Origin of the sequence: Stappia sp. 28M-7 (genome assembly GCF_014252955.1) — a bacterium.
Taxonomy (GTDB): Bacteria; Pseudomonadota; Alphaproteobacteria; order Rhizobiales; family Stappiaceae; genus Stappia.
In genome coordinates, this window is record NZ_JACMIA010000003.1 from 55919 (window position 1) to 113310 (window position 57392).

A 57392-nucleotide genomic window follows, 5' to 3' on the forward strand; every position below is an offset into this window, starting at 1 on the left:
TTCGGCGCCGGGAGATAGCGCCAGACGAGGCCGCTTTGCGCATCGAACCCGTCCTGGCCGGGCGGGATGGTCTCGTCCATCGCTGCCTCAGATCTCCGGACCGATCCAGAAGTCGGCCTTGGTCGCCTTGCGCGGCTTTCGCGCCTCGGCGATATGCGCGGTGCGCGGATCGAGCGTGGCGAAGGCCTCGTACTGGGTCAGGAACACCTTGCCGTTGAGGTGGGTGAGGAAGTCGGTCCGTTGCAGCCGGTCCATCACCGGCCCCTTCACCTCCGACAGGTGGAAGCCGACCCCGGCGCCGGCGAGCCGGCGGCTGATCTCCTCCAGGCTTTCCAGCGCGGAGGCGTCGATCTCGTTGACCGCCGTGCACATCAGCACCACGTGCCGCAGCTGTGGCCGCTCGGCCACCAGCTCGGTCAGCCGGTCTTCCAGGAACCGGCTGTTGGCGAAGAACAGGCTCTCGTCGACCCGCAAGGTGAGCACGGTCTCGCCGGTGATCACCTTGTGCCGGTTGATGTTGCGGAAATGCTCGGTGCCCGGGACGATGCCGACGATGGCCATGTGCGGCCGGGCGCTGCGATAAAGATGCAGCGCCAGCGATACGCCGACGCCGACGGTCACGCCGGTCTCCACGCCGAGGGCGAGCGTTGCCAGGATGGTTGCCGCCATCGCCGCGAAGTCGCTGCGCGAATAGGCCCAGACCCGCCCGAGAGCCTTCAGGTCGACCAGCGACAGCACGGCGACGATGATCGTCGCCGCCAGTGTCGCCTGCGGCAGTTCGGAGATCAGCGGCGTCAGGAACAAGGTGGCCAGCGCGATGCCGATGGCGGTGAAGGCGCCGGCGGCCGGCGTTGCCGCGCCCGCATCGAAATTCACCACAGAACGGGCAAAGCCGCCGGTGACCGGATAGCCGCCGGAAATGCCGGAGGCGATATTGGCCGCACCGAGCCCGATCAGCTCCTGGTCCGGGACGATGCGCTGGCGCTTCTTGGCGGCCAGCGTCTGTGCGACGGACACCGATTCCACGAAGCCGATCACCGAGATCAGCAGCGCGGGCACCACCAGCTGGCCCCAAAGCTGCGGGTCGAGCGACGGCAGCGCGGGCGCCGGTAGGCCGGAGGGAATGTGCCCGACCAGCTTCACGCCCTTGTCGCCGAGAGAAAAGGCATGGGCCGCCAGCGTCGTCGCGGCCACCGCCGCCACCGGGCCGGACTTGGCGATGATGTCGGCAAGCCGGGGCCGCAGGCCCATCCGGATCAGCGCAGGCTTCAGCCCGCTGCGCACCCAGAACAGGAACAGCGTGACCGGCACGCCGACGGCCAGCGCATAGGGGTTCACATTGGCGAGATTGGCGGCGAGCCCGCCGACGATCTCCACCATCGTGCTGCCTGAGCCGCTGATGCCCAGGATGTGCTTGAGCTGTCCGGCGGCGATGATCAGCCCGCTCGCCGTGATGAAGCCGGAAATCACCGGGTGGCTCAGCAGATTGGCGAGGAAGCCGAGGCGGAACAGGCCCATGGCGATCAGCATCGCCCCGGACAGCATCGCCAGCACGATGGCCGCACCGAGATATTCGGCCGTGCCTTGCGCTGCGATCTCGCCCACCGCCGAGGCGGTCATCAAGGACACCACCGCCACCGGCCCGACCGCCAGCGCCCGGCTGGTTCCGAACAGCGCATAGGCAACGAGCGGCAGGATCGAGGCGTAAAGGCCCACTTCCGGCGGCAATCCAGCGAGCAGCGCGTAGGCGAGCGACTGCGGGATCAGCATGATCGTCACGATCAGCGCGGCGATCAGATCGTCAGTCGCCGTGTCGCGGTTATAGGCGCGTCCCCAGTCGAGGATCGGCAGGTAGGAGGCAAGGCGTGTCATGTCGAAGCCGGAACCGCGTGTCGCAACAGGAAAGCGCGCCGCCCGCTGGCGGGCGGCGCAACCATGAAACCCCGCTCGGCGAGCGGGCGAAAGGCGTTTGTCCGGCTGGCCGTGGGGCCGACCGCTGTCTCAGCCGGCCGACGTTTTAACCGGGAAGACCGTGATCGGCGATCTGGCGCAGGGCCGGGGCAAGACCGGACAGGTCGTAGCCGGCATCGCCGGCCATGCGCACCAGCTCGGCGGCATCGCGCTCGCCCGCCTGGGACAGGGCCCACAGGTTGATCGAGCGTGTGCCGGTACGGCAGAAGGCGAAGACCGGGCCGCTGGCCGCCTCGAGCACCTCGTGGAAGGCGCGGATCGTGTCGGGCGTGATGCCCTCGCGCCCCGTGACCGGCAGGGCCGTGTAGGCAAGGCCGGCCTCGGCGGCGGCGCGGGCGATCTCCGCCCCGTCCGGCTGGTCGGGGGCCTCGCCGTCGGGACGATTGTTGATGATCGCGACGAAGCCCGCGTCGCGGATCGCGGCGACATCCTCCGGCTGGATCTGGAACGATACGGTGAGGGTGTCGTCGACCCGGGCGCTTTGCATTCTTCCTGTCCTTACAATCCGTTGACCGGCACCTTGAGGAAGGTCCGGCCACTGTCATCCTTGGGCGGCAGTTTGCCGGCGCGCATGTTTACCTGTATCGAGGGAATGATCAATTTCGGCATGTCGAGCGTGGCATCGCGTGCCTGGCGCATCGCGACGAATTCCTCCTCGGTGACGCCGTCGCGCACATGGATGTTGTGCTTGCGCTCCTCGCCCACCGTGGTCTCCCAGCGGATCTCTCGGCCGTTCGGGCCATAGTCGTGGCACATGAACAGGCGCGTTTCCTCGGGCAGCGACAGCACCTTGCGGATCGAGTGGTAGAGCTCGTGCGCATCGCCGCCTGGAAAGTCGGCCCGCGCCGTGCCGCCGTCGGGCATGAACAGCGTGTCGCCGACAAAGGCAGCATTGCCCATCACATGGGTCATGCAGGCCGGGGTGTGGCCGGGTGTGTGCATGGCAAAGCAGGTCATGCCGCCGACCGTGTAGGTGTCGCCGTCGCGGAACAGATGGTCGAACTGCGAGCCGTCGCGCTGGAACTCGGTGCCCTCGTTGAACACCTTGCCGAACGTGTCCTGCACGAGCCTGATGTTCTCGCCGATGCCGATGCGCCCGCCCAGCTTCTCCTGGATATAGGGCGCGCCCGACAGGTGGTCGGCATGGACGTGGGTCTCGATCAGCCAGTCGACCGTCAGCCCGTTTTCGCGGACGAAGTCGATGATCCGGTCTGCGGATTCATAGGAGATGCGGCCTGCCGCATAGTCGATGTCCATCACGCTGTCGACGACGGCGCAGGCCTTGGACCCCGGGTCCTGGACCACATAGGAGATCGTGTTGGTCTGCGGGTCGAAGAAGGCGGTGACCTCGGGGCGGGTCGCCGGGTCGAGCGGATAGGTCGTCTCGGTCATGTGTCGTGCTCCATCGGTCGCGGATCGTTCCTGACGGGAGAGGAAAACAGGGTGGTTCAGGCCGGCAGCGGCGTGTGGGTGCGGCGGGCCTCGAAAAGGCGCACGGCGCCGATTGCCGCCACCAGGGCGCCGGCGAAGGCGAAGGGCTCGATCCTGCCGAGGCCGAGCGCCGGCATCACGCCGCCCGGGCAGAAGCCGGCGATGCCCCAGCCGATGCCGAACAGGGCCGCGCCGCCCAGAAGCCGGGCGTCGAGCGTGGTGCGGAGCGGCAATGCGAAGGCGGATGCCAGCACCGGCGCCGGACGGGTGAGGACCAGCCGGTAGCCGAGCATGGTGACCACCAGCGCGCCGCCCATCACGAAGGCCAGCGAAGGATCCCAGCTGCCGGCGAAGTCGAAGAAGTTCAGGACCTTGGCCGGGTTGGCCATGCCGGACAGCAGGAGCCCGGTACCGAAGACGAGGCCGATGAGGAAAGCGGAAACGATGCGGATCATCGGTCAGGCTCCGAACACGTGGCGGACGAGAAAGACGGTGATGGCGGTGGTCGCCATGAAGGTCAGAGTGGCGGCGATCGAGCGCACCGAGAAGCGCGCCATGCCGCATACGCCATGGCCGGACGGGCAGCCGTTGGCATAGGACACGCCGACGCCGGCAATCAGGCCGCCGGCCACCAGCATCGGCAGCGACACGGGCACCTCGATCTCCGGCAGGCTGCCGGTGGCGGCGAAAAGGACCAGCGGCGAGGCGATCATGCCTGCAAGAAACGCCAGGCGCCAGCCGCGCTCGCCGAGCGCCGCCATGCCGCCGGCATAGGGCGGAAGCAGCCCGCCGATCATGCCGCTGATGCCCGCGATGCGTCCCAGCAGCGCCATGGTCAGCACGGCGGCGAGGCCGATCAGCATGCCGCCCAGGGCCGAGGTAAGGGGAGTGAACTCGCTCATGTCGACGTCTCGCCAAACGGTGATTTTCAGGATCTTCCGAGGATGTGAGTCGCGACTTCTGTCAATGGCACTTTGGCACAGTTGCACTCACTCACCCATACGGGCTTCCTCGGATTGAAAATATATGCGAGCCAAATAAATTAGCAAGCATGAATATTCAAGATATGGAAAGTAAGGCTGACGAGGCCGCTGCCTTGCTCGCCTCCATGGCCAACAGCCGCCGGCTTCTGGTCTTGTGCCACCTCGTGCGCGGGGAATACAGCGTCGGCGCGCTGGCCGAACGGGTCGGCCTCAGCCAGTCGGCCCTGTCGCAACACCTTGCGAAGATGCGGGTTCAGGGCCTGGTCGAGGCCCGGCGCGAGGGCCAGACGGTCTATTACCGTCTGGCCGGCCAGGAGGTCCTGGCCGTGCTCGAGGCGCTTTACGGCATCTATTGCGGTGTGGACGCGGCACCCGAAGACGGTTCCGGCGGCGCCTGACCCGGGCGCGGCAGGTCCACGGCCTCGCCGCCCAGTGCCACCGTCGAACCGTCGCTGCGCATCTTCAGCACGACCCCCGGCAGCCCGTTCAGCGGGTTCTCGTCCGCCTGCGGCAGGTCGCGGTCGGCGCGCGGCGCCGACAGCTCGTTGAGCGGGCGCAGGATGCGTTCGTGGATCAGCGAGCCGACCCGCAGCGGCAGCCTTTCGCCGGTCTCCGTCACGATCTCGAAGCGCGTCTGCCAAAGCCGCAGGACCCAGCGCCCGCCATCCGCGCTTCCCTCCGTGCCGCTGGCCTCCTCGTCCTCGTCGCGCCGCACCAGCACCAGGTCGGCGCCGCGTCCGTTCTGGATGCGCGGCAGCGCGGGCAGGTCTTCCGGTGCGGTCTGCCCGGTCAGGAAGCCGGCAAAGGTGGTGAGCGACCAGCCCGGCGCGGGCCGGTAGCCGTCCTGCGCCAGCGCTTCGGCCAGCGCCTCAGGATCGCCGCTCCATTGCAGGATCAGCGGTTCCTCGCGCTCGCCGCTCAGTTCGATCCGGTGTGCCGGGATCTTTTCCCAGCCTCCGGACAGCCACTCCTGGCTTGTCAGGGTCTCGACCGGCTTGGTCGGGCGGTACATTTCCCGTGCCCGGTCGAAATCGCGCGAGACATGGACGCCGCCGACCACCGCCAGCGTCACGACGGTCAGGGCCGCCAGCGACCAGCGGCCGATCTTCTCGTTGTGCACCGATCCGAAGACGAAGGCGAAGGTCGCGACCATCGCCGTGCCGAAGGTGATGCCGCCGACCACGTCGCTCATCCAGTGGGCGCCGAGATAGATCCGCGAGAAGGCGACCGCGCCGATCAGCGGCACGGCCAGCGAGAAGATGCCGGCCTTGATCAGGGGCGAGCGGTCATGGGCGACCAGCACCGCGATGATGCCGAACAGCACCGCCGTCAGCGTCGCGTGACCGGAGGGGAAGGACAGCGCGTCGGCGCCGGTATAGATCTCGATCGGCCGTTCGCGCTGGAACAGCATCTTGAACAGCGGCACGAAAACCGCCGCGCTGGCGATCGCGATCATCAGGCCGGTGGCCCGTCGCCAGGCCTTGCGTGCGAATAGATAGGCGATGACCACCGCTGCCACGGCCGCGATCACCACCCCGTCGCCGAGCATGGTGATGAAGGTCATGATGTCGTCGCCGACTGGCGTGCGCAGGTCCTGGAACAGGTTGCGGATCGATATGTCGGCGCGGTTCAACCCGTTGTCGGGCGAGATTGCCGCCGCCAGCGCCACGAACAGCGGCACGGTGACGATCAGCAGCAGCGCCGAGACGATCATGCCGGCCGAGCGCGGATGCGCCGGATCCAGCATCTGCGCGAGCCAGAGGCTGAAGCGGTCGCGCCGCGAGCCCAGCCATTCGACCACCTTCAGCCGGCTGCCGGCATAGAGCGGCAGCACGATCAGGATCAGCCAGCGGGCGATCATCACCGCGACGAACAGCAGCACCAGGAGCACGCCGAGCACGGTCGCAAGCCGACCGCTGATCTCGCCCAGCGCGCTGAAGGCGGTGCCGGCGATGACGCCGGGGCCCAGATGCACGATGGCCCAGACGATGGCCGAGGTGACGTTGATGAAGGTGAAGCGGCCGACCGGCATGCCGACCATGCCGGCAATCCCCGGCACGATGGCCTTCACGCCCGGCACGAAGCGGCCGATGAACACGCTCTTGCCGCCATGCAGCAGGAAATAGGCCTCTCCCCGCTCCACCAGCGTCCGGTAGCGGTTGAACGGCCAGACCGACTTGATCCGGTGCTTGTAGACATGTCCGACCCAGTAGGAGATCGCGTCGCCCGCAATGGCGCCGAGCGTCGTCCAGAGCAGGATCGGCCAGGGATCGAGCTTGCCGAGCCCGACCAGCGTTCCCGCGCCCACCAGAACCACGGTCGAGGGCACGAACATGCCGATGATGAACAGCGCCTCGCCCATGGCGATCGTGAACACGACCACGTTGGCAAGAAGCGGATTCTCGCCGATGAAGGCGACAAGCTGATTGAGAAGGTCGGTCACGAGACGCGGCCCGGCATGAACTGTTTCCTGGCTGGCGCGGGCGGAATTCCCCGGCGCGGCCCGCTACATGTACGTCCTGCGGCCGGGTTCGCCAATCCTCGGAAGGAGCATTTTTCCCGTTCCGCTCCGCAGCTTGGCGCACAGCATATGACAGGCGCCATCCCTGCGACTATATGAGGCGCCCGTTCGCCGCGTGCCGGGACGGACCGCCGGCCATTGCATCGCGGCGGCATGCGCGGCACCTTGATGGCCGCATGCGGCACGCGCCCGGCGGCATGACAGCAGGAGAGCAGCGCCCGTGTTCCAGTCGGCTTCCCTTCCCCTCGATCTCTCCCGAACCGATTTCGACGCGCTCGAGCCGAAGCTTCGCACCGAACTTCTGGCCGCCCAGCGCGAGGTGATCGAGAAGAAGCCCTTCTCCGTGCTGGTGGTGATCGCCGGCGTCGACGGCGCCGGCAAGAACGACGCCATCGCCCGCCTGCACGAATGGCTCGACGTGCGCTACGTCACCTGCAACGCCTATGACGAGGAGACCGAAGAGGAGCGCGGCCGCCCGGACCTGTGGCGCTACTGGCGCGACCTGCCGGCGCTGGGCGAGACCTCCGTCGTCGTCTCCTCCTGGTACAACGAACCGCTGCGCTGCTTCGTGCAGGGCGAGATCGGCGAGGCTGAGTTCGAGCGGCGGCTCGCCCGGATCAACCGGTTCGAGGGACTGCTGGCCAGCGAGAACGTGCTGGTGCTGAAATTCTGGTTCTCGCTCACCGCGGAGGCGCAAAAGCGCCGGCTCAAGGGGCTGGGCCGCAAGGACCGGGCCCGCCGCATCCTGGCCGAATGGGCCGATATCGCCCATGCCAGCGGCGCCCAGGCCGCGTTCGAGCGTGCCGCCCTTGCCACCTCCACTCCGGCCGCGCCGTGGATCGTCATTCCCAGCGACGATGCGCGGGCCCGCGATCTTGCGCTCGGCCGGTGCGTCGAGATGGCGATCCGCCGCCGGCTGGAGGCGGCGCCGAGCGATCCGCTGGCCCTGCCCGCCGTCGTCGCCCGGATCGAGCGGCGCAGCGCGGTCGAGGCGGTCGACCTGTCCTCGCGCCTGTCGAAGCACCGCTATCGCACCGAACTCGACCGCCTGCAGGGCGAGCTGGCCCGCCTCGTCGACCGCAAGGCATTCCGCGACCGCTCGCTGGTCGTCGCCTTCGAGGGCAACGATGCCGCCGGCAAGGGCGGCGCGATCCGCCGGGTGATTCGCCCGCTCGATCCGCGCCGCTACCGCGTCCACCGGATCGCCGCGCCCAGCGAGGAGGAGCACGCCCATCCCTGGCTGTGGCGGTTCTGGAACCGGCTGCCGCGCCGAGGCCACGCGGCGATCTTCGACCGTTCCTGGTACGGGCGGGTGCTGGTGGAGCGGGTCGAGGGCTTCTGCAGCGAGGCCGAGTGGGCGCGCGCCTACAACGAAATCAACGAGTTCGAGGCCGAGCTCACCGACGCCGGGGCCATTGTCGTCAAGTTCTGGCTGGCGATCAGCCGGCAGGAGCAGCTTGCCCGCTTCAAGGAGCGGGAGGAGACACCCTACAAGCAGTTCAAGATCACCGACGAGGACTGGCGCAACCGGCTGAAATGGGACCAGTACGCTGAGGCGGCCGGCGACATGGTCGACCGGACCTCGACCAGTTTCGCGCCCTGGCATCTCGTCGCCGCCGAAGACAAGCGCTTCGCCCGGGTCGAGGTGCTGCGCCATCTGGTCGGGCGGCTGGAGGACTCGCTGTAGGGCGCGCGCTCATTCCACGCCGGAGGTGAAGCTCCGGCGAAACGCCCGCGGCGACAGGCCGGCCGCGGCGGAAAACACCCGGGAGAAATGCCCCGGATCGGCAAAACCCAGCCGATAGGCGATGTCGGCGATCGCACCCTGCGTGTAGGCCAGAAGCCGCCGCGCCTCCAGCATCTGGCGTTCGCGCAGCACCGCGGAGGCCGGCTGCCCGAGCGCCTGCCGGCAGGCGCGGGTCAGGTGCGGCGTGGTCACCGCGAGCGCTGCCGCATAGGGCTCCAGGGCGTGCCACTCCCGGTAATGCGCGTCGACCAGCGCCTGGAAACGCGCGGCGAGCCGGATGGCGGCACTGCCCGCCCCGGCCCGCGGCTCGGCCTGCGGATCGGCCTCCAGCAGCCTCAGCGCCCAGATGAAGGTCAGCGTCGCCAGCGCGGCCAGCGCCTCGCCGCGATTCGCCCGGCGGCCCTGCTGCTCGGCCAGAAGCGCCTCCAGCTCGGGCGGTGCGGTGCGGGCCTGGCCGATGCGAACGCCCAGCAGGTGCCCTTGCGGGTCGATGCGTGCGCGGATCGGTTCGAACACCGCAACCGGCAGGGTCAGCACCGTGCCGGCGCTGCCCGGCAGGAAACGGAACCCGTGTGCGACGCCCGCCGGCATGTTCAGGAAACTGGCCGCCCCGAGCGTGCTCTCGCCCTCCTCGCCGATCAGCACCCCGCCGCCGCGCTCGATCCAGAACAACTGGTGCAGAGAGGGGTGCCGATGCCGCGCGATGCGCCAGCGGCGCGGCCCGCTGCGCACCGAAAGATGTTCGATATGCAGCGTATCTGGGAGGCCGGATCCTTCCGGTTCCCCATAAAGTTCATAGTCGGGCAGAGACGGCAATGTTCGATTCATCCCTGTATTTGACCGAATTCTGCATTCCCTTGTCCAGCGCTTCGCGCCCATTCTCGACACAAAGGCACGCCGTTTCGCAGGCCGATCTCGTCGAGGACCCTTGCGCATGACCCCCGCTTTCTCCGGCCAGAAGCCTGTCGATGTCCCTGCCCGCACCGGTGTGGTCATCGTCGGCGGCGGACCTTCCGGCCTGCTGCTGTCCCAGCTGCTGCACCTTGCCGGCGTTGACAACGTGGTTCTGGAGCGCCGCTCGCGCGCCTATGTGCTCTCGCGCATCCGCGCCGGCGTCCTGGAACAGGGCACGGTCGATTTGCTGCGCAAGGCCGGTGTCGGCGCCCGCATGGACCGCGAGGGGCTGGTGCACGACGGCGTCGAGATCGCTTTCCACGACCGACGCCTGCGCATCGATCTCGCCGATCTGACCGGCGGGCGTACCGTCATGGTCTACGGTCAGACCGAGGTGACGGCGGATCTGTACGCCGCGCGCGATGCCATGGGCGGCGCGGTGGTGCACGAGGCGGAGGACGTTGCCCTGCACGATCTGGAAGGCACGCAGCCCTTTGTGACCTTCCGCCTCGGCGAGACTGTCCACCGTATCGATTGCGATTTCGTCGCCGGTTGCGACGGCTTCCACGGCGTCTCGCGCCAGTCTATCCCCGCCGACCGGCTGCGGCAGTTCGAGATGGTCTATCCGTTCGGCTGGCTCGGCCTGCTCGCCGACGTGCCGCCGGTGCATGAGGAGCTGATCTATGCCGGCCACGAGCGCGGCTTCGCGCTCTGCTCCATGCGCTCGCCGACCCGCAGCCGCTACTACGTCCAGTGCGGGCTGGACGAGCGGGTCGAAGACTGGTCCGACGACCGCTTCTGGGATGCGCTGGCAGCGCATCTGCCGGCCGATATCGCGGCCCGGCTGGTCACCGGACCGTCCATCGAGAAAAGCATCGCGCCCTTGCGCTCCTTCGTTGCCGAGCCGATGCGCTTCGGCCGGCTGTTCCTTGCCGGAGATGCCGCCCATATCGTGCCGCCGACCGGCGCCAAGGGGCTGAACCTCGCCGCGTCCGACATCCACTACCTGTCGGAAGCGCTGATCGCCCACTACCGGCAGGGCAATGAGGGCGGCCTTGTCGCCTATTCTGACCGGGCGCTTGCAAGGGTCTGGAAAGCCGAGCGTTTTTCCTGGTGGATGACGACGACCCTGCACCGCTTTCCGGACAAGGGCGAGTTCGGCGCACGCATGCAGCAGGCGGAGTTCGACTATCTCGCCTCCTCCCGCGCGGCGCAGACGACGCTCGCCGAAAACTACGTCGGCCTGCCCTACTGACGCCTTGCCGCTTTCGGTTGCCGGCTCTTTTTTCCGCCCCCGCCGCCCGGTTTGACTAGGGTCAAGGCGGCGCAGGCCCGAAGCCGCAGGATGGTCTTGCAAGAGATCCGCCTTGCGAGCGGATGGCGGCTGAGGAGGCGGGCGTGACGGACGGCAAGCGACAGGCAGCAGAGGCGAGCGGCAACACCAGCGCACCGGACGGCGCGTCTGTCCCCGCACCCGAGGCCGACGGCGCGATCGGTGACGGCATGGCCGAAGGGCTCTCCCTGGAGCGGGTCGCGGCCGTGCAGGGACGCGAGCTTGCGGCCGTTCAGGACATCTCCGGACACGACGGAAACGGCGGCGCCGAGGGCCTTGCCGCGATCCTCGACGGGGCCTCGCCGGACGATGCCGGCCTGATGCGGAGGGCGCTCGGATTGCCCAAGCCGCCGGGCACGCCGCGCCGGACCAGCAACGAACTTGCCCCCGACTGGCGCGAGGGAGGCTATCCTTACCGCTTCAAGATGCTGCGCCGCGACTACGAGCGCGAGAAGTTCGTCCTGCAGACCGAACTGCTCAAGCTGCAATCCTGGGTCAAGGATGCCGGCCAGCGGGTGGTGATCCTGTTCGAGGGGCGCGACGCGGCAGGAAAGGGCGGCACGATCAAGCGCTTCATGGAGCACCTGAACCCGCGCGGCGCCCGGGTGGTGGCCCTGGAGAAGCCGGACGAGGTGGAGCGTGGGCAATGGTATTTTCAACGTTACGTCAAGCACTTGCCGACGCTCGGCGAGATCGTTCTGTTCGACCGGAGCTGGTATAACCGGGCCGGCGTCGAGCGGGTCATGGGCTTTTGCAACGAGGAGGAATACCGCGAGTTCCTCCGCCAGGTGCCGGAGTTCGAGCGCAATCTGGTGCGCAGCGGAACCCATCTGATCAAGTTCTGGTTTTCCGTCAGCCGCAAGGAACAGAACCGCCGGTTCCGCGAACGCAACGTCCATCCGCTCAAGCAGTGGAAACTGTCCCCGGTCGACCTCGCCTCGCGCGACAAGTGGGACGACTATACCCGGGCCAAGGAAGCGATGTTCTTCCACACCGACACGGCGGATTCGCCCTGGACGGTGATCAAGTCGGACGACAAGAAGCGGGCCCGGCTGAACGCCATGCGCTACGTGCTGCAGTCGATGCCCTACAAGGACAAGGACGCCAAGCGCATCGGCCGGGTCGACGACCTGCTGGTCGGACGCGCCACGGTTCTTTCCGAGCGCGGCGAATACGATCCGCGGCACGGCTGGGACGCCCCGGAAACCGGTGAGGGGCTGCGCTGAGGCGGAGCTGCCAGCTTCCGCAGGCGGCAAGCATGCAACGGACGCGCTTGAAACGGGCGCGGTTGGGACCGAAACTGCGGCGAGCCCGCAACGGACCCCGCCCCTGATTCCCGGAAAAAGCCGCCCATGTCCTTCGATCTTCTCGTCAAGAACGCCAAGCTGCCCGACGGGCGCGAACGCATCGACATCGCCTGCCGGGACGGCCGCATCGTTGCCGTGGAGCCCGGCATCTCCGGCGAGGCGGGCCGCGTCATCGAGGCCGGCGGCCGGCTCGTCTCCCCGCCCTTCGTCGACAGCCATTTCCACATGGACGCGACGCTGTCGCTCGGCCTGCCGCGCATGAACGAGAGCGGTACCTTGCTGGAAGGCATCGCCCTGTGGGGCGAGCTGAAGCCGCTGCTCACCGTCGAGGCGGTGGTCGAGCGGGCGCTGCGCTACTGCGATCTTGCTGTTTCGCAAGGGCTTCTGGCGATCCGCAGCCATGTCGACGTCTGCGACGACAAGCTGACCGGCGTCGAGGCGCTGCTCGAGGTCCGCGAGAAGGTCGCGCCCTATATCGACCTGCAGCTCGTCGCCTTTCCGCAGGACGGGCTCTACCGCTCGCCGACAGCGGAACGCAATCTTGTCCGCGCGCTCGACATGGGCGTCGACGTGGTCGGCGGCATCCCGCATTTCGAGCGGACGATGGACGACGGCGCGCGCTCGGTGCGGGCGCTGTGCGAGCTCGCGGCCGCGCGCGGCCTGATGGTCGACATGCATTGCGACGAGAGCGACGACCCGATGTCGCGCCATATCGAGACGCTGGCCTGCGAGACGCAGCGCCTCGGCCTCCATGGCCGCGTTGCCGGCTCGCACCTCACCTCGATGCATTCGATGGACAATTACTACGTCTCGAAACTCCTGCCTCTGATCGCCGAGGCACAGGTGCATGCCATCGCCAACCCTTTGATAAACATCACGCTTCAGGGGCGTCACGACACCTATCCGAAGCGCCGGGGCCAGACCCGCGTGCCGGAAATGCGCAAGCACGGCATCAATGTCTCCTTCGGCCACGACTGCGTCATGGACCCCTGGTACTCGATGGGATCGGGCGACATGCTGGAGGTCGCGTCGATGGGGCTGCACGTCGCGCAGATGATGAGCCGCGACGAAATGCGCTATGCTTTTGAATGCGTTACGACCCACCCGGCGCGCGCGATGGGGCTGGAAGGCTACGGGCTTGCGCCGGGCTGCAACGCCGATTTCGTGCTGCTGCAGGCGGCCGACACGATCGAGGCGATCCGCCTGCGGGCCCGCCGCCTGGCCGTCGTGCGCCGCGGCAAGGTGATCGCGCAGAGCGACCCCGCGACCACGCGCCTGTCGCTCGAGGGACGGCCGGAAATCGTCGATCCGGCAGCCTACGCGCCTGGAAAGTAAGGGAGTCCGGCGGTTTCCCTTGTTCTCGAATTTCGAGACGGATTCTGCAAAATACCGTCTCAATTTCGTGCAATTTCGGGATGGACCTCTCGAAATTGCCCAAAGGCCGGACTTGGAGCCGGTCGCCGGGTTTGCGATAAGGGAGGGACGAAACGGCCCCGTTCGGACAGCGCTCCGGACAGCACCCCGGACAGGACCTGGACAGCACCCATGCAGCGACCGACAGGAACCATCGACGGGGATAGCGCGGCAGCCCCCGGAGAGGACAGGGCCGGGGATAACCCGGCCGGCGGGTGCCCGGTCGCCGGCCATGGCGCAGCCTCGCCCGCGACCGCGGATGCATCGGCGCCCGGCGTCTACGTACCGCCCTTCCCGCTGCGCCCGACCTCGCCCCCGCCGATCTGGAAGCTGATCGGCCTGGCCCGCCGCAACTTCCTCTCGGTCTGGCCGACCACGGCCTTCGCCAATCCCTGGCTGCGCGTCGCCGTTCTGCGCAAGCAGATCTTCGTCTGCAACAGCCCGGACCTGGTGCAGGAGGCCTTCGTGCGCAAGCACGACACGTTCGAACGCAAGAGCGCGCAGATGCGCCACGCACTGGAGCCGCTGCTGGGCGACGGCCTGTTCATCTCCGACGGCGAGACCTGGCGCCGCCGCCGCCAGATCGTCGGCCCGATCATCCACGCCTCCAAGGTGCGCGACTTTTTCCCCGTCATGGCGGAGACCATCGCCGAGCGCCGCGCCGCCTGGGCGGCGGCCGGTCCCGGCGCGCCGGTCGACATGCTGCAGGAGATGGCGCACCTGACGGCGGAAATCATCTGCCGGACCATCTTCGGCCGCCAGCTCGGAGGCGACTACGCCGCCGAAGTGGTCGAGAGCTTCACCGACTACCAGCGCCACATCGACCAGATCGACCTGATCTCGCTGCTCGGCCTGCCCGACTGGCTGCCGCGCCGGCGCGGCCGCGCCATCCGCCGCGCGGTCGCGCGCATCGACAAGGTGCTCGACGAGATCATCACCAGCTACGAGGCGCGCCGGAGCGATGGCGAGACCTCGGTCATCGGCGGGCTGCTTGAGGCGCGCGACGAGGACGGCAAGCCGCTGTCGCGCGAGGCCATCCGCAACGAGGCGGCGGTGATCTTCATGGCCGGCCACGAGACGACGGCCAACACGCTGGCCTGGGCCTGGTTCCTGCTGTCGCAGGCGCCCTGGGCGCGCCAGGCGCTGGCGCGCGAGCTCGACACGGTGCTGGACGGGCGCATGCCGGAATTCGCCGATGTCGCCCGCCTGCCCTATACCCGCGCGGTGATCGAGGAGACGCTGCGGCTCTACCCGCCGGTGCCGATCCTGGCCCGCGAGGCGCTGGCCGACGAGACAGTCGGCGGCGTGCGGACCCCCAAGGGCTCGCTGGTCATGGTCGTGCCCTGGCTGCTGCACCGCAATCCGAACCTGTGGCCGCGCGCCGACAATTTCGAGCCGGAACGCTTCCTCGGCGCAACGCGCGGCGGCCAGTCGAAATTCGGCTACGTGCCCTTCGCCATCGGCCCGCGCATCTGCGCCGGCCTCGCCTTCGGCCTGACCGAATCGATCCTGTCGCTGGCGATCCTGGCGCAGGGCTTCGATGCGGAGCTGGAGCCGGGCACCGACGTGCAGCCGGCCTGCCGGCTGACCCTGCGCCCGGGCGAGACGCTGCCGATGCGCCTTCGGCCGCGCGCCTCGCGCACGTGAGGCCGCCCCGGCGATGACCGCCGTTCGCGGCCGCAGGCGCATCCCTCCGGTTGCCTTCGAGGAAACCCATGCGCGCGAGGTCGCGGGCGAGCCCTGGCGCCGGGAACCGGTGCTGGGGCCGGTCAAGCGCGCCTTTCACGAGGCGCTGCGCCGCCTGCCGGTGGGCTTCGGCCCGCGCCTTGGCCACGCGCTCGCGCCTGTCGTCCAGCATATGGAGCGGCGGCGGCTGTTCGCCCGCCGACTGGCCTGGACGCTCGCCCGGCTGCATCCGCGCGCGCCGCTGACGGCCGCCGAGCACACGGCGGCGGTGCGGCGCTGGTGGCAGGGGACGGGCGCGATCATGGCCGAATACGCAACGATCGAGCGGCTGCGCGAGGCCGGACGGCTGGAGGTCGTGGATCCGCACGGCACGCTGGCCGGGCTACCGGCGGACGCGCCGGTCGTCTTCGCCTGCGTGCATCTGGGGCCGTTCGAACTGTGCTTCGAAAGCGTGCTCAACACGTTCGGCCGCGAGGCGGTCGGCACCTGGCAGCCGGAGCCTTCGCCGACGTCCAACCGCATCCTGCACGACCTTCGCGCCCGCTACGGGCTCTACGTCTTTCCGCCCGGTCAGCGCTCGGCGCGGCACCTGCACAAGATGGTGGTGGGAGAGGGCTTCGACGCGATCCTGTTCGTCGACGAGGTGCGCGAGCGGCAGATCCACCTGCCCGCCTTCGGCCGGCCGCTGCCGGAGCGGGGCAACGCCTCCGTCGCGATAAAGCTGGCCCTCAAGACCGGGGCGCCGGTGGTGCCGATCCATGTGCTGCGCTCAGGCGCGGCGCATTACCGGGTGCATGTCGGTGCGCCGCTGGATTTTCAGCGGGAGGGTGCGCCGGACAGCGCCATGATGGCCGGGATTGCCGCGCTCGACCGTCATTTCGAGCCGATCGTCCGGCAGAACCTCGACCAGTGGTACATGCTGCCGGAGCTGCGCCTGCCGGACTTCGACCCGGCAAAGGTCTGAGCGGGGCCTTGCAGCCCCGTCAGTAGAGCAGGCGCACGAGGGCGAGCGTCAGGCCCGGGAACAGCACCAGGATCGCCACGCGGACGATGTCGCTGGCGATGAACGGCACGACGCCGCGGAAGGTCTGCGACAGCGGCACGTCGGGCGCCATCGAGTTGATGACGAAGAGATTCATGCCGACCGGCGGCGTTATCAGCCCGACCTCCACCACGATCAGCACGATGATGCCGAACCACAGGGCGAACTCTTCCGGCGGCAGGCCGAAATCCAGCGCCGAGACGATGGGAAAGAAGATCGGGATCGTCAGCAGGATCATGGAAAGCGAATCCATGATGCAGCCGAAGACGAGGTAGCAGACCAGGATGATCAGCAGCACGGTCCAGGGATTGAGCCCGAGCTCGCCGACATAGGCGGCCGACTGCTGAGGCAGCTGCGAGAAGGCGAGAAAGCCGTTGTAGACGCTGGCGCCGAGCACGATGAAGAAGATCATGCCGGTGGCGCTGGCGGTCGACAGGAAGGATTCCACCAGCCCCTTGCGGTCGAGCCCGCCATTGAGGAGGGCGACGATGCCGGTGCCGGCCGCGCCCACCGCGGCGCCTTCGGTCGGCGTGAAGATGCCCGAATAGATGCCGCCGATCACCGCGACGAAGATCACCATGACCGGCCAGACGGCGATCAGCGCGGCGATCCGCTCGGCGCCCGTCGCCTTGGCCTGGCTGCCGGCGCTGTCCGGGCGGAACCGCACATAGAGCGAGACGGTGAGCATGTAGCCGAGGGCGGCGAGAAGGCCCGGAATGAAGGCGGCGACGAAGAGCTTGGCGATGTTCTGCTCCGTCAGGATGGCGTAGATCACCAGCACGACGGAGGGCGGAATGAGGATGCCGAGCGTGCCGCCGGCGGCAAGGCAGGCGGTCGAGAGGGCGCCGGAATAGCCGCAGCGCCGCATCTCGGGCAGGGCGACCTGGCCCATGGTCGCGGCGGTGGCGAGCGAGGAGCCGCAGATCGCGCCGAAGCCGCCGCAGGCCGCGACTGCCGCCATGGCGACGCCGCCGCGCCGGTGGCCGACCATCGTCTCGGCCGCGCGGAACAGCGCCCGCGACATGCCCCCGCGCGTGGCGAACTGGCCCATCAACAGGAACAGCGGAACGATGGACAGCGAGTAGTTGGAAAAGGTGCTGTAGACCAGCGACTTGAGCTGCGCCAGGATCGGCACCGTGCTCCCCGTTACCAGCGTCGTTCCGGCAATGCCGACCAGCAGCATCGACAGGCCGATGGGCAGGCGGAGGAAGATCATCAGCAGCAGGACGGGAATCGACCACAGGCCGTATTCGAGCGATGACACGTACGGTTACTCCCGGCCGGTCGCGGCCGCAGGCGGCGCGAGGGTCTCGTCAAGGCTGCGCCAGACGGTGTAGGCACAGACCAGCACGGCGAAGGCGGCGCCGACCAGCGAGGCGGCATAGGGCCACCACAGCGGAAACTGCAGGATGAAGGTGGTCTCGCCATAAGCCTGCTTGTCCAGCATGCCGAGCCACAGGCGCCAGCAGATCAGGCCGCTGGCCAGCGTCATCAGGATATTGGCGATGAGATCGACGCCCGCGTTGACCCTGGGGCCGAAGCGCGCCAGCAGCAGGTCGACGGTGACATGGCCGCGCTTGAGCTGGCACCAGGGCAGGAAGGCGAAGATCGCGAAGGCGGTGCCCGCTTCCACCAGCTCGTAGTCGCCGGGAATGGGGCCAAGGCCGACGGAGGTCAGCGCGCGGCCGGTGATCGACACGACGGTGGCGATGGTCAGCGCGACCAGCACCGCACCGCCGGCAATCGCCAGCCAGGCACAGAGCCGCTCCAGCAGCCGTTCGACGGATTGACGCATCAGCTATCGGTCCTCCCCAGCGCGAGCCCGGCGCCGTCGGCGCAGACTGCCCGCTCCCTTGCGGTCTCTGCCCGCCCTGCTCTTAGCGGCTGGGGCGGGCGGCGACAACTCCCGCCCTCAGGCAGGCGCAACCGGCAAGACCGACAGGGTGGGCCATGCAAAAGGTAATGTAAAATGAGATTTGGATGACTTTCCATAACCGCTGGCGCGGCCGGTCGGCCCATGCTTGCCTCTCCCGTCCGGCTCGGCTCAACTGCGGGCCATTGGACAAGCGATTTGGGCCTGAAGGGAGTGTCCGGGAGTGGCGAGACGCGCGCGCAATATCCTTTTCGTGATGTATGACCAGCTGCGCTTCGACTATCTCGGCTGCGCCGGCCATCCGCACCTCAAGACGCCGAATTTCGACCGGCTGGCGGCGCGCGGGGTGCGCTTCACCAGTGCCTATGTGCAGTCGCCGATCTGCGGCGCCTCGCGCATGAGCTTCTACACCGGGCGCTATGTCGGCTCGCACGGCGCGGCCTGGAACAACTATCCGCTGAAGGCGGGCGAGGTGACGCTGGGCGACCACCTGCGGGCACGCGGGATGGACGCGGTGCTGATCGGCAAGACCCACATGAAGGTCGACGATGCCGGGCTCGACCGGCTCGGCATCTCGCGCGGCGGCATCATCGGCACCCGCATCGCCGAATGCGGCTTCGATGCCAGGGTGCGCGACGACGGGCTGTGGGCGGAAGGTCCGGACGGGCCGTACGACGCCAAGCCCTCGCCCTACAACGAATTCCTCAAGGCGCGCGGCTACGACAGCCGCAACCCCTGGCACGACCACGCCAATTCCGGTCTTTCGCAGGAGCGGGACGCGGACGGGCGCGGCGAAATCGAGAGCGGCTGGCTGATGCGCAATGCCGGGCTCGCGGCGAATGTGCGGGAAGAAGACGCCGAGACGCCGTGGCTGACCGACGAGACGCTGGCTTTCCTCGCCGAGCGGCGCGAGGAGCGGCGGGCGGTCCCCTGGCTCTGCCACGTTTCCTACATCAAGCCGCACTGGCCCTATATCGTGCCGGCGCCCTATCACGACATGTACGGGCCCGAAGACGTGCTGCCGGCCATGCGCCATGAGCGCGAGCGGGCCGACCCCAACCCGGTCTTCGAGGCCTTCATGCAGAGCCGGGCCTCGCGCAGCTTTGCCCGCGACGAGGTGCGGGAGGCGGCGATCCCCGCCTATATGGGCCTGGTGCGCCAGTGCGACGACCAGTTCGGCCGGCTGCTCGACGCGCTGGAGGAAAGCGGCGCGCTGGACGATACGATGATCGTCGTCACCTCCGACCATGGCGACTATCTCGGCGATCACTGGCTCGGCGAGAAGGACCTCTTCCACGAGCCCTCGGTGAAGGTGCCGCTGATCGTCTACGACCCCTCGGATGAGGCCGATGCGACCCGCGGCAGCACCTGCGACGCGCTGGTCGAGGCGATCGACCTCGCCGCCACCTTCGTCGACGTGGCGGGGCGCCGGGACGGCGAGGTGCCGGACCTGCCCGGCCACATCCTGGAAGGGCGCTCGCTGTTGCCCTGGCTGCATGGCGAAAGGCCCACCGACTGGCGGCGCGCGGCGATCAGCGAATACGACTATTCCTGCACGCCGATGGCCGACCGGCTCGGCGTCTCAGTCAAGGATGCCCGGCTCTTCATGGTGTTCGACGGGCGCTACAAGCTGATCCACGCGGAAGGCGGGCTGCCGCCGATGCTGTTCGACCTGGAAAGCGATCCGTCCGAATTCAACGATCTCGGCCGCGATCCCGCCCATGCCGGCGAGGTGGCGCGGCTGCGCGGCCTGCTGGCCGACTGGGGTCTGCGGCTCAGCCAGCGCACCACGGTGAGCGACAAGCAGATCCTGGCGCGGCGCGGCGGGGCGGGCGGGCGCACCGGCGTGCTGATCGGCGTCCACGACGAGGCCGATGCAAGCGAGGAGGCCCTCGCCTTCTATCGCGGCAAGGTGAAACCCATGGCTCGGTCAGAGCAGGATGAGACGGATCAGGCCGAATAGAGCCGGCTGCCGGCGATCCAGGTGGCGCGCACCCGCAAACCGGCGTCGAGCTCGACGAAATCCGCGTCGAACCCGGGCAGCAACCGGCCCTTGCGCTCGGCAAGGCCGGCGGCCTCGGCCGCATGCAGCGAGACCATGCGCAGGGCCAGCTCCAGCGGCAGGCCGATGGGCCCGGCGAGCCGGCGCAGCGAGGCGGACATGTCGATATCGGCACCGGCCAGCGTGCCGTCGGCCAGGGTCAGCCGGCCGAGCCCTTCGCCCATCGGCTCGCGGGCGATCTCGCGGCCGTTAAGCGTGAAGGAGCTGGCATCGGTGCCGAGCGGGGCCATCGCGTCGGTGACGACGAAGAGGCGGCCGGGGCCGGCCTTGCCGCGCGCGGCGATGCCGATCACTGGATCGGCGACATGCAGCCCGTCGACGATGATGCCGGCCGACAGCGCACCGGTGGCCAGCGCCGCTCCCGCAAGGCCGGGCGCCCGGTGACCGAGCGGGCTCATCGCGTTGAAGAGATGGGTGACGAGGCGCGCGCCGGCGACGGTCGCGGCCAGCGCGGTCGCGTGATCCGCATCGCTGTGGCCGAGGCTGACCATGACGCCGGCATCGACCAGCCGGCGGATCGTCTCGCTCGGCACGATCTCGGGCGCCAGCGTGACGAGAAGCAGCGGCAGGCGGCGGGCGGCGTCGATGAGCTGTTCGGCATCGGCCTCGCTCATCGGCCGGATCAGCTCGGCCGCATGGGCGCCCTTGCGCGAGGGGGCGAGATGCGGCCCCTCCAGATGCAGGCCGAGGCAGCCGGGCACGCTGGTCGCCGCGCCGATGGCGGCGCGAATCGCCCGCTCGGTCACCTGCGGCGTGTCGGTGATCAGCGTCGGCAGGAAGGCGGTGGTGCCGAAGCGGCGATGGGCGGCCGCGATGGCGGCAATGGAATCACGGTCGGTCGCGGTGTTGAACTGCACCCCGCCGCCGCCATTGACCTGAAGGTCGATGAAGCCGGGCACCAGCATGTCGCCGGCCGCCTCGATCCGCTCGGCATCGCCCGGCAGATCGTGGCCGCGCACGATGCCGGCAATGCCGCCGTTTTCAACGAGAAGCGCGGCATCCTCGTGCCAGCTCTCGCCGTCGAAGATCTTCCTTGCAGAAATCGCCAGGGGGCGCCGGGGGGTCTCGTCAGGCATGGTCCGGGCATCCCGCGTCGGGGCCGGTCTGTCGCCGGCGGGAGGGTCGTTGCCGCTTTTTGCGTCAGCCGTCCGCGGCGCGCAAGCGTCAGGCGGCGAAAAACGCGCGCCTCGCCATGCGCACGGCCCCGTCCAGCGCATCGCCCAGCGGCTCGGCAAGGAGCGCGGCAAGGGGCGGTGCAAGACGCGGCGCATAGAGAGGGGCAAGGCCGCCCATCAGCACGATGCGCTCGCAGCCGGGAAAGACAAGGGCGGCGAGCATTTCCTCCACCTCCAAGGTGAAGGCGGCAAGCAGGGCCTCGGCCTCGCTGTCGCCGGCCTTCGCCGCGGCAAAGACCGCCGGGGCGTGGCGGGCGAAATCGGCCTGGCGGGCGGACCCGGCAAAGGCGACCATGCGGGCGGGATCGTCGCCGAAGGCGGCAAGCAGCGTTTGCGCAAGCACCCCGCGCGGGCGCACCCCGTCGCGCGACAGCAGCGCCGATTTCAGCGCCTCGCGGCCGAGCCTGGCGCCGCCCCCCTGGTCGGCGAGATGCACGCCCCAGCCGCCGACGCTGCGGATCTCCCCGTCCTGCCTGGCGAGAAAGGCCGAGCCGGTGCCGAGGATCGCCATGATGCCGTCATGGGGGCCGAGTGCGCCTTCCAGCGCGATCTCGCCGTCGCCGACGAGCTCAACCTGCGAGAAGGGAAGGGAGAGAAGCGAGCGGCCGTCGCGGCCGAGCTGGCGGGCGCCGGCAAGGCCGAGCAGCGCCGGACAGGCCGAGAGCGCGCCGGCCGGCAACCCGGCCTCGGCGAGCGCGCCTTGCGCTGCCGCAACGATGTTTGCGGCGGCCTGTTGCGGATCGGTCGCGACATTGGCCGGACCGGCGAGACCGCGCGAGACGATCTCGCCGTCGGGACCGGCAAGGGCGGCGCGGCAGGTGCTGCCGCCGCCGTCGATGGCGATGAGCCAGGAGCTCATGTCAGTGCGCTCACTGCCCTCGGCTCAGTGCGTGGCGGGCTGCTCGGCGAGCTTGCGGGCCTGCTCGATCCAGCCGTCGCGGTCGATGCGGCCGCGGAAGTCGAGCCGGTTGTCGAGCGCGGCGATCTGCTCGTCGGTGAGCGCGGCGATCTGCCAATAGTGGAAGATGCCGGCGCCGTTGAGCGCGGTCTGCAGCTTCGGCCCGACGCCGGAGATCGCCGTGAGGTCGTCAGCGACGCCGCGCGGCTTGGCCAGCAGGACCTCGGCCAGCGGATCGGAGACCGGCTTGGTCTTGGCCTTTTCAGGGGCCTTTTCCGGGGCCTTTGCGGGGGTCTTCGCCTCGGCGGGCTTTTCGGCGACGGGGATGGTCACCTCGGAAGAGGCCGTCTTCGCCGGGTCGGAAGCCTTGGGAGCCGTGGCCGGCAGATGCGCGTGGCTGCGCATGAAGTCGAGGATGCGCGGGGCGATCTCCGAGCGGAAGCGCGAGCCGTTGAACACGCCGTAATGGCCGACATCCGGCTGCATGTAATGGGCGCGCATGTCGGGCGAGAGATTGACGCACAGATTGTGCGCCGCCATCGTCTGGCCGCGGCCGGTGATGTCGTCCTTCTCGCCCTCGACCGTCAGCAGGGCCGAACGGCGGATAGCGCCGCAATCGACCAGCTCGCCGCGATGGCGCATCTTGCCGTTGGCGAGCGCGTGGCGGATGAACACGGTCTCCACCGTCTGCAGGTAGAACTCGGCCGTGAGGTCCATCACCGCCAGATACTCGTCGTAGAAGTCGCGGTGCTTCTCGGCATTGTCGCCGTCGCCGGAGACGAGATGCTGGAAGAATTCGTGATGCGCGTTGACGTGCCGGTCGAGGTTCATGCTCATGAAGCCCGAAAGCTGCAGGAAGCCCGGATAGACGTCGCGCATGAAGCCCGGCTGCGGGAACGGCACCTTCATGATGACATTGCGTTCGAACCAGTCGATGCTCTTGTTCTCGGCCAGATCGTTGACGGCGGTCGGGTTGATCCGCGTGTCGATCGGCCCGCCCATCAGCGTGACGCTGGCCGGCGCGCAAGGATCGTTGTGCGCTTCCATCACCGCCGTGGCGGCAAGCACCGGCACGGAGGGCTGGCATACGGCCATGACATGGGTGTCCGGCCCCAGGAAGTGCAGCATCTCGATGACGTAGTCGATATAGTCGTCGAGATCGAACCGGCCGTCGGTGAGCGGCACCATGCGCGCATCGATCCAGTCGGTGATGTAGATGTCGGCGCTCGGCAGCATGGTCTCGACCGTGCCGCGCAGCAGCGTCGCATAGTGGCCCGACATCGGCGCAACCATCAGGATGCGCGGGCCCTTGTGCTTGCGCTCGCCGAGCTTGCGGTCGAAATGCAAGAGGTTGCAGAAGGGCTTCTTCCAGACGATCTCCTCGCGCACCGGCACCTTGACGCCGCTGACGGTGGTCTGGGTGAGGCCGAACTCCGGCTTGCCGTAGCGCCGGGTCATCCGCTCGATCATCTCGCAGCCGGCGGCGACAGAGCGCCCGATCGGGGTGTGGGAGAACGGATTGAGCGGGTTCTGGAAGTACAGGCGCGTCATGTCTGCGGTCGCCCGCAGAGGACTCATCGCCGCATGATTGAATTCATAGACCTGATAGAACACGTGACCGACCTCGCAATCTCCGTGAGGCAGTGCAGCATGGCCGCCTGCCTTTTTTCGCATTGCAAAATAGTATGACAAAGATTAACGCCGCTTCAACCTGTACGGAGGTCCACAGGGGCTCAGGCGGTGCGGGGATACCGGACGTAGCGGTTCAGGCGAGGAAAACTTCTCCCGGCTGTTCCGAAAACGCGAGGCAAGACAGGATCTTGCCAGAAGCGGCCACGCGGTGGAAAAAAGTTGCGGCGACCGCTTTTTTTCAGCGGATCCCGTCAAAAATCACGATGCGAGATCGGCAACGACGGCGTCCAGCACGAGGCAACCGGCCGGCGTGACGCGCATCCGTGTGCCGTCGAGTCGTTCCACCATGCCGTGTTCGACGAGATCGGCGACACGCCGCGGATCGATCCGGCGGTCGGAAATCGCTTCGAAACGGGCAAGGTCGACGCCCTCCACCAGCCGCAGGCCCATCAGCAGGAATTCGTCGCCCTGCTCTTCCTGGGTGAGGGCAGTGTCCTCCACCAGCCCCTCGCCGCGCGCCTCGACGGCGGCAAGCCAGGTCTCGGGATGGCGCTCGGTGGCGGTGGCGAACTTGCCGTTGCCGCCGGTCAGCCGGCCATGGGCGCCGGGACCGACGCCGACATAGTCGCCGTAGCGCCAGTAGACGAGATTGTGCCGGCATTCCGCGCCGGGTGCGGCATGGTTGGAGACCTCGTAGGCCGGCATGCCGTGGGCGGCGCAGATCTCCTGCGTCAGGTCGTAGAGATCGGCCGCGGTGTCGGGATCGGGCACCACCAGCTTGCCGGTGCGGTGCAGCTCGAAATAGGGCGTGCCCTGCTCGATGGTCAGCTGGTAGAGCGACAGGTGGTCGGCGGCAAGGCCGATCGCCTCCTCCAGCTCGGTGCGCCAGGCGGCAGCATCCTGGTCGGGCCGGGCGTAGATCAGGTCGAAGGAGATGCGCCCGAAGGTCGAACGGGCGATGCCGATCGCCTCGCGCGCCTGGGCCGCGTCATGCAGCCGGCCGAGACGCTTCAGGTCCGCATCCCTCAGGGACTGCACGCCGAGCGAGAGGCGGTTGACGCCGGCGGCGCGATAGCCGCGGAACCGCTCCGCCTCCACCGAGGAGGGGTTGGCTTCCATCGAGACCTCGACGGTGGGCGAGATTTCCCAGTGGCCGGCGATGGCGTCGAGCACGCGGCCGACCGTCGCGGGAAGCATCAATGACGGGGTGCCGCCGCCGAGGAAGATCGAGTCGACCCGCCGTCCGCGCGTGCGGGCGGCGAAATAGGCAAGCTCCCGTTCGAAGGCAGCGGCAAAGCGCGCCTGATCGACGCCGGCATGGCGGACATGGCTGTTGAAGTCGCAATACGGGCATTTGGCCTCGCAGAAAGGCCAATGCACATAGATGCCGAAACCGCCGTCCGCCTGAGCCATCATGCCTCCAGGCAGCGCGCCGAGAAGTCCGCGAAGGCGCGGGCACGGTGCGACAGCGCGGTGCCGTCCTGCCCGTGCTTTTCCTCCGCCGACATTTCGCCGAAGGTGCGGCTTTCGCCGTCCGGCTGGAACATCGGATCGTAGCCGAAGCCGCCGCTGCCGCGCGGCGGCCACACGGCGGTGCCCTCGACCTCGCCGCGGAACAGCGCGACCTCGCCGTCCGGCCAGGCAAGGCACAGCACGGCGACGAAGGACGAGCGGCGGCTCGCCGGATCGGTCGCGCCGGCGGCATGCAGCTTTTCCTCGATGGTCCGCATGGCCATCGCGAAATCCTTCTCCGGCCCCGCCCAGCGGGCCGAGTAGACCCCGGGATCGCCGTTCAGCGCGAAGACGCAGAAGCCGCTGTCGTCGGCAAGCGCCGGCAGGCCCGAGGCCTCGGCGGCCGCGCGGGCCTTCAGCTCGGCATTGGCCTCGAAGGTGGTGCCGGTCTCTTCCGGCTCCGGCAGGCCGAGCGAGCCGGCCGAGACGACCTCGTAGCCGTAGGGCGCCATCAGGTCGCCGAACTCGCGCAGCTTGCCCGGATTGTGGCTCGCCAGCACGATGCGGCCGGGCTCGAGCCGGCGCATGGGGGAGGTGGTGTCGGTCATGCGAGCCTCACGAGATCGCCATCTTCTGCAGGTCGACCAGCCGGCCGATGCCGGACTTGGCCAGCGCCAGCAGCTGCGCAAACTGCTCCTCGGAGAAGGGCTCGCCTTCCGCCGTGCCCTGGATCTCGACGATGCCGCCGGAACCGGTCATGACGAAATTGGCGTCGGTATCTGCGTCCGAGTCCTCGAGATAGTCGAGATCGAGCACCGCCTGGCCGCCATGGATGCCGCAGGAAATCGCGGCGATATGGTCCTTCAGCACCTTGCCGGCGACCATGTCGCGGGCGCGCATCCACTCGATGCAGTCGTGCAGGGCGACCCAGGCGCCGGTGATCGCGGCGGTGCGGGTGCCGCCATCGGCCTGGATGACGTCGCAATCGACGGAGATCTGGCGCTCGCCGAGCAGCGGCAGGTCGACGATGGCGCGCAGCGAGCGGCCGATCAGCCGCTGGATCTCCTGGGTACGGCCGGACTGCTTTCCCGCGGCGGCCTCGCGGCGCATGCGCTCGCCGGTGGCGCGCGGCAGCATGCCGTATTCTGCGGTGACCCAGCCGCGGCCCTGGCCGCGCAGCCAGGGCGGAATGCGCTCTTCCAGGCTCGCGGTGCACAGCACATGCGTGTCGCCGAACTTGACCAGGCACGACCCTTCTGCGTGCTTGGAAACGCTCCGTTCCAGCGTCACGGCGCGCAACTCGTCCGCTGCACGTTTGGATGGCCGCATGTCGATCCCCTTCAAGCCTGCCGCGCGGGGCATCGATGCCCCTTGCTCCTGTTTCGCGTCCCTCTTAATCCAATATGGGACCGGAATGAAATGCCTGTCTGCCGCTTGTCCCGTGCCGGCCCCCATGCGGGACCTTCGTTCTTGCGCCTTTGGCATGGGCAATCGCGGGCAGGGCGCACTATATTCGGTGGCGCGCCATGTGGCCGAACAGGCAGGGCCGCCGGGCAGGGGACATAAGGTGCCGAACGTGGATTTGCAGAACCGGGGAGCAGGAACGTGACGCTGGGTGTGCCGTCCGTGAGCCTTGGCGATCTCGACAAGCGGTCGCGGGAGATCTTCCGTGCCATCGTGGAATCCTATCTCGACACCGGCGAGCCGGTGGGTTCGCGCAATCTGTCGCGCCTGCCGGGCATCCAGCTGTCGCCGGCCTCGATCCGCAACATCATGTCGGACCTGGAGCATGCCGGGCTGCTCTATGCCCCGCATACCTCGGCCGGGCGCATGCCGACGGAAGGGGGCCTGCGCTTCTTCGTCGACGCGCTGCTGGAGGTGGGCGACCTGACGCGCGAGGAGCGCGACCAGATCGACATTCAGGTCAAGGCGGCGCGCAGCGAGCGCACCAGCGAGCAGCTTCTGACCGAGGCCAGCCAGATGCTGTCCGGCCTGTCGCGCGGGGCGGGCGTCGTCTTCACCCACAAGGCGGATGTGCGCCTGCGGCATGTCGAATTCGTCCGCATCGAGCCGCTGAAGGCGCTTGTGGTGCTGGTCGGCGACGACGGCTCGGTTGAGAACCGCATCGTCGACCTGCCGCCGGGCCTGCCGCAGACGGCGCTGATGGAGGCGTCGAACTATCTCACCAGCCTGATCCGCGGGCGGACGCTCGCCGAGGCGCGGCGTGAGCTGGAGACCCAGCGCGACCGCCACCAGAAGGAGCTGGACGAGCTGACCGCCAAGCTGGTGGAAGCCGGCATCGCCACCCGTTCCGGCGTGGTCGACGCGGCCGGCTCGCTGATCGTGCGCGGCCGCTCCAACCTCTTGTCGCACCTGGAGGCCGAGCAGGACCTGGAGCGCATCCGCCTGCTGTTCGACGACCTGGAGAACAAGCGCGACCTGATCCAGCTGCTGGCCGCGGCCGAGGGCGGCGACGGTGTGCGCATCTTCATCGGCTCGGAGAACAAGCTGTTCTCGCTGTCCGGCTCCTCCATCGTCGTCTCGCCCTTCCGCGACCAGGACGACCGGATCATCGGCGTGCTCGGCGTGATCGGCCCGACCCGGCTGAACTATGCCCGCATCATCCCGATGGTCGACTATACCGCCCGGCTGGTCGGCCGCCTGCTGCGCTGACCGTCTGCCTCCCCTGATGCTCCGGACCCCTTGATGACCATGCTTTCGCCCGCAGAATTGGAACGCTATGCCCGCCACATCGTGTTGCAGGATGTCGGCGGTCCCGGCCAGCAGAAGCTGAAGGCCGCGAAGGTGCTGGTGATCGGCGCCGGCGGGCTCGGCGCGCCGGTCTTGCAATATCTGGCGGCGGCCGGCGTCGGCACGCTCGGCGTCGTCGACGACGACACCGTGTCGCTGTCCAACCTGCAGCGCCAGGTGATCCACGACACCGACCATCTGGGCGAGCCGAAGGTGGCGAGCGCGGCCGAGGCGATCGCCCGGTTGAACCCGCATGTGAAGGTCGAGCCGCATGTGGCGCGGCTTGGCGCGATGAACGCGCTGGCGCTGATCTCGCGCTACGACCTCGTGGTCGACGGCTCCGACAATTTCGCCACCCGTTATCTGGTCTCCGATGCCTGCTTCTTCGCCGGCAAGCCGCTGGTCACCGGCGCGGTCGGACGGCTCGACGGGTCGCTGACGCTGCTGAAGCCGCACGAGACCGGCGAGGACGGCACGCCGAACCCGACCTATCGGTGTCTCTTCCCCGAGCGCCCGGCCGACGGGCTGCTGCCGACCTGTGCGCAGGCCGGCGTGCTCGGTGCGCTGACCGGCATCGTCGGCACGATGCAGGCGATGGAGGCGATCAAGGAGATCGTCGGCTTCGGCGAAGGCCTGCTCGGCCGGCTGTTGCTGGTCGATACCCGCTCCATGCGCTTCGAGACGATCCGCTATCGCTGGAGCGCCAAGAACCCGCTGAACGGCACCGTCCGCAAGCGCTTCGACGAGCTGGCCGGCGCGTGAACGGCTTGTTCCGCCTGCGCCGGCAGCCGGTCCTGCCCGAGGAGATCACCCTGGAGATCGACGGGCGGGAGCAGCGCATCGTGCTGCGCGGCAACCCGCAGGCGCGCCGCTATATCCTGCGCGTGCCCTCCGACGGCGGCGCCCCGGTGCTGACCGTGCCGAAGGGCGGGACCCTTGCCACCGCGCGCGAGTTCGCGCAGCGCCAGCGCGGCTGGCTGGCCGGGCGGCTGGGCGAGCGGCCCGAGGCGGTGCCTTTTGCGGAAGGCGGGGTGATCCCGCTGCGCGGGGCGGCGCACAGGATCATTGCCGCCGGCGGATTGCGTGGGCTGGTGCGCGCCGAGCCGGCCCCGGAGCTGGAAGAGGACAGCGAAGCCGCCGGCCGCCTGCTGGTGCCCGGCGCTGGCGAGCACATCGCCCGCAAGCTCACCGACTGGCTGAAGCGCGAGGCGCGGCGGGACCTGGAGCGCGCGGTCGCGCACCATGCGGCGGCGCTGGGCCGCACGCCCACGGCCCTCACCCTGCGCGACACGCGGAGCCGCTGGGGCTCCTGCACGGCGGACGGGCGGCTCTCCTTCTCCTGGCGGCTTGTGCTTGCGCCGCCGTCGATCCTCGATTACGTCGCTGCCCATGAGGTCGCTCATCTTGCCGAGATGAACCACGGCCCGCGCTTCTGGGCCCACTGCCGCCGTCTTGCCCCGCACACGGAGGAGGCGCGCGACTGGCTGAAGCGCGAGGGCGGCCGCCTGCATCTTTACGGCTGACCCGGCAGTCCTGCCCCGCCAGCCGCCCTCTCTCCCCGGCGCCCGCCCAAGCTCGCGGCCGCGCGCCGTCGCCAGAAGGCCGCTCGCATGCTCAAGCCGGACACCTGGGCGCTTACCATCCTGCTCGCCAGCCTGACGGCGCTCGGCCCGATCTCCACCGACATGTACCTGCCGGCGCTGCCCTCGATCCTGCGCGAGCTGGAAACCAACCACGCGGCGGTGCAGCTGACCCTGTCGGTGTTCCTCGTCGGCTTCGCCGCGGGGCAGGTGTTCTACGGCCCGCTCGCCGACCGCATCGGCCGCAAGCCGGTGCTGATCGCCGGCCTTGCCATCTACGCGGTGGCGAGCCTTGCCTGCACGCTGGCGCCGACCGTCGAGGTGCTGATCGTGGCGCGCTTCTGCCAGGCCTTCGGCGCGGCGGGACCGGTGGTGCTGGCGCGCGCCGTGGTGCGCGATCTCTACGAGGGGCCGCGCGCGGGCCAGGAACTCGCCCGCATGGGCTCGATCATGGGCCTTGCCCCGGCGATCGCGCCGTTCTTCGGCGGGTTGATCGCGGCGGCCGGCGGCTGGCGCTTCGTCTTCTTGGTCTCGGTCGCCTTCGCCGCCGCGGTGATCGTCGGCATCTGGCGCGGCCTGCCCGAGACGATCCGGGCGCGTGAGACCGCACCCTTCTCGATCCGCGCGATCCTGTCGGGCTTCGGCGGCCTGCTGCGCCACCGCGCCTATGCCGCCTATCTGGCGGTGGTGACGCTGACCTATTGCGGGCTGTTCGCCTTCATCTCCGGCTCGTCCTTCGTGCTGCAGGACATCTTCGCCCTCAGCCCTTCGGTCTACGGCATCGCCTTCGGCGTCTGCGCCGGCGCCTATGTGGTGGGAACGCTGATCGGCCAGCGGCTGGCGCCGAAAAAGGGCGCGGAAGTCACGATTCTGACGGGCTGCGTGCTGCTGGCGCTGGGCGGGGCGGCGATGATCGCCGCGGTTCTGGCCGCGCCCTCGGCCGTTTCCGTCATCGCGCCGATGATGCTCTACATGGTGGGGGTGGGCCTTGCCCTGCCGCAGGCGCAGGCCGCGGCCCTGATGCCCTTCCCGGACCGCGCCGGCAGCGCGTCGTCGCTGATGGGCATCTGCCAGATGGGCACGGCCGCGGCGGTGGGCATCGCCGTCGGCGCCACCCATGGCGGCACTGCCCTGCCGCTGGCGTTGATCATCGCCGCCAACGGCTTCGGCGCGGTTCTGGCGCTGCTGGTCAGCCGCCGCGCCCGCAGGGCCGGCTGAGCGGCTTCCCTCAGCCCCCGAAAATCCGGTTGAGCAGGTCGAGCGGTCCGCCGCCGCCGTCCGAATCGCGCATCGGCGGCAGCCGGCGCGCCGGATCGCCCTCGGCCGGAATGTCGCGCATCGGCATGTCGAGCGGCGCTGCGGCAGGTTCGGCGACCTGCACCGGCCGGTCGGACACGCCCGGAAGGCTGGCGACAGGCAGGCCCTGGTGGCCCGCCTGCATCACGTCCTTCCACACCTTCGCCGGCAGCGAACCGCCGGTGGCGCGCTTGGTCGGCGAATTGTCGTCGTTGCCGAGCCAGACGGCGGTGGTCAGCGTGCCGGTGTAGCCGATGAACCAGCCGTCGCGGAAATCCTGGCTGGTGCCGGTCTTGCCGCCGGCCGGGCGGCCCGGCAGATTGGCGATCTTGCCGGTGCCGGTCGTCAGCGTCTGCGCCATCATCATGTTCATGTCGGCCAGCGTCGCATGGTCGATGACCCGCCCCGCGCCGTCGCCGGTGCGCGCGTAGAGCACCTTGCCCTCCAGCGTGCGGATCTGGCGGATGACATGCGGCACCACCGCATAGCCGCCATTCGAAAACGGCGTGTAGCCGGCGGCGATCTCCAGCGGCGTCACCTCCGAGGTGCCGAGTGAGATCGACAGGTTGGAGGCGAGCGGCGAGGTGATGCCGAGCTTACGGGCGGTGCGGATGATGGCGCGCGGGCCGACTTCTTCCGCCAGCCGCGCGGCCACGGTGTTGAGCGACAGCGACAGCGCCTCGGTTAGCGTCACCGGCCCGCGATAGGTCTTGGTGTAGTTCTTCGGCGCCCACTTGCCGATCTTGACCGGCTCGTCGACCCGCACGGTTGCGGGCGTCAGCCCGCGCTCCAGCGCGGCGAGATAGACGAAGGGCTTGAAGGCGGAACCGGGCTGGCGCCGGGCGTTGACCGCGCGGTTGAACTGGCTTTGCGCATAGTCGCGTCCGCCGACCAGCGCCTTGACCGCGCCCGCCCCGTCCAGCGTGACGACGGCGCCCTGGCCGACGCCGAGCTTGGCGCCTTCCTCGGACAGGGCCCGGCGCAAGGCATCCTCGGCGATGATCTGCAGGCCGAGATCGATCGTCGTGTCGACGATGATGTCGTCCTCGATGGCGCCGACATAGCCCGGCAGCAGCTCCATCACCCAGTCGGCGATGTAGTTCTCGCTGGCCGAGGTGTGGTGGGTGACGACGCGCATCGGCGCGGCGATGGCATCGCGCGCCTCCGCGTCGGTGAGATAGCCCTCCTCGGCCATGGCCGCGAGCACGGTGGTGGCCCGCTCCTGGGCAAGGTCCGGATTGCGGGTCGGGGCATAGCGCGAGGGCGCCTTGAGCAGGCCGGCCAGCGTCGCCGCCTCCGACACGCTGATCAAACGCGCCGACTTGCCGAAATAGCGCCGGGCGGCCGCATCGACGCCATAGGCGCCGGCGCCGAAATAGACCCGGTTGAGATACATCTCCAGGATCTCGTCCTTGGAGTAGTTGGTCTCCAGCCAGAGCGCGAGGACCGCCTCCTGCACCTTGCGCCGCAAGGTGCGGTCGGGCTCCAGGAAGAGGTTCTTGGCCAGCTGCTGGGTCAGCGTCGAGCCGCCCTGCACCAGCCGGCCGGAGGTGATGTTGGTCAGCACCGCGCGGCCGAGGCCGAGCGGATCGAGGCCGAAATGCGAGTAGAAGCGCCGGTCCTCGATGGCGATCACCGCCTGCGGCAGATAGGGCGGCAGCTGTTCGAGCCGCACCGCTTCGCCGCCCGTGTCGCCGCGATTCGCCATCAACGTTCCGTCGGCGGCGACGATGCGCACATTGGGCGGGCGCTGCGGCACCTTCCATTCGGAGGTCGGCGGCAGATAGGCGGCGTAGTAGATGAGGACGCCGATGCCGGCGATGCCGCCCCAGATGCACAGGACGAAGCTCCAGTAGAGGCCCCGCCGCAACAGGCGCGAGATGCCGCCGCGCTGGCGCTTGGCGCGGGGCTTGCCGCGCCCGCCCTTGCGCCCGCCGCCCTTGCCGCCGCCGCTATTGCCGCCGCTGCCCCGGCTGGAGCTGGAACCCGAGTTGGGGCCGGCGCCGACGCTGTCCAGGGAACCGGGCTTGCGGGCCGTGCGCTTGCGGGCCGGCGCGGACGAAGAGGAGGAGGACGAGGAGGACGCGTGTCCGCCGGCCGCCGGCCGGTCGGCGCCGGTCAGCCGCATGTCCAGCGTCGCGCCGCTGGGCTCCATCTTCGGCTCGACGCGGGTGGGGCGCCGGCTTCCGGGTGACGATCCGCGAGCCATCGATTCGCTCTGTTCCTCCAAGATGCACAGGGGGCGTCGGCTATTGGTCGATCCGGTGCCGATCCTCCGGCACGTCTTGCGTGCCCGAGCTTCGCCTTGGAGCCTAAATGCGGCGATTTAAGGGGGTGTTAACTACCGCATGAGGGCACCCGGCCGCGCCCTGACGCGGCTTTACAGCTCTGCCCGCCGCGCGTTACGCCTTGATCCGAACACGGGGGGCGGGACAGGCGGCAGCGGGCCGCCGTAGCCCTACGGGCAGCTCCATGAAAGGTGCAGGCATGGCAAAGGCATATTGGGTGGCGCGGGTCGATGTGAGCGATCCGGACGCCTACAGGAAATATATCGAGGCGAATGCCGAGGCGTTTCGCGCCTATGGCGCCCGCTTCATCGTGCGCGGCGGCCGCTTCGAGTGCAAGGAAGGCGCCGCGCGCCAGCGCAACGTGGTGATCGAGTTCGACAGCTACGAAAAGGCGCTCGAGTGCTACGAGAGCGAAGCCTATGCCTATGCCAAGTCGCTGCGCGCCTCGCACGCGGTCTCGGACCTGGTGATCGTCGAGGGCTACGACGGCTCGCAGCCGTGAGCGCGCCGGCCGGGGCCTTCGTGGTGCGGGTTGCAGGACCCGAGGATGTCCCGGCCCTGCACGAGCTGTGGCTGGCGGAGGCGGACCGGCGCGACTGGTCCCCGGCCGCCTCGCCGGAAGGCTTGCTGCCCGAGCTCGACCTGCTGGCGGCGGAAAACCGGGTCTGGGGTGCCTTTCGCCGCGGCCGGCCCGTCGCCATGGCGGCGGCGGGCGAACTGGACGGGGCGATGTGGCTGTCGGTGATGGGCGTTGCCTCGGCCTGCCGCGGCGGGGGCCTGTCGCGCTCGCTGCTGGCCTCGCTGCTCGGGCATGGCGCCTGGGCCGGCTATTCCGCGCTCGTCGCCTTCGCGCGGCCCGAGCGCGGCGGCTTTCTCGATCATGTCGGCTTCCTGCGGCTGGACGCCGGCCAGCTCGATGCCGGCGCGCGAAACATCGCCGCCCGCTACGGCGTCGAGCCCTGGGCCCGGCGCCTTTGAGGAGTGCCGGGGCGCCCTGACCGAGGGCGCGTTACTGGCTGGCGTAGCGGCCGGCGTCGGCGCCGTAATGGTTGACGTAGCGGCTGTTGAGCGCTTCCACCGGCATGACGATCAGCACGTCGGTGGTGCCGAACTGGCGGTCGACCACGGCGCCGTCGCCGATATAGGCGCCGAGCCGCAGGTAGCCCTTGATCAGGGGGGGCAGCTCGCGCAGCGCCTGGCGCTCGTTGACCTCGGCCTTCGGCATGCGGTTCATTTCGACGTAGCGGTCGCCGACCGCGCGCACCCGCCAGGCTTCCGGCGTCCTGGCATTGTGGTGCAGGAAGGCGAGCTGCGAGGCGATGCGGTCCGGATCGGTGCCCTCGATGGAGGCGCAGCCGACCATCACGTCGATCCGGTGCATCAGCACATAGGCCCAGATGCCGTGCCACAGCAGCTCGACCGTGCGCTTGGTGCGGTAGGGCTTGAGCACGCAGGAGCGGCCGAGCTCCAGGAACTGCAGGCGCGGGTGGGCGTCGACCAGCGACTGGATGTCGAATTCGGCGGCGGTGTAGAAGCCGCCATGGCGCTCGGCGACGTCCTGGCGCAGCAGGCGGTAGGTGCCGACGATGCGCGGCACGCGGCGGCCGAGCTTGTTGCGCTCGGTCAGGTCGTGGTCGAGCACCAGGAGATGGTCGCAAATGTCGTCATAGGCATCGACATCGCGCCTGTTGGCCTGGGTCGCGGCATCGGCGATCGCCGACATCTCCTCGTAGAAGACGTGGTAGCGCAGCTCCTGGGCCTTGCGGATCTCCTTGGCGCTGCGCGCCAGGCGCACCTCCAGCGAGCCGATGCGGCCGAGGCTGGGAACGTTGCGGCCCGAGGGGCCGGCCTTCATCGCGGCAAGCCAGCTGGTGGCCATCGCCGGGGCGAACTTGCGCATCAGGCTGCGCGGCGACAGAACAGCGTTTCTTGACATGGCCCCGAGCCTTCCCTGCTTGCCTCCCGCGGACGCCGTCACGCAACGGTGCCGGTTCCGGGCAGGCCCGGCCGGCCATTCTCGTGTCGCTCCTGCCAGCCGAACCGGCCCTGCCAAAACTCTCAACCGGCAAACAATTCCGGCGCAAGCAGGCAGGCGAATCGGCCGCACATGACGGACGGCCACGTTTGCTGGCCGTGCCGTAGACCATACTTTCCCAACACTTGCGTGACAATTGGCGAAGTTTTCAGTGCCCGCCCGGGAGGGCCGTCTCCGCGGTGCGGCGAACGATACGCCGGCGAAGCAGGTCCGGGTCTAGCGGCTTGGACAGGACCGCATCGGCACCGGCGGCAAGCGCCGCCTTTTCCGCATCGGCGGTGACATCGGCGGTCACCACATAGACGGGCGCGCGCGGCCAGCCGCCGGCCGTCTCCATCTCGCGGAAGCGGCGGATTGCCGCAATGCCGTCGACCACCGGCATGTGTAGGTCCATCAGGAGCATGTCGCAGGACCCGTCGGCCGCCGCGGCAAGGGCCGCGGCTCCGTCGGCGGCCACCACCGGCTCGTGGCCGAGCTTGCGCAGCAGGGCCTCGCTGAGCATGCGGTTGATGTCGTTGTCGTCGGCTACGAGGATGCGCAAGGGACGCTGCGCGCAGGCGCTGTCGCAGCCCGCCCCCTCGCCATCCGCCCCGGTGAGGGAGCGCGGCTCGGGCCGGTCCCAGGGCGACAGGCCGGTGTCGCGGCCGAGCAGCGTGGCGCAAAGCTCCGTCAGCGAGGTGGCGCGCACGGGGCGGATCAGGTAGCCGCCGAAGCCCGCCTCGCGCAGGCGCGGCAGCCGGTCGCGCTCGCTCGGCGCCAGCAGCACGCCGGCGGGGGCGGCAAGTCCGGCGGCGCGGGCGCTGGCGAGCCAGGCGCCGGCATCGGTCACCGCCAGCGGGTCGAGCAGGACGAGATCGGCGGACAGAAGCGCATCGTCGTCGTCCTCCTTGCCCGGGGCAAGCAGCGTGGTCGCGGCACCTTGCGCGGCCAGCGAACGGGCGATTAGCGGCATCTCGATGCAGCTCGCCGACACAAGCGCGATGCGGGAGCCGGCCAAGGGCCGCGCGGCCGGAGCCGGCGCGGGCAGGGCCGGGGCGGCGCGAAGCGGCAGCTCGACGCGGAAGGTGGCGCCCTCGCCCGGCGCGGAACAGGCGATCACGTCGCCGCCCATCAGCCGGGCCAGCCGGCGCGAAATGGCGAGGCCGAGGCCGGCGCCGTCGAAGCGGCGGGCCGGGCCGTGGTCGACCTGCTCGAACTCCTCGAACAGCCGTTCGGCCTCTTCCGGGGCAAAGCCGATGCCGGTGTCGCGCACGGTGATGGCGAAGCGGCGCGAGGGACCTTCGGGGGTGTCTTCTCCGGTCTCGGCGATCGGCTCGATGCAGATCTCGACGCCGCCGGTCTCGGTGAATTTCAGCCCGTTGCCGGCCAGGTTGAACAGGATCTGGCGCAGGCGCGTCGGGTCGGCGACGAGACGCGCAGGCATGTCGGGCGCGATATAGCAGCCGATCTCCAGCCCCTTCGACTGGGCACGCGGCGACAGCAGCTCCACGACGCTTTCGGCAAGCGGGGCAAGGGCGATCTCCTCGGGCGCAAGGTCGAGGCGGCCGGCCTCGATGCGCGAGAGGTCGAGCACTTCGTTGATCAGGAGCAGCAGGATCTCGCCGGAGGCGCGCACCGCTTCCACATAGCTTGCCTGCTCGGCCGTCAGCCGCGTGTCGGCGAGCAGACCCGTCATGCCGAGAATGCCGTTGAGCGGGGTGCGGATCTCGTGGCTGACGGTGGCGAGGAACCGGCTCTTGGAGGCGTTTGCGGTCTCCGCCTGGTTGCGCGCGGCAAGCAGGGCGTCCTCGATGCGGCGGCGGTCGGTGACGTCGCGCAGGATGGTCTGGATCAAGGGTTCGCCGCTGGTGCCGTCGCGCACCGGCACGTCGCGCCGGGCGAACCAGCGCTCGCCGCCGGAAGTCTGCATCCGGATGTCGCGGCTGGCCTCGTCTTCGGCCGTGCTGCCGTTCGCCTCCGGCAGGGCGGGGGCCCAGCCCTCCGGGAACAGCCGTTCGGCGGCATCGTTGGCATAGACGATCTCGCCGCCGGCGCGCCAGCGGGTGACCACGTCGCCCAGCGTGTCGAGCACGTCGCGCAGCCGGCCGTCGCTTTCCTTCAGCCGCCAGGTCTCGTCGCGCAGCTGCTCGTTTTCGGCTCTGAGCAGGTTGCGCTCGGAGGCGAGCGCGGCGAGGCGGGCGCTCGCTTGCGCCATTGTCCGCATATGGGTGCCGCGCTGGGCCTGCAGCAGGCCGGCAAGGCCGATGGCGAGCCCGGCGATGGCGAGCGCGGCGCCGGAGGCGGCAAGGCGCATCTGCTCGGGCACCAGCCAGATGGTGAGCGCGGCGCCGGCGAGAAAGCTGGCGGAGGCGACGGCGATCGTCAGCAGCGAGGGGGCGGAAACGGCGGGCGTGCGCGGGGAAGCTTCGGCGCGCTCGGGCGCGTTCGGCCCGGTGTCGCTGTGCTCCGTTCCGTCATGGCGTTTCGGGGCGGCCACCTGCTCTCCTCGTAAATCGGCTGGCTCGTACAAGGCGCACGAACCCGCCGATCTTCGAGGGGAGAGATTGAGAAACCGTTGCGGCAAAAGGACCTTGGGTCAGCGGTCCCTAGGCGGCGGTCGCCAGGTCGTTGAGGATCCCGGCCGCCAGCTCGAAGGACCGGACCCGGGCTGCGTGGTCGTGGATCATGCCGGTGACGATCAGTTCGTCGGGCTGATAGCGCTCGAGGATCGCGGAAAGCCCCTTGCGGACCGTGTCCGGCGAGCCGGTCGCCGACACGCTGAGGGCCTGGTCGACCTGCGCAAGGACATGGGGCGGGATCTCGGCCGCGACGTCCTCGACCGGGGCCGGCAGCTTGCCCGGGCGCCCGGTACGCAGCCTTGCGAAGGAGAGCACCTGCGAAGAGCGCAGGTAGCGGGCTTCGGCATCCGTGTCGGCGACGAAGACGCCGGCGGCGACCATGACGTGCGGTTCGGCGAGCTGTTCGGACGGACGGAAGGTGCTGCGATAGACGGCCAGCGCCTCCTCCAGCATCGCCGGGGCGAAATGCGAGGCGAAGGCGTAAGGCAGGCCGAAGGCGGCCGCAAGCTGCGCGCCGTAAAGGCTCGATCCGAGGATCCAGACCGGCACATGGGTGCCCTCGCCGGGAATGGCGCGGACCGGTCCGCCCTCCGACGGGTCGCCGAGATAGGCGATGAGGTCGACGACGTCCTGCGGGAAGTTGTCCTCGCCCGCCATGTGCCGGCGCAGCGCCCGGGCTGTTGCGAGGTCCGTGCCCGGCGCGCGGCCGAGGCCTAAGTCGATGCGGCCGGGAAACAGCGTTGCCAGCGTGCCGAACTGCTCGGCGATGACCAGCGGCGAATGGTTGGGCAGCATGATGCCGCCCGCCCCGACGCGGATGGTCTTCGTCGCCGCTGCCACCTGGCCGATGACGACGGACGTGGCCGCGCTGGCGATGCCCGGCATGTTGTGGTGCTCGGCAAGCCAGTAGCGGTGATAGCCCGCCGCTTCCGCCTTGCGGGCCAGATCGATGGTGTTGGCGAGCGCGTCGGCCGACGTCTTGCCTTCCGGCACGGGGGCCAGATCGAGAAGGGAATAGTGTTGCATGAGGATCTCCGTTGGGTCCTCATTTAGGATGCGGCGGCCCGGCAGCCAAGGGCGAAGGGGGAGGCAGAAGGGGGCGCTCAGGCCGCCCGGCGCTCGAGACTGGCGCCCCGGTAGCTCAGCGCCTCGGCGAGATGCAGCCGCGAGACAGCGTCCGAGCCGTCGAGATCGGCCAGCGTGCGCGCCACTTTAAGCACCCGGTGATAGCCGCGCGCGGAGAGCTGCAGCGCATCGGCCGCCGATTGCAGCAGGTCGAGGCCGGCGGCATCGGGCGCGGCGACTTGCTCGATCAGCCGCGCGCCGGTGGCGGCATTGGTGCGGGCGGAGACGCCGAGCGCGGCGTAGCGCTCGCTCTGGCGCTGGCGGGCACGGGCGACCCGCTCGGCGACCGCGGCGGAGCTTTCGGCCTGGGCAGGGCGCAACAGGTCGGAGGCGGCGACGGCCGGCACCTCGATCCGAAGGTCCAGCCGGTCGAGCAGCGGGCCGGACAGGCGCGCCTGGTATTCGGACGCGCAGCGCTCGCCGCGCCGGCAGACATGGCCGGGCTCGCCGGCATGGCCGCAGCGGCAGGGGTTCATCGCCGCGATCAGCTGGACGCGCGAGGGGTAGCTGGTGCGATGGTTGGCGCGCACGATCACCGTCTCGCCGCTTTCCAGCGGCTGGCGCAGTCCGTCGAGCACCTGCGGCTGGAACTCGGGCAACTCGTCGAGGAACAGCACGCCGTTATGGGCGAGCGAGACCTCCCCCGGCCGGGCGCGGATGCCGCCGCCGACGAGCGCTGCCATCGAGGCGGAATGATGCGGCGCGCGAAAAGGCCGGCGCTCGCTGAGCTTGCCGTCGGCAAGCTCGCCGGCGATGGAGGCGATCATCGACACTTCCAGCAGCTCGCGCGGGCTGAGCGGCGGCAGGATCGAGGGCAGGCGGGTCGCCAGCATCGACTTGCCGGCGCCCGGCGGGCCGATCATCAGGAGGTTGTGGCCGCCGGCCGCGGCGATCTCCAGCGCCCGCTTGGCGCTTTCCTGGCCGCGCACCTCGGAAAGGTCTGGCAGGACGGACGGATTGGCGCTCAGCTTCGGCTGCGGCCGGGAGAGGATCTGCGTGCCCTTGAAATGGTTGGCGAGCTGGATCAGCGAGACGGGCGCCAGGATCTCCATCTCCGGATCGGCCCATGCCGCTTCCGGGCCGCAAGGCGCGGGGCAGATCAGGCCGCGGGCGAGCGTATTGGCACCGATGGCGGCCGGCAGCACGCCGGCGACGGCGGAGATCGTGCCGTCCAGCGCCAGCTCGCCGAGCACCACGTAGCGCTCCAGCTCGGCGGCGGGCAGCGCGCCCATCGCCGCCATCAGGGCAAGCGCGATGGGCAGGTCGAAATGCGAGCCCTCCTTGGGCAGGTCGGCCGGCGCAAGGTTGACGGTGACGCGCTTGGCCGGCAGCGACAGGCCGGAGGCGATCAGCGCTGAGCGGACCCGCTCGCGGCTTTCGCCCACCGCCTTGTCCGGCAGACCGACGATGGTGAAGGCGACCTGGCCGGGGCCGATCTGCACCTGCACGTCGACAGGTTGCGCCTCTATGCCCTGGAACGCGACCGTGGTGACCCGCGAGACCATTGACCGCCCCCTCGCTCTATGACTTTGCGCGAAACTGCTGCAATCGCAATAGACTGCAACCTAGCGCAACCTCAGGTCGGTCACAACCGCAAGGAGAGGGGCCGTGTTGTCTTCGGCGCGCAAACGAAAACGGCGGAGCCCATAGGGGCCCGCCGCTGATGATCTGAAAGGTCCGCGAGAGACGGGGTGCTCAGTCCAGCCCCTCGAACAGCGCCGTCGACAGGTAGCGCTCGGCGAAGGAGGGGATGATCACGACGATACGCTTGCCCTTCATATCGGGCCGTGCGCCGACCTTGAGCGCAGCCGCGAGCGCGGCGCCGGAGGAAATGCCGACCGGCAGGCCCTCGGTGCGCGCGACCTTGCGGGCCATCTCGAAGGCCTCGTCGTTGCTCACGGTGACGACCTCGTCATAGACCGACTTGTCGAGCACGCCCGGCACGAAACCGGCGCCGATGCCCTGGATCTTGTGCGGGCCGGGATTGCCGCCGGACAGGATCGGGCTGTCGGCCGGCTCGACCGCGACCACATGCAGGCCGGGCTTGCGCTCCTTCAGCACCGAGCCGACGCCGGTGATGGTGCCGCCGGTGCCGATGCCGGAAACGAAGACGTCGACCGTGCCGTCCGTGTCGTTCCAGATCTCCTCGGCGGTGGTGCGGCGGTGGATCTCCGGGTTGGCCGGGTTCTCGAACTGCTGCGGCATCACCGCGCCGTCGATCTCCTTGACCATTTCCTCGGCGCGCGCGACCGCGCCCTTCATGCCCTTGGGGCCTTCGGTAAGCTCCAGCTCGGCGCCGAGCAGCTTGAGCATCTTGCGGCGCTCGATCGACATGGTCTCCGGCATCACCAGAATCAGGCGGTAGCCCTTGGCGGCGGCGACGAAGGCGAGCGCGATGCCGGTGTTGCCGGAGGTCGGCTCGACGAGGGTGGTCTTGCCGGGAACGATCTTGCCCTCGGCCTCCAGCGCCTCGATCATCGACACGCCGATGCGGTCCTTGACGCTGGAGATCGGGTTGAAGAACTCGAGCTTGGCGAGGATCTCCGCCCCGACGCCGGCCTCACGGGCCAGCCGGTCGAGCCGGACGAGCGGGGTGTCGCCGATGGTCTCGGTGATGGAGGCGTAGACGCGGCCACGGCCTGGCTTCTTGGCGCTCATGCTGGACTCCCTTGTTCTCGCCGGATCGCGGATGTCCGGCACGTCATTCTGTCCCCAATCTAGGGATGCGCCGCCGCGCTGACGAGACCCTGCCGTCGCTGCGGGCGGCCTCGACATGGAACATGATTCCAGAATGAGGCTTATTTTCAGAAAGTCATGCCTCTTGAGCGTGTCAATGATGCCCGGTGGAGCCGAAGCCGCCCTCTCCGCGCCGGGTCTCGTCCAGCTCGTTGACCTCGATCAGCTCGGCCCGGGCCACCGGCGCCACGACCATCTGGGCGATGCGGCTGCCGCGCTCCACCGTGAAGGGCTCGTCGCCGAGATTGATCAGGATCACCTTCACCTCGCCGCGATAGTCCGGGTCGATGGTGCCCGGCGTGTTGAGCACGGTGACACCGTGGCGCGCGGCAAGGCCGGAGCGCGGGCGCACCTGCGCCTCCGTATGCGGCGGCAGGGCGATGGCGATGCCGGTCGGCACCAGCGCGCGGGCGCCCGGCGCGATCACCAGCGGCGCCTCGACGGCGGCCAGAAGGTCCATGCCGGCGGCCTCCTCGCTCTGGTAGGACGGCAGCGGCAGGTCGAGACCGTGGGCAAGGCGACGTACGCGCAGGGGAAGGGTCATGGCTGGGATCCGTTGGTGAGACCGGGGGTGAGATCGGGAACGGTTTGAAAAAAAGGGACCGGCAACGACAGGCGCGGGCAGACGCCTCACGCCGGGCCGACGGTCGCGGCGAGCCGGCGGGCGATCTCGGCGACCAGCCGGCGCGCCACCTCGTCCTTGCTCAGCGTCGGCCAGTCGGTGACGCCGTCATGGCCGACCAGCCGCACGGTGTTGGCATCGCCGCCCATGACGCCGGTTTCCGGCGACACGTCGTTGGCGACGATCAGGTCCGCGCCCTTGCGCTCCAGCTTGCCGCGGGCGTTGTCGACGACATCGTTGGTCTCGGCGGCAAAGCCGACCACCAGGCGCGGACGGGCCGAGGAATGACGGCCGATGGTGGCCAGGATGTCCGGGTTCTCGGTCAGCGCCAGAACCGGCACCTTGCCGCTGCCGTCCTTCTTGATCTTGCGGTCGCTCTCGCCGTCGGTGCGCCAGTCGGCGACAGCCGCCGCCATCACCGCGACATCGGCCGGCAGCGCCGCCTCGACGGCGGCCAGCATCTGCCGCGCGGTCTCCACCTTCACCACATTGACGCCCGGCGGATCGGCCAGCGTCACCGGCCCGCTGACCAGCGTCACGCGGGCGCCGTGCCGCGCCATCCAGGCGGCGATGGCATGGCCCTGCTTGCCGGAGGAGCGGTTGGCGATGTAGCGGACCGGATCGATCGGCTCATGCGTCGGCCCGGAGGTGATCAGCACGTGCCGGCCGGCAAGGTCCTGCGGCACCGGATCGAGCATCGCTTCGAGCGCGGCGACGATCTCCAGCGGCTCGGCCATGCGGCCAAGGCCCGCCTCGCCGCTCTCGGCCATCTCGCCGGCATTCGGCCCGACGAAAGAGAGCCCGTCGCTCGCAAGCTGCGCCACGTTGCGGCGGGTCGCGGGATTGGCCCACATCGCCGGGTTCATCGCCGGGGCAAGCAGGACGGGCTTGTTCGAGGCGAGCAGCACGGCGCTGGCGAGATCGCCGGCAAGGCCTGCCGTCATCTTCGCCATCAGGTCGGCGGTGGCCGGCGCGACGACGATGGCATCGACCTCGCGCGACAGGCGAATATGGCCGACATCGTGTTCGTCGTCGCGGTCGAAGAGATCGGTGAAGACCTTGTCGCCGGCAAGCGCCCCCGCCGCCATCGGCGTCACGAAGCGGCAGGCGCCCTCGGTCATCACGACCCGCACGGCCGCACCGCGCTCGCGCAGGCGGCGGATCAGGTCGAGGCTCTTGTAGGCGGCGATGCCGCCGCCGATCACGAGAAGGATGCGCGTGTCAGTAAGGCTCAACGGTGCCTCCCGCTGGCTGGATGAAGGACGTCGGCGGGCGGCCGCCGTCAGCTGCCCGAGCCGAAGGAGCGCGGCGCCGGCGAGATGACCCGCGAGCCGCTGCCCGTGACCTCGTAGACCGCAAGGCCGCGCGCGTTGCGCCCGTCCCGCTCGAAGCGGAAGACGCCGTCGATGCCGAGGAAGCCGTCGCGGTTGGTCAGCACGCGCTCGGAAAAGCGTGCGGGGCCGGCGGACCGCACCAGGCCTGCGGCAAGGATCGTCGCGTCATAGGCGAGCGAGGCATTGCGCGGCGGCTGCGAGCCGTAGCGGGACTGGTAGCGCGAGGCGAAGGCCTGGAAGCCGGCGGCATCCGGACCCGGGTACCAGGCGCCGGTCAGCGGCGCCGCGTTCAGCACCTGCGGCGATTCCCACTGGCCGCTGCCGAGCAGGCGCGTCTGGCCGAGATTGACGCCGCCGGTCGACAGGGTCTGCGCCACGAAGGGTGCGACATTGCCCGCGGGCACGAAGATCGCATCGATCTGTGCGGCATTGGCGGCGATCTGGCTCGCCTTGGCGGCGATGTCCGAGGTGTCGTTGCCGGTCAGCTTGTAGCGCTCGATGGAGACGATCCGACCGCCCGCGCGGCCGACCTCCTGGCGGAAGGCGGCCTCGGCCACCGCGCCATAGGTGTCGTCCGGCAGCAGCGCTGCGAAGGAGCGCTTGCCCTGGGCCGCGGCATAGGAAACGATCCGTGCCACGTCGCTGCGCGGCAGGAAGCTCAACAGGTAGACGCCGCGCGAGGCGACGGCCTCGTCGCTGGAAAAGGCGACGACGGGAATGCCGGAGGAGCGCGCGGTCGTGGCCGCCCCGCCGACGGCCGGCGCGAAGACCGGCCCGAGAATCAGTTCCGCACCTTCGGCAAGGGCCGCCTGGGTGGCCGCCTGCGCGCCCTGCGCGGTGCCGCCGGTGTCCTTGATCAGGATCTGCACGTCGGCGCCCTGGAAGTCGGACAGTGCCAGCTCGGCGGTGTTGCGGAAGACGGTGGCGATGGAGGAGGCGCTGCCGCCGCCGCTCATCGGCAGCAGCATGGCAACGCGCACCGAGCCCTGGCCGATGGTCTCGCCGCTCACGGTCGGCTGGCCCGGGGGCGTCGAGGGATAGCCGGGATATTCGCCCATGGTCGAGCCGCTGCAGCCGGCAAGCGCCAGGGCAGCTCCGAGCGAGAGCGCAAGGACGGATCGCCGCGCATGCATCATCTTGTCCAGAACTCCAAGCACTGTCCCCGATCTCCCGTCTGCCCGGCCTTGCCTGCCGCAAGGCGGGTGTACCGCCGCCGGCCCCGGGTGCGAACGGGCCGCCGACCGCAAAATGCTTAGCAGCACCGCCCGCCGGCTGCAAATCCTCGCTCGCCGCCTTGGCCTTGACCGCGTTTCCTGCCAAAACGGGCGAAAGCCCGCCCGGCGGGCTCCCGTTCGCATGAAAGCCGACCCCATGTCCTCCACCGAGCCGGACCAGAGCGAAGCGCCGAAGCCGGCCTCCCGCGACTTCTTCATCGGCGCCCATCGCATGACGGCGCCCTCGCTCGCCTGCGGCCTCTATATCGTCGCAACGCCGATCGGCAATCTCGGTGACATGACGGTGCGCGGGCTGGAGGTGCTGGCGGCGGCCGATCTCGTCGCCTGCGAGGACACGCGCGTCACGTCCACCTTGATGCAGCGCTTCGGGTTGAAGACGCCGCTCACCGCCTATCACGAGCACAATGCGCAGAAGGTGCGCCCGCGCCTGATGGCGGCGCTGGAGGCCGGGCGCGCCGTCGCGCTGGTTTCCGATGCCGGCACGCCGCTCGTTTCCGATCCCGGCTACCGGCTGGTGCGCGAAGTGGTCGAGGCCGGCCACAAGGTCTTCCCCGTGCCCGGCGCCAGCGCGCCGCTGGCCGCGCTCGTCGCCTCCGGCCTGCCGTCGGACACGTTCTGCTTTGCCGGCTTTCTGCCGCAAAAGGGCGGGCCGCGCAGCGCAAGGCTGGAAGAGCTCTCGCGCATTCCCGCAACGCTGATCTTCTTCGAAAGCCCGCATCGCATCGCCGCCTCGCTTGCCGACATGGCGAGCGTGTTCGGCGGCGAGCGGGAGGCGGCGGTCGCCCGCGAGATCACCAAGCGGTTCGAGACCTTCGAGCGCGGCACGCTGGAAGAACTCGCCCGCCATTTCGCCGAAGGGCCGGCGCGCGGCGAGTTCGTCGTGGTCATCGCCCCGCCGCCCGAGCGGCCGGAAGCCGATGCGGGCGATGCCGATGCGTTGCTCGCCGAGGCACTGAAGACCATGAAGGCGGCCGGTGCCGCCAAGCATGTGGCGCAGCTTACCGGCCTCGACCGCAAGGACCTTTACGCGCGCGCCCTGGAGATGAAGGCGAAGTGACGCGGCGGGGCGCTGCTTTGCCCTCGATTGCTGCCCGTGCTACTCGGGCGGGTAAGCCTTTGAACCCGCCAGCGGAGCGCCGTGCATGACCAAGATCATCCTGGTTTTCTTTGCTGCCGTCGCCGCGATCCAGGTGATCAAGCCGCTCGGCTGGCCGGGGCTCAAGCACCGCCGCGATGCCTGGAAGCTCGCCGCCGGCGGGTTTCTCCTGACGGTGATGGCGGTGATCCTCGCCGCCATGTTCCAGCCCTCCGCATGACCCGGGGCGGCGCGCAAGAGCCGGGCAGCACCCGCCGGCGGCGCGGCGCCTACCGGCTGGGCCTGAGGGCCGAGACGCTGGCCGCGCTCTACCTGCGGGCGAGGGGCTGGCGGATCCTGGCCCGGCGCTTTCGCGCCGGTAGCGGCGAGATCGACATCATCGCCCGGCGGGGCAGGACGATCGCCTTCATCGAGGTCAAGGCGCGCGCCGACCTCGATGCGGCGCTGGCCGCGATCACCCCGTCGGCGCAGCGTCGGATCGCGTCTGCTGCCCGCACCTGGTGCGCCGGGCGCGAGGATCTCGGCGCCATGACGCTGCGCTTCGACGCGGTGCTGGTCTCGCCCTGGCGGCTGCCGGTGCACATCGCCGACGCCTTCGCCGTCGCGGAACGGTGATCGTTCGGGCGCCCGCGCACTGGACAAAGCCCGGCGCGGGTCGCATATCCTGTCCCCAACCGCGGGGCGCCCGCCCCGCCTTCCCGTCCGTCGTTCAGCGCGCCGTTCCGGCGCCGGAGACCTTCCGATGACCTCTTCCACCCCTTCGACCTCCGGCCAGGCCTCTCCCCGGCTGAAGGTCGCGGTCCAGATGGACCACATTTCCTCCATCAACATCGCCGGCGACAGCGCCTTTGCGATGATGCTCGAGGCGCAGACCCGCGGCCACGCGCTCTTCCACTACACGCCCGACCGGCTGGCGATGAACGGCAACACCGTGACGGCCTCGCTGGAGCCGGTCACTGTGCGCGACGAGACGGGCAACCACTTCACCCTCGGCGAGCGGAAGCTGACGGACCTCTCCGAAATGGACGTCGTCCTGATGCGGCAGGACCCGCCCTTCGACATGGCCTATGTCGCGGCGACCCACATGCTGGAGAAGATCCACCCCAAGACCCTGGTGGTGAACGACCCGGCCTCGGTGCGCAATGCGCCGGAAAAGCTCTTCGTCACCGAGTTCCCGGACCTGATGCCGGAAACCCTGATCACCCGCGACCGTGCCGCCATCGACGCCTTCCGCGCCGAGCATGGCGACATCGTTATGAAGCCGCTGTTCGGCCATGGCGGGGCGGCGGTGTTCCGCATCACCTCGGACGATCTCAACTACGGCTCGCTCTACGATTTCTTCGCCGCCACCTTCCGCGAGCCCTGGGTGATCCAGCGCTTCCTGCCCGAGGTGTCGAAGGGCGACAAGCGCATCCTGCTGGTCGACGGCGAGTTCGCCGGTGCGGTCAACCGGGTGCCGCAGGAGGGCGACCTGCGCTCCAACATGGTGCGCGGCGGCGCGGCGCGCGAGGCCGACCTCACCCCGCGCGAACGCGAGATCTGCGCCCGTCTCGGCCCGGCCCTGCGCAAAAAGGGGCTGATCCTCGTCGGCATCGACGTCATCGACGGCTACCTGACGGAGATCAACGTCACCGCCCCGACTGGCATCCGTGCCGTTGCAAGGCTGGGCGGACCGGACATCGCGGCCCGCGTCTGGGACGTGGTGGAGGCCAAGCGCGCCCAAGCCTGACTTACTGGCGCCTGACGCAATTAGCGAGAAGCGGGGCCGGCCTTACGAGCCCGGCCCCATCAGCCGGTCGATCGGCACGTAGTCGTCGCTGAGAACCGGTGGATCGATGCGGGCAACGAGCGCGTCGATCCGCTGCTCCGGCATGCGGGCGAGGATGCGGCTTGCCGCCCCCTCTGCCACGGGTGGCAGCACGAAGCGGGCCTGAGGCGTCGGCATGCGCCCGGCGATCAGCACGAAGGTGGTGCGCCCGCCGGCGGTGAAGTCTTCCGCCTCGACCCAGACCTCGACCACCGGAAAGGCGGTACGCAGGGTGCGCACCGTGGCGGCCAGTGCCTGCAGCCGGTCCATGTGGTCGATGAGGTTCATCGCGTAATGGCCGTTTTCGGCAAGGCTCTCGGCGATCTCGGCATAGAACTCGCGCGTCACCAGATGCGCCGGCACGGCGATGTCGGTGAAGGCGTCGCCGACGATCACCTGGAAGCCGCTGAGCGAGGCGAGGCGGGCTCTCGCATCCGCATGGACGACGGTGAAGCGCGACGGGTCGACGTCGAAGTCGCGCGCGGCCATCCGCGTCACCTGCGGATCGATCTCTGCGACGACGAGGCCCGGGCGGGCACCGTCCCGCGTCCAGGCGCGCGGCAGCGTCAGCGATCCGCCTCCGATGAAATAGGCCTGCTCGGGCGCATCGCCGAGCCGGGCGCGGGTCACCGCGTCGATGATCGCCGCATAGGGCATTTCCAGCCGCGCCGGATCGCCGAGCACGTTGATGCCGTGGCCGAGGTGATCGAGCACCATCAGCCGGGTCGGCGCCCCGAAATCGGCCGAGACGTCCAGCGAACGGATGCAGTAGTAGCGGCTTTCGATGTCGCAGATCTTCTGCGGCAGGAACGGGCCGGTGGCGGTGGCGAAAAGCGCAAGGACCGTGATGCCGGCAGCCGCCGTGAGCGAGGTGCCGTCCGACCCGCGCGGCACGCGGCGGGCCATCCACAGGCAGCACAGCGCGAACAGGGAGTAGGCGGCGGCGACGGTGATCAGCGTGCGGGCGGTGCCGAGCCAGGAGATGAACAGATAGCCGGCGGCCAGCGTGCCGGCGATGGCGCCGATGGCCGAGACCGCATGCAGGGCGCCGAGCGCCCGGCCGCTGCGGACCCGGTCCTCGATGGCGAGCCGCGCCAGGATCGGCGAGGGAATGCCGGCGGCGAAGGACGGCAGGAAGAACAGCAGCATCGCCAGCGCGACGATGCCGGCGACCGGATCTGTCAGGCTGGAGAGCACCGGGCCGGAGACCCAGCGCAGCAAAGGCAGGGCGGCGATGGTCGTGATCGCCCCGAGCGCGCCGGAGATGGCGAGCCACATGAGGCCGGTGCGCGCCGGGCGGTCGGCGACGAGGCCGCCGGCCCAGTGCCCGGCGGAAAAGCCGGCCAGCACCACGGCGATCACCGCCGTCCAGGTATAGAGCGACATGCCGACATAGGGTGCCAGCATTCTGCCTGCGACGATCTCCACCACGAGGCCGGCGGCGGCCACCACGAACTGCGCGGCGAGCAGGAACCAGAACGGCGCGGGCGCCGTGCTGGCAAGGGCAGAGGAAGCCGGGCGGGATGCTTCGGCGTGATCGGGCGGGGGCAGGACGGCGTCTGTCATGACGCGAGCCTAGCCGCCCCGCGCCCGCCCGCAAAGCGGATCATGAGGATATCCTGATATTCGAAAGCGGATATCTCAGAAGCGGAGTGGCAGGTGGTCAGGCGGGCGCGCCGATGCGGTCCGGATGGGCGGCGGCGAAGGCCTCCATCTCGGTGCAGGCCGTGTCGATGGCCACCAGCTTCGGCAGGGCGGCGAGATCGACGCCCCAGCGGCGGGCATTGTACATCTGCGGCACCAAGCAGAGGTCCGCCAGGGTCGGCGTGTCGCCATGGCAGAAGCGGCCCGTGCGCGGGTCGTCCAGCATGCGCTCCAGTGCCGCCAGCCCCTTGCCGATATAGGTGCGCATCCAGGCGGCCTTGGCCTCGTCGCCGCCGCCGGTGATCTCGGCAACGTGATTGGCGACCGACAGGTTGCAGATCGGATGGATCTCCATGGCAATGGCATGGGACAGCGCGCGGACCCGGTGGCGGCCGGCGGCATCGGCCGGCATCAGGGTCGAGGCCGGCTGGTTGGTCTCGTGCAGGTACTCGATGATGGCGAGCGACTGGGTCAGCTCGTGCCCGTCGATCTCCAGCGTCGGGACCAGCCCTTGCGGGTTGCGGGCCAGGTTCTCCGCTGCCCGGTGGGCGCCGGTGAGCAGGTTCACCGGAGCCGCATCGTAGGCGATGCCGAGCAGGTTGAGCGCGATGCGCACGCGGTAGCTTGCAGACGAACGCCAGTAGTCGTGAAGGACGGGTCGCGTCACCGGTCTCTCTCCCGTTAGGTGTCTTGGTGCCGCATCGCGGCCTGTATGGCATCGCATATCGCATGCCGGCCGCCGACGGCCAAGCGCCGCGTCGGGACGCCGGCTTTCGAGTTGCCACAAAAAATTTGACTATTTGGTCAAAATTCGGCCCAATGATCTCGGACGTGCTCCCACCCAACGAGGCGCGCGCCAAGCAAATCGCCAGAGCCGACGCAGGACAATAGCGGGATCCCCTTCCGGTCCCGGTCCGACGACAGAAACGGATCGCCTGCGTTCCAGAGGAGAACATCGACGCCGGAGCCCGCGCCCGCGGCCCGGTGCAATCGGAGGTGCAGCCATGGCTGATGCACTCGTGAACCCCGACATCCGTGCGGGGCGACTGACGGCCGACGACTACCTGGAGAATTTCGAGGATCTGCATCCGCCGCTCGGCGTCCATGAGGCGCGGGTCGAGGCGGATCGCTGCTATTTCTGCTACGACGCGCCCTGCACGATCGCCTGCCCGACCTCCATCGACATCCCGAAGTTCATCCGCCAGATCGCCACCGGCAATCCGCTCGGCTCGGCCAAGACGATCTTCGAGCAGAACATCCTCGGCGGCATGTGCGCCCGCGTTTGCCCGACCGAGACCCTGTGCGAGGAGGCCTGCGTGCGCAACCTCGCCGAGGACCGGCCCGTGTCCATCGGCCTGCTGCAGCGCCACGCGACCGACACGTTCCTGGCGCGCGATGCCTCCCTGCCCTACGAGCGCGCAGCGCCCACCGGCAAGCGCGTTGCCGTCGTCGGCGGCGGCCCGGCCGGGCTCGCCTGTGCCCATGCGCTGGCGCGCGAGGGGCATGACGTCACGATCTTCGAGGCGCGGGCCAAGCTCGGCGGCCTCAACGAATACGGCATCGCCGCCTACAAGACGACGCATGGCTTTGCCCAGGCGGAGGTCGACTTCGTCCTGTCCATCGGCGGCATCACGGTGGAGTGCAACACCGCGCTCGGCCGCGACATCACGCTGCAAGGCCTGCGCCGCGACTTCGACGCGGTGTTCCTCGGCATGGGGCTCGGCGGCGTCAACGCGCTCAAGACCGAAGGCGAGGATCTGGCCGGCGTCATCGACGCGGTCGCCTATATCGCCGAGCTGCGCCAGGCGCAGGACCTCTCCGCCCTGCCGGTCGGCCGCAAGGTCGTGGTGATCGGCGGCGGCATGACCGCCATCGACATCGCCGTGCAGATCAAGCGTCTCGGCGCGGAAGAGGTGACCATCGCCTATCGCCGCGACCGAGAGGCGATGAAGGCCAGCGCCTACGAGCAGGAGATCGCCCTGACCAACGGGGTGGTGATCCGCGAGTGTCTGGCGCCCCGCCGGCTGATCGGCGAGGGCGGCCATGTGCGGGCCATCGAGCTGGAGCGGATGCTGCCCGACAGCGCCGGCCGGCTGACGGGAACCGGCGAGAGCGTGACGCTGGAAGCGGACCAGGTGTTCAAGGCGATCGGCCAGACCTTCGTGCCGGACGCGCTGGGCGGAGGCGAGGCGCTGGAGCTCGACGGCGGCCGGATCGGCGTCGACGCGGACCGCCGCACCTCGCTTGCCGACGTGTGGGCCGGCGGCGATTGCGTGGCCGGAGGCGAGGACCTGACGGTCGCGTCGGTCGAGGACGGCAAGATCGCCGCGGCCTCGATCCACGCGGCGCTGACCGCCTGAGCGCGGCAGGTCTTCCCAACCCGTACCCTTCACTCCCGAACATCCGTGGGGAGGATTTTCAGATGGCCGATCTTCGCACCAACTTTCTCGGCATCAAGTCGCCGAACCCGTTCTGGCTGGCCTCCGCGCCGCCGACCGACAAGGAATACAACGTCGTCCGCGCCTTCAAGGCGGGCTGGGGCGGCGTCGTCTGGAAGACGCTCGGCGAGGACCCGGCGGTGGTCAATGTCAACGGCCCGCGCTACGGCGCGATCCACGGGCCGGACCGCTCGTTGCTCGGGTTCAACAATATCGAGCTGATCACCGACCGCCCGCTGGAGACGAACCTGCGCGAGATCAAGCAGGTCAAGCGCGACTGGCCGGACCGGGCGCTCGTCGTCTCGCTGATGGTGCCCTGCGAGGAGCAGAACTGGATCGACATCCTGCGCCGCGTCGAGGAGACGGAAGCCGACGGCGTCGAGCTGAACTTCGGCTGTCCGCACGGCATGTCCGAGCGCGGCATGGGCTCGGCCGTCGGCCAGGTGCCCGAGTACATCGAGATGGTGACGCGCTGGTGCAAGCAGCACACGCGCATGCCGGTGATCGTCAAGCTGACGCCGAACATCACCGACATCCGCAACCCGGCCCGGGCCGCCCATGCGGGCGGGGCCGACGCGGTGTCCCTGATCAACACGATCAACTCGATCGTCTCGGTCGACCTCGACCAGATGGCCCCCTATCCGACCATCGACGGGCAGGGCGCCCATGGCGGCTATTGCGGCCCGGCGGTCAAGCCGATCGCCCTCAACATGGTCGCCGAGATCGCCCGCGATCCGCAGACCCACGGCCTGCCGATCTCCGGTATCGGCGGGGTGACGACGTGGCGGGACGCGGCCGAGTTCATGGCGCTGGGCGCCGGCACGGTGCAGGTCTGCACCGCGGCGATGACCTACGGCTTCCGCATCGTCGAGGACCTGATCGACGGCCTGTCCGACTGGATGGACGAAAAGGGCTACACCTCGGTCGATGAGGTGGTCGGGCGGGCGGTGCCCAAAGTCACCGACTGGCAGCGGCTCAACCTCAACTACGTGGTCAAGGCGCGCATCGACCAGGATGCCTGCATCAAGTGCGGCCGCTGCCACATCGCCTGCGAGGACACCTCGCACCAGGCGATCACCGCGATGAAGGACGGCTTGCGCCATTTCGAGGTGATTGACGAGGAGTGCGTGGGCTGCAACCTGTGCGTCTCGGTCTGTCCGGTCGAGGACTGCATCACCATGGAGCACATTGCCGAGGGCACGGACCCGCGCACCGGCAAGCCGATCAATCCGAACTATGCCAACTGGACGACCCATCCCAACAACCCCAACCGGGTGCCGGAAGCAGCAGAATGACGATGTGCGAAAGACGGGCGGCGCGTTGACCACCGCTGCCGCCCCTGCGGATGCCGGCGAAACCGGGCGCGCCCACGTGGCGATGCTCGGTTTCGTCTTTCTGGTCTCCACCTCGTTTCCGCTCGGCCATGCGATCACCGGGGCGCTCGACCCGGCGGTGCTGACCGCGCTGCGCTTCTGCATCGCCGCGGCGATCTTTGCCGCTATCGTCACGGTGAAGCGGCAATGGGCGCTGCCGAAGCTCTCGCGCCTGCCGGTCTATCTGCTGATCGCGTTGTTGCTGGACATCTTCTTCGTGACGATGTTCGAGGCCTTGCGGCTGACCAGCGCACTCAATGCGGGCGCGGTCTTCACCTTGCTTCCCGCCTTCACCGCGCTGGCCGGCCTTGCGCTGCTCGGCCAGCGGATCTCGCGGCGGCAGGTGGTGTGCCTTGGCGTGGGGGCGGCAGGCGCCCTGCTGGTGCTGTTCGGCGACGATCTCACCCGGCTCGCGCGGCTGGAGTTCGGTCCCGGCGAGCGCATCTATCTCTTCGGCGTCGCCGCCTATGCCTTCTATGCTCCCCTGATGCGGCTCTTCAATCGCGGCGAGCCGCTGGAGATCTTCAATTTCTGGATCCTGACCGCCGGCGCGGCGATGCTGCTGGTCTATGGCCGCGCCGAACTGGCGGCGACCGAGTGGGCCGCGGTGCCGCTGCCGGTGCTGGTCGGCATTGCTTATCTCGCGGTGTTTCCGACGGCGACCAGCTTCTTCTGCGCCACCTATGCCAGCCTGCGCCTGCCGGCGGGGCCGGTAATGGCCTACACCTATCTGCTGCCGTCCTTTGTACTGCTGGAGACTGTGGTGATGGGTGCGCCCTGGCCGGGCGCCTGGACGCTGGCCGGTGTCGCGGTGACGGCGGCAGCGACCTTCGTGCTGCAGCGGGACGGCCGCAACGCGAAGCCGCGGGCCGCCTGAGCCGCTGCTTTTTCCGCTGGCGCTACTTCGTCAGCTCGGTGGCGAAATGGGCGATGGTCCGGCGATAGACCTCGGCCCGGTTCCAGTCGCGCAGCACGCCGTAATTGCTGCTGCCGGGCGACCAGTCGCCGCCCTTTTGCCAGCCGTGCTGGCGCAGGAAATTGGCGGTGGAGGCGAAGACATCCGCCGGGCTGCGGATCAGGTTCGGCCGGCCGTCGCCGTCGAAATCGACCGCGAAGCGCTCGTAGCTGGAGGCGAGGAACTGGGTCTGGCCGATCTCGCCGGCCCAGGCGCCCTTCATCTCGGAAATCCGCATCTGGCCGCGGTCGGCGATGCGCAGGGCGCTCATCAGCTCGTTGGTGAAGAAGGCCGAGCGGCGGCAGTCATAGGCAAGCGCCGACAGGGAGGAGAAGATCGGAATGTCGCCCATGAAGCCGCCGAAGCCGGATTCCAGCCCCCAGATCGAGACGATGACCTCCTTCGGCACGCCGTACTTGCGCTCCACCCGGTCGAGCACGACCGCATGCTGCTTCATGCGGCGCTTGCCGATGGCGATGGTCGAGGGCGGGGCGCGGCGGGCCAGGAACTGCTCGAAGGAGAGCTTGAACGATTTCTGGTTGCGGTCGAGACGGATGACCTTGGAGTTGTAGGTCATGCCGCCGAGCGCGGCTTCCACCGTGCGGCTGGAAATGCCGGAGGCCACCGCCTCGCGCTTGAAGCTGGCGAGCCAGGCCGGGAAGCCGGCGGCATTGTTTCCGCATTTCGCGGCCAGCGCGGGTCCGGCCAGCGTCAGCGGAGCGGAAAGCAGAAGGGCGGCGACTACGAGGGCCTTGCGCATGCGGTCTCCCGTTCAGGGCCAAGCAGGGACGGCAAAGCACGTCCCCTGTCGAAAGCAGGATACAGGCGGCAAGGGCAAGATCAAGGCGAACCGGGACGCGGCAGCAGGCCGGCGAAGATAAGATCGGTGAGCGCCTGCAACGCCTGGCGGCGGAAGGCCTCGTCATGGATGCCGCTGCCGGTGATCGCCTCGATCTGCGGCGCGAAGTCGGCATAGGTCTGCGTCGTCGCCCAGATCAGGAAGATGAGGTGGGTGGGATCGACCGGGCGGATGCGCCCGCTCTCGGCCCAGTGGCGCAGCACCTGCGACTTCTCCTCCACCAGGGCTTTCAGCGGGCCTTCCAGCACGTCGCGCATCATCGGCGCGCCTTGCAGCATCTCGTTGGCGAAGAGGCGCGAGGCTTCAGGATAGTCGGCGGAAAAGCGCAGCTTCTGCTCGATATAGGCGGTGAGCTCGGTGCGCGGGTCGCCTTCCGGGTCGAGTGTGCGCAAGGGGGCCAGCCAGCGGTCGAGCAGGTCCGCCAGCACCGCCTTGTAGATCTCCGACTTGGAGCCGAAATAGTAGAGCAGGTTCGACTTCGACATGCCCGCGTCCTCGGCGATCTGGTCGACGCGGGCGCCGCGATAGCCGAAGCGCGAGAAGGTGCCGAGCGCGGCCTCCAGGATGCGGGCGCGGTTCTTCTCCTGGATGCGGGTGCGCGGCGCGCCCTCGCCGTCGGGCTCAAGGCCTCCCGCATTTGCCCGTGTCGGGCCTGCCTCCATCTGCTTTCCGTCCCTGTCTGTCGCCGCGCCGGTCAGGCCGCGCCGTTGCTGGCGCCAGCATCGCGCGGCGTGTCGTCGGCGGCAAGCCCGGCCGGCGGGATCGCCCCGATGCCGGTCAGGATGATGCCGGTCACGGTGCGCTTGGCGTCCTCGAACTGCGCGTCGGACAGGGGCTGCCCGCCGTTCAGCGTGTCGATCTGGTGGTTGAAGTCGGCATAGTGCTGGGTGGTCGCCCAGATCATGTAGAGCAGGTATTGCGGATCGACGGGCGCGATCCGGCCGCTGGCGATCCAGCGCTCGATGGCCGCGACTCGCGAGGCGGTCCACTCGGTCAGCGTCGTCTCCAGATAGTCCTGGATCACCGGCGCCTTGTGCAGGATCTCGTTGGCCCAGACCTTGGAGCCCATCGGGTGGGCGCGCGAGACGTCCATCTTCTTGGAGATGTAGGCGGTCAGCGCATCGACCGGATCGTCGTTCTCGTCGAACGAGTTCGCCGCCTCCAGCCAGATGTTGAAGATATGCTCGACGACCCGCCGGTAGAGCGCTTCCTTGGTCGGGAAATAATAGTGCAGGTTGGCCTTCGGGATGCCGGCGCGGTCGGCGATCATGCCCGTGGTCGCGCCGCGAAATCCGCTCTCGGCGAAGACCTCCTCGGCCGCCTTCAGGATGACGCGCTCGTTCTCCGCCCGGATCGCGCTCTTCTGCGATCCGTCCTGCGCCTTGCCCGGTGTCCTGTCTCTGCCGCTCATCTCTCCCGGCCGTCCGCTGCGGTGAGTGCCTATTGGGCAGGCGGGCCAAAAAATTGACCTTGACCGGATGGTCAAGCCTTCCTACGCTCGATTTGACCATTTGGTCAGGTTTTTTGGCCTGGCGCAATGGCAAACAGCGGCGGACCACCGGCGGACATCAAACAGACCGGGGCCGCGCACTTTCCAGATTTCGGCCGGAGCGCGAGGACGCGAAGGCCGCCCGGATGAGACTGTGCATCCGGACGACGGGGAACGGCCGGCGGTGCGACGAGCGCCGCCCGATGCCAGGGGATGACGCTGAGGGTTTGCGGGAAGCTTTGCTCCGCCCCCTGCCCATGCCGGCCGCAATTTGAGACGGACAGGGCGCCCGGGCCGCTACCCGGCCGGGCGAGCGGAGGAACCATGTCGAAGTCCGGTCTTGCCAGCATCGAGAACGCCATCGGCGGGGCGCGTGTCGTCTCCCGCTCCACCAGGACGCAAGGGGTGTTCAACCCGGCGACCGGCGAGCAGACCGCCGTCCTGCCGCTGTCGAGCGCGGCCGAGGTCGCGGAAGCGATTGCGGCGGCGAAGGCCGCCTTCCCCGCCTGGCGCGACACGCCGCCGCTCAAGCGCGCGCGCATGATGTTCCGCTTCAAGGAGCTGCTCTCCGCCCATGCCGACGACATCGCGAGGGCGATCTCGGCCGAACACGGCAAGACCCATGACGATGCCCTGGGCGAGGTGGCGCGCGGCATCGAGGTGGTGGAATTCGCCTGCGGCATCCCGCATCTCTTGAAGGGCGAGTTCGCCCGCAATGTCGGCCCGGCCATCGACAGCTATTCCGACCGCC

52 protein-coding genes (2 of these 52 running past the window's edge) are annotated in these 57392 nt (G+C 69.3%); 22 read left to right on the forward strand and 30 right to left on the reverse strand.

What is annotated here, in order from left to right:
* From H7H34_RS22445 to H7H34_RS22470, 6 genes are all read right to left on the reverse strand, one after another.
* A protein-coding gene (locus tag H7H34_RS22445; protein ID WP_185926805.1) for a hypothetical protein crosses the window boundary here: on the reverse strand, window positions 1-80 show its start. It extends 1006 nt beyond the left edge of the window; only the first 80 of its 1086 coding nucleotides appear in the window; its start codon is at window positions 78-80; the stop codon falls past the left edge of the window.
* 7 nt (window positions 81-87) lie between these two features.
* On the reverse strand, window positions 88-1872 hold the full coding sequence (locus H7H34_RS22450; RefSeq protein WP_120269824.1) for a SulP family inorganic anion transporter: 1785 nt from the start codon (window positions 1870-1872) through the stop codon (window positions 88-90).
* Between the two features lie 145 nt (window positions 1873-2017).
* On the reverse strand, window positions 2018-2458 hold the full coding sequence (locus H7H34_RS22455; RefSeq protein WP_120269823.1) for a protein tyrosine phosphatase family protein: 441 nt from the start codon (window positions 2456-2458) through the stop codon (window positions 2018-2020).
* A gap of 11 nt (window positions 2459-2469) precedes the next feature.
* Window positions 2470-3363, reverse strand: a complete 894-nt coding sequence (locus H7H34_RS22460) for an MBL fold metallo-hydrolase (protein WP_185926806.1) — start codon at window positions 3361-3363, stop codon at window positions 2470-2472.
* 56 nt (window positions 3364-3419) lie between these two features.
* Entirely contained in the window at window positions 3420-3857 is a 438-nt protein-coding gene (locus H7H34_RS22465; RefSeq protein ID WP_120269821.1) for a DUF6691 family protein, read from the reverse strand.
* A 3-nt stretch (window positions 3858-3860) separates the two neighbouring features.
* A complete protein-coding gene (locus H7H34_RS22470) occupies window positions 3861-4304 on the reverse strand; it encodes a YeeE/YedE family protein (protein WP_185926807.1) in 444 nt (147 codons plus the stop codon).
* A 164-nt stretch (window positions 4305-4468) separates the two neighbouring features.
* On the opposite strand from H7H34_RS22470, the gene H7H34_RS22475 reads away from it, so the two are divergent.
* Window positions 4469-4783 (forward strand): ArsR/SmtB family transcription factor, encoded by a 315-nt coding sequence (locus H7H34_RS22475; protein ID WP_245165622.1) that lies wholly within the window; start codon window positions 4469-4471, stop codon window positions 4781-4783.
* Here H7H34_RS22475 and H7H34_RS22480 read toward each other — a convergent pair.
* Window positions 4735-6828: a bifunctional DedA family/phosphatase PAP2 family protein gene (locus H7H34_RS22480; protein WP_185926808.1), complete on the reverse strand. Its 2094-nt coding sequence runs from the start codon at window positions 6826-6828 to the stop codon at window positions 4735-4737. The two genes, H7H34_RS22475 and H7H34_RS22480, sit on opposite strands and share 49 nt — an antisense overlap.
* Window positions 6829-7126: 298 nt before the next feature.
* On the opposite strand from H7H34_RS22480, the gene pap reads away from it, so the two are divergent.
* Window positions 7127-8593 carry a polyphosphate:AMP phosphotransferase gene (gene pap / locus H7H34_RS22485; RefSeq protein ID WP_185926809.1) on the forward strand — a complete coding sequence of 489 codons (1467 nt, stop codon included), beginning with the start codon at window positions 7127-7129 and terminating at the stop codon, window positions 8591-8593.
* Window positions 8594-8602: 9 nt separating this feature from the next.
* Here the strand turns inward: pap and H7H34_RS22490 are convergent, their stop codons facing one another.
* Window positions 8603-9469: a helix-turn-helix domain-containing protein gene (locus H7H34_RS22490; RefSeq protein ID WP_120269817.1), complete on the reverse strand. Its 867-nt coding sequence runs from the start codon at window positions 9467-9469 to the stop codon at window positions 8603-8605.
* Between the two features lie 118 nt (window positions 9470-9587).
* On the opposite strand from H7H34_RS22490, the gene pobA reads away from it, so the two are divergent.
* The 5 genes from pobA to H7H34_RS22515 all read left to right on the forward strand — a co-directional run bounded on the left by pobA (window position 9588) and on the right by H7H34_RS22515 (window position 16250).
* Window positions 9588-10802, forward strand: a complete 1215-nt coding sequence (gene pobA / locus H7H34_RS22495; protein WP_185926810.1) for a 4-hydroxybenzoate 3-monooxygenase — start codon at window positions 9588-9590, stop codon at window positions 10800-10802.
* Between the two features lie 248 nt (window positions 10803-11050).
* The gene (gene ppk2 / locus H7H34_RS22500) at window positions 11051-12106 is read left to right on the forward strand and encodes a polyphosphate kinase 2 (RefSeq protein ID WP_244297430.1); all 1056 of its coding nucleotides are present in this window, start codon (window positions 11051-11053) and stop codon (window positions 12104-12106) included.
* A 126-nt stretch (window positions 12107-12232) separates the two neighbouring features.
* Window positions 12233-13522, forward strand: coding sequence for an amidohydrolase family protein (locus H7H34_RS22505; RefSeq protein WP_185926812.1), 1290 nt, complete (start codon window positions 12233-12235; stop codon window positions 13520-13522).
* Window positions 13523-13732: 210 nt separating this feature from the next.
* Entirely contained in the window at window positions 13733-15247 is a 1515-nt protein-coding gene (locus tag H7H34_RS22510) for a cytochrome P450 (protein ID WP_097174417.1), read from the forward strand.
* Between the two features lie 13 nt (window positions 15248-15260).
* Window positions 15261-16250, forward strand: a complete 990-nt coding sequence (locus H7H34_RS22515) for a lysophospholipid acyltransferase family protein (protein ID WP_185926813.1) — start codon at window positions 15261-15263, stop codon at window positions 16248-16250.
* A gap of 19 nt (window positions 16251-16269) precedes the next feature.
* On the opposite strand, the gene H7H34_RS22520 is transcribed toward H7H34_RS22515, so the two are convergent.
* Window positions 16270-17592, reverse strand: a complete 1323-nt coding sequence (locus H7H34_RS22520) for a TRAP transporter large permease (RefSeq protein ID WP_120269813.1) — start codon at window positions 17590-17592, stop codon at window positions 16270-16272.
* 6 nt (window positions 17593-17598) lie between these two features.
* A complete protein-coding gene (locus H7H34_RS22525; RefSeq protein WP_067224672.1) occupies window positions 17599-18123 on the reverse strand; it encodes a TRAP transporter small permease in 525 nt (174 codons plus the stop codon).
* Window positions 18124-18424: 301 nt separating this feature from the next.
* Here H7H34_RS22525 and H7H34_RS22530 point away from each other — a divergent pair, with 301 nt between their 5' ends.
* Window positions 18425-20164, forward strand: coding sequence for a sulfatase-like hydrolase/transferase (locus H7H34_RS22530; RefSeq protein ID WP_185926814.1), 1740 nt, complete (start codon window positions 18425-18427; stop codon window positions 20162-20164).
* On the opposite strand, the gene nagA is transcribed toward H7H34_RS22530, so the two are convergent.
* From nagA to rph, 6 genes are all read right to left on the reverse strand, one after another.
* Complete coding sequence (gene nagA, locus H7H34_RS22535) at window positions 20152-21339, reverse strand: N-acetylglucosamine-6-phosphate deacetylase (RefSeq protein WP_185926815.1); 1188 nt, start codon at window positions 21337-21339, stop codon at window positions 20152-20154. The two genes, H7H34_RS22530 and nagA, sit on opposite strands and share 13 nt — an antisense overlap.
* Before the next feature lie 88 nt (window positions 21340-21427).
* Window positions 21428-22297 carry a glucosamine kinase nucleotide-binding domain-containing protein gene (locus H7H34_RS22540; protein ID WP_185926816.1) on the reverse strand — a complete coding sequence of 290 codons (870 nt, stop codon included), beginning with the start codon at window positions 22295-22297 and terminating at the stop codon, window positions 21428-21430.
* 24 nt (window positions 22298-22321) lie between these two features.
* Window positions 22322-23914 carry a polyhydroxyalkanoate depolymerase gene (phaZ, locus tag H7H34_RS22545; RefSeq protein WP_371811470.1) on the reverse strand — a complete coding sequence of 531 codons (1593 nt, stop codon included), beginning with the start codon at window positions 23912-23914 and terminating at the stop codon, window positions 22322-22324.
* A gap of 312 nt (window positions 23915-24226) precedes the next feature.
* Entirely contained in the window at window positions 24227-25384 is a 1158-nt protein-coding gene (gene hemW / locus H7H34_RS22550; protein ID WP_209006434.1) for a radical SAM family heme chaperone HemW, read from the reverse strand.
* Window positions 25381-26028 carry an RdgB/HAM1 family non-canonical purine NTP pyrophosphatase gene (gene rdgB, locus H7H34_RS22555; protein ID WP_185926819.1) on the reverse strand — a complete coding sequence of 216 codons (648 nt, stop codon included), beginning with the start codon at window positions 26026-26028 and terminating at the stop codon, window positions 25381-25383. The genes hemW and rdgB overlap by 4 nt, the downstream gene beginning before the upstream one ends.
* 7 nt (window positions 26029-26035) lie before the next feature.
* Complete coding sequence (gene rph, locus H7H34_RS22560; RefSeq protein WP_185926820.1) at window positions 26036-26749, reverse strand: ribonuclease PH; 714 nt, start codon at window positions 26747-26749, stop codon at window positions 26036-26038.
* Window positions 26750-27025: 276 nt separating this feature from the next.
* On the opposite strand from rph, the gene hrcA reads away from it, so the two are divergent.
* The 4 genes from hrcA (at window position 27026) to H7H34_RS22580 (ending at window position 30969) form a co-directional block, all read left to right on the forward strand.
* Complete coding sequence (hrcA, locus tag H7H34_RS22565; protein WP_208996792.1) at window positions 27026-28093, forward strand: heat-inducible transcriptional repressor HrcA; 1068 nt, start codon at window positions 27026-27028, stop codon at window positions 28091-28093.
* 33 nt (window positions 28094-28126) lie between these two features.
* Window positions 28127-28933: a molybdopterin-synthase adenylyltransferase MoeB gene (gene moeB, locus H7H34_RS22570; protein ID WP_185926821.1), complete on the forward strand. Its 807-nt coding sequence runs from the start codon at window positions 28127-28129 to the stop codon at window positions 28931-28933.
* 5 nt (window positions 28934-28938) lie between these two features.
* A complete protein-coding gene (locus tag H7H34_RS22575) occupies window positions 28939-29694 on the forward strand; it encodes a M48 family metallopeptidase (protein ID WP_185926854.1) in 756 nt (251 codons plus the stop codon).
* A gap of 87 nt (window positions 29695-29781) precedes the next feature.
* The gene (locus tag H7H34_RS22580; RefSeq protein WP_185926822.1) at window positions 29782-30969 is read left to right on the forward strand and encodes a multidrug effflux MFS transporter; all 1188 of its coding nucleotides are present in this window, start codon (window positions 29782-29784) and stop codon (window positions 30967-30969) included.
* A gap of 10 nt (window positions 30970-30979) precedes the next feature.
* On the opposite strand, the gene H7H34_RS22585 is transcribed toward H7H34_RS22580, so the two are convergent.
* Window positions 30980-33256: a transglycosylase domain-containing protein gene (locus H7H34_RS22585; RefSeq protein WP_245165624.1), complete on the reverse strand. Its 2277-nt coding sequence runs from the start codon at window positions 33254-33256 to the stop codon at window positions 30980-30982.
* Between the two features lie 278 nt (window positions 33257-33534).
* On the opposite strand from H7H34_RS22585, the gene H7H34_RS22590 reads away from it, so the two are divergent.
* Both H7H34_RS22590 and H7H34_RS22595 read left to right on the forward strand, forming a co-directional pair.
* The gene (locus H7H34_RS22590) at window positions 33535-33837 is read left to right on the forward strand and encodes a DUF1330 domain-containing protein (protein WP_185926823.1); all 303 of its coding nucleotides are present in this window, start codon (window positions 33535-33537) and stop codon (window positions 33835-33837) included.
* Window positions 33834-34313: a GNAT family N-acetyltransferase gene (locus H7H34_RS22595; RefSeq protein WP_185926824.1), complete on the forward strand. Its 480-nt coding sequence runs from the start codon at window positions 33834-33836 to the stop codon at window positions 34311-34313. Before H7H34_RS22590 ends, H7H34_RS22595 begins: the two co-directional genes overlap by 4 nt.
* A gap of 31 nt (window positions 34314-34344) precedes the next feature.
* On the opposite strand, the gene olsB is transcribed toward H7H34_RS22595, so the two are convergent.
* The 8 genes from olsB to H7H34_RS22635 all read right to left on the reverse strand — a co-directional run bounded on the left by olsB (window position 34345) and on the right by H7H34_RS22635 (window position 44902).
* Entirely contained in the window at window positions 34345-35214 is an 870-nt protein-coding gene (gene olsB, locus H7H34_RS22600) for a l-ornithine N(alpha)-acyltransferase (RefSeq protein ID WP_245165633.1), read from the reverse strand.
* A gap of 304 nt (window positions 35215-35518) precedes the next feature.
* Window positions 35519-37846 (reverse strand): ATP-binding protein, encoded by a 2328-nt coding sequence (locus H7H34_RS22605; RefSeq protein WP_185926825.1) that lies wholly within the window; start codon window positions 37844-37846, stop codon window positions 35519-35521.
* Between the two features lie 109 nt (window positions 37847-37955).
* Window positions 37956-38954, reverse strand: a complete 999-nt coding sequence (locus H7H34_RS22610) for an LLM class flavin-dependent oxidoreductase (RefSeq protein WP_185926826.1) — start codon at window positions 38952-38954, stop codon at window positions 37956-37958.
* A 77-nt stretch (window positions 38955-39031) separates the two neighbouring features.
* Window positions 39032-40558: a YifB family Mg chelatase-like AAA ATPase gene (locus tag H7H34_RS22615; protein ID WP_120269799.1), complete on the reverse strand. Its 1527-nt coding sequence runs from the start codon at window positions 40556-40558 to the stop codon at window positions 39032-39034.
* 190 nt (window positions 40559-40748) lie between these two features.
* Entirely contained in the window at window positions 40749-41711 is a 963-nt protein-coding gene (cysK, locus tag H7H34_RS22620; protein ID WP_185926827.1) for a cysteine synthase A, read from the reverse strand.
* 172 nt (window positions 41712-41883) lie between these two features.
* Window positions 41884-42333, reverse strand: a complete 450-nt coding sequence (dut, locus tag H7H34_RS22625) for a dUTP diphosphatase (protein ID WP_067224698.1) — start codon at window positions 42331-42333, stop codon at window positions 41884-41886.
* An 86-nt stretch (window positions 42334-42419) separates the two neighbouring features.
* Window positions 42420-43646: a bifunctional phosphopantothenoylcysteine decarboxylase/phosphopantothenate--cysteine ligase CoaBC gene (coaBC, locus tag H7H34_RS22630; RefSeq protein WP_185926828.1), complete on the reverse strand. Its 1227-nt coding sequence runs from the start codon at window positions 43644-43646 to the stop codon at window positions 42420-42422.
* A gap of 47 nt (window positions 43647-43693) precedes the next feature.
* Entirely contained in the window at window positions 43694-44902 is a 1209-nt protein-coding gene (locus H7H34_RS22635; protein WP_371811468.1) for a penicillin-binding protein activator, read from the reverse strand.
* A 214-nt stretch (window positions 44903-45116) separates the two neighbouring features.
* Between H7H34_RS22635 and rsmI the strand changes: the two genes are divergently transcribed.
* From rsmI to gshB, 4 genes are all read left to right on the forward strand, one after another.
* Window positions 45117-46037, forward strand: coding sequence for a 16S rRNA (cytidine(1402)-2'-O)-methyltransferase (gene rsmI / locus H7H34_RS22640; RefSeq protein WP_120269796.1), 921 nt, complete (start codon window positions 45117-45119; stop codon window positions 46035-46037).
* An 85-nt stretch (window positions 46038-46122) separates the two neighbouring features.
* The gene (locus H7H34_RS22645; RefSeq protein WP_185926829.1) at window positions 46123-46296 is read left to right on the forward strand and encodes a hypothetical protein; all 174 of its coding nucleotides are present in this window, start codon (window positions 46123-46125) and stop codon (window positions 46294-46296) included.
* Complete coding sequence (locus tag H7H34_RS22650; protein ID WP_185926830.1) at window positions 46293-46691, forward strand: YraN family protein; 399 nt, start codon at window positions 46293-46295, stop codon at window positions 46689-46691. The genes H7H34_RS22645 and H7H34_RS22650 overlap by 4 nt, the downstream gene beginning before the upstream one ends.
* A 127-nt stretch (window positions 46692-46818) precedes the next feature.
* Window positions 46819-47805, forward strand: coding sequence for a glutathione synthase (gene gshB, locus H7H34_RS22655; protein WP_185926831.1), 987 nt, complete (start codon window positions 46819-46821; stop codon window positions 47803-47805).
* 42 nt (window positions 47806-47847) lie between these two features.
* On the opposite strand, the gene H7H34_RS22660 is transcribed toward gshB, so the two are convergent.
* A complete protein-coding gene (locus tag H7H34_RS22660) occupies window positions 47848-49449 on the reverse strand; it encodes a fused MFS/spermidine synthase (protein WP_185926832.1) in 1602 nt (533 codons plus the stop codon).
* Between the two features lie 97 nt (window positions 49450-49546).
* Entirely contained in the window at window positions 49547-50194 is a 648-nt protein-coding gene (maiA, locus tag H7H34_RS22665) for a maleylacetoacetate isomerase (RefSeq protein ID WP_371811469.1), read from the reverse strand.
* A gap of 337 nt (window positions 50195-50531) precedes the next feature.
* Between maiA and H7H34_RS22670 the strand changes: the two genes are divergently transcribed.
* From H7H34_RS22670 to H7H34_RS22680, 3 genes are all read left to right on the forward strand, one after another.
* Window positions 50532-51887 carry an NAD(P)-dependent oxidoreductase gene (locus tag H7H34_RS22670; protein ID WP_158194362.1) on the forward strand — a complete coding sequence of 452 codons (1356 nt, stop codon included), beginning with the start codon at window positions 50532-50534 and terminating at the stop codon, window positions 51885-51887.
* 62 nt (window positions 51888-51949) lie between these two features.
* Window positions 51950-53260, forward strand: coding sequence for an NAD-dependent dihydropyrimidine dehydrogenase subunit PreA (preA, locus tag H7H34_RS22675; protein WP_120269791.1), 1311 nt, complete (start codon window positions 51950-51952; stop codon window positions 53258-53260).
* Between the two features lie 25 nt (window positions 53261-53285).
* Window positions 53286-54215, forward strand: a complete 930-nt coding sequence (locus H7H34_RS22680; protein ID WP_185926834.1) for a DMT family transporter — start codon at window positions 53286-53288, stop codon at window positions 54213-54215.
* 22 nt (window positions 54216-54237) lie between these two features.
* Here H7H34_RS22680 and H7H34_RS22685 read toward each other — a convergent pair whose 3' ends face one another.
* From H7H34_RS22685 to H7H34_RS22695, 3 genes are all read right to left on the reverse strand, one after another.
* On the reverse strand, window positions 54238-55053 hold the full coding sequence (locus H7H34_RS22685) for a lytic murein transglycosylase (RefSeq protein WP_185926835.1): 816 nt from the start codon (window positions 55051-55053) through the stop codon (window positions 54238-54240).
* 80 nt (window positions 55054-55133) lie between these two features.
* Window positions 55134-55814, reverse strand: a complete 681-nt coding sequence (gene rutR, locus H7H34_RS22690) for an HTH-type transcriptional regulator RutR (RefSeq protein ID WP_185926836.1) — start codon at window positions 55812-55814, stop codon at window positions 55134-55136.
* 32 nt (window positions 55815-55846) lie between these two features.
* Window positions 55847-56563 (reverse strand): TetR/AcrR family transcriptional regulator, encoded by a 717-nt coding sequence (locus tag H7H34_RS22695; protein WP_185926837.1) that lies wholly within the window; start codon window positions 56561-56563, stop codon window positions 55847-55849.
* Window positions 56564-56965: 402 nt separating this feature from the next.
* Here H7H34_RS22695 and H7H34_RS22700 point away from each other — a divergent pair, with 402 nt between their 5' ends.
* Window positions 56966-57392, forward strand: partial view of a CoA-acylating methylmalonate-semialdehyde dehydrogenase gene (locus tag H7H34_RS22700; RefSeq protein WP_185926838.1) — the beginning only. The gene runs 1085 nt beyond the window's last position; only the first 427 of its 1512 coding nucleotides appear in the window; the start codon lies at window positions 56966-56968; its stop codon lies off the right edge, out of view.

Coding starts and splice junctions, on each gene's coding strand:
- H7H34_RS22645 (WP_185926829.1), top strand. CDS start 46,123: ATGACCAAGATCATCCTGGTTTTCTTTGCTGCCGTCGCCGCGATCCAG.
- phaZ (WP_371811470.1), bottom strand. CDS start 23,914: ATGAGTCCTCTGCGGGCGACCGCAGACATGACGCGCCTGTACTTCCAG.
- H7H34_RS22685 (WP_185926835.1), bottom strand. CDS start 55,053: ATGCGCAAGGCCCTCGTAGTCGCCGCCCTTCTGCTTTCCGCTCCGCTG.
- H7H34_RS22540 (WP_185926816.1), bottom strand. CDS start 22,297: ATGAGCTCCTGGCTCATCGCCATCGACGGCGGCGGCAGCACCTGCCGC.
- H7H34_RS22585 (WP_245165624.1), bottom strand. CDS start 33,256: ATGGCTCGCGGATCGTCACCCGGAAGCCGGCGCCCCACCCGCGTCGAG.
- H7H34_RS22670 (WP_158194362.1), top strand. CDS start 50,532: ATGGCTGATGCACTCGTGAACCCCGACATCCGTGCGGGGCGACTGACG.
- H7H34_RS22455 (WP_120269823.1), bottom strand. CDS start 2,458: ATGCAAAGCGCCCGGGTCGACGACACCCTCACCGTATCGTTCCAGATC.
- H7H34_RS22465 (WP_120269821.1), bottom strand. CDS start 3,857: ATGATCCGCATCGTTTCCGCTTTCCTCATCGGCCTCGTCTTCGGTACC.
- preA (WP_120269791.1), top strand. CDS start 51,950: ATGGCCGATCTTCGCACCAACTTTCTCGGCATCAAGTCGCCGAACCCG.
- H7H34_RS22475 (WP_245165622.1), top strand. CDS start 4,469: ATGGAAAGTAAGGCTGACGAGGCCGCTGCCTTGCTCGCCTCCATGGCC.
- cysK (WP_185926827.1), bottom strand. CDS start 41,711: ATGAGCGCCAAGAAGCCAGGCCGTGGCCGCGTCTACGCCTCCATCACC.
- moeB (WP_185926821.1), top strand. CDS start 28,127: ATGACCATGCTTTCGCCCGCAGAATTGGAACGCTATGCCCGCCACATC.
- H7H34_RS22450 (WP_120269824.1), bottom strand. CDS start 1,872: ATGACACGCCTTGCCTCCTACCTGCCGATCCTCGACTGGGGACGCGCC.
- hemW (WP_209006434.1), bottom strand. CDS start 25,384: ATGATGGCTCAGGCGGACGGCGGTTTCGGCATCTATGTGCATTGGCCT.
- pobA (WP_185926810.1), top strand. CDS start 9,588: ATGACCCCCGCTTTCTCCGGCCAGAAGCCTGTCGATGTCCCTGCCCGC.
- H7H34_RS22615 (WP_120269799.1), bottom strand. CDS start 40,558: ATGGTCTCGCGGGTCACCACGGTCGCGTTCCAGGGCATAGAGGCGCAA.
- olsB (WP_245165633.1), bottom strand. CDS start 35,214: ATGGCCACCAGCTGGCTTGCCGCGATGAAGGCCGGCCCCTCGGGCCGC.
- H7H34_RS22590 (WP_185926823.1), top strand. CDS start 33,535: ATGGCAAAGGCATATTGGGTGGCGCGGGTCGATGTGAGCGATCCGGAC.
- H7H34_RS22460 (WP_185926806.1), bottom strand. CDS start 3,363: ATGACCGAGACGACCTATCCGCTCGACCCGGCGACCCGCCCCGAGGTC.
- H7H34_RS22510 (WP_097174417.1), top strand. CDS start 13,733: ATGCAGCGACCGACAGGAACCATCGACGGGGATAGCGCGGCAGCCCCC.
- H7H34_RS22505 (WP_185926812.1), top strand. CDS start 12,233: ATGTCCTTCGATCTTCTCGTCAAGAACGCCAAGCTGCCCGACGGGCGC.
- H7H34_RS22525 (WP_067224672.1), bottom strand. CDS start 18,123: ATGCGTCAATCCGTCGAACGGCTGCTGGAGCGGCTCTGTGCCTGGCTG.
- H7H34_RS22660 (WP_185926832.1), bottom strand. CDS start 49,449: ATGACAGACGCCGTCCTGCCCCCGCCCGATCACGCCGAAGCATCCCGC.
- rutR (WP_185926836.1), bottom strand. CDS start 55,814: ATGGAGGCAGGCCCGACACGGGCAAATGCGGGAGGCCTTGAGCCCGAC.
- nagA (WP_185926815.1), bottom strand. CDS start 21,339: ATGCCTGACGAGACCCCCCGGCGCCCCCTGGCGATTTCTGCAAGGAAG.
- gshB (WP_185926831.1), top strand. CDS start 46,819: ATGACCTCTTCCACCCCTTCGACCTCCGGCCAGGCCTCTCCCCGGCTG.
- H7H34_RS22650 (WP_185926830.1), top strand. CDS start 46,293: ATGACCCGGGGCGGCGCGCAAGAGCCGGGCAGCACCCGCCGGCGGCGC.
- H7H34_RS22695 (WP_185926837.1), bottom strand. CDS start 56,563: ATGAGCGGCAGAGACAGGACACCGGGCAAGGCGCAGGACGGATCGCAG.
- H7H34_RS22580 (WP_185926822.1), top strand. CDS start 29,782: ATGCTCAAGCCGGACACCTGGGCGCTTACCATCCTGCTCGCCAGCCTG.
- rsmI (WP_120269796.1), top strand. CDS start 45,117: ATGTCCTCCACCGAGCCGGACCAGAGCGAAGCGCCGAAGCCGGCCTCC.
- dut (WP_067224698.1), bottom strand. CDS start 42,333: ATGACCCTTCCCCTGCGCGTACGTCGCCTTGCCCACGGTCTCGACCTG.
- rdgB (WP_185926819.1), bottom strand. CDS start 26,028: ATGACCGACACCACCTCCCCCATGCGCCGGCTCGAGCCCGGCCGCATC.
- H7H34_RS22470 (WP_185926807.1), bottom strand. CDS start 4,304: ATGAGCGAGTTCACTCCCCTTACCTCGGCCCTGGGCGGCATGCTGATC.
- H7H34_RS22610 (WP_185926826.1), bottom strand. CDS start 38,954: ATGCAACACTATTCCCTTCTCGATCTGGCCCCCGTGCCGGAAGGCAAG.
- ppk2 (WP_244297430.1), top strand. CDS start 11,051: ATGGCCGAAGGGCTCTCCCTGGAGCGGGTCGCGGCCGTGCAGGGACGC.
- H7H34_RS22515 (WP_185926813.1), top strand. CDS start 15,261: ATGACCGCCGTTCGCGGCCGCAGGCGCATCCCTCCGGTTGCCTTCGAG.
- rph (WP_185926820.1), bottom strand. CDS start 26,749: ATGCGGCCATCCAAACGTGCAGCGGACGAGTTGCGCGCCGTGACGCTG.